At 53.8% G+C, this 57,671-nt stretch carries 49 protein-coding genes and 3 tRNA genes (2 of these 52 running past the window's edge); 29 read left to right on the top strand and 23 right to left on the bottom strand.

Annotated elements, in window-relative coordinates; genetic code table 11:
• From ACDI13_RS10340 to ACDI13_RS10325, 4 genes are all read right to left on the bottom strand, one after another.
• Window positions 1–743, bottom strand: partial view of a branched-chain amino acid ABC transporter permease gene (locus ACDI13_RS10340; protein ID WP_372372435.1) — the 5' portion only. Its footprint begins 151 nt before the window's first position; 743 of the gene's 894 nt are visible here — the first part of the coding sequence; the start codon lies at window positions 741–743; the stop codon falls past the left edge of the window.
• A 31-nt stretch (window positions 744–774) separates the two neighbouring features.
• Window positions 775–1,932, bottom strand: coding sequence for an ABC transporter substrate-binding protein (locus ACDI13_RS10335; protein ID WP_316990554.1), 1,158 nt, complete (start codon window positions 1,930–1,932; stop codon window positions 775–777).
• A gap of 329 nt (window positions 1,933–2,261) precedes the next feature.
• Window positions 2,262–3,344: a TRAP transporter substrate-binding protein DctP gene (locus tag ACDI13_RS10330; RefSeq protein WP_316990555.1), complete on the bottom strand. Its 1,083-nt coding sequence runs from the start codon at window positions 3,342–3,344 to the stop codon at window positions 2,262–2,264.
• Window positions 3,345–3,418: 74 nt separating this feature from the next.
• The gene (locus tag ACDI13_RS10325) at window positions 3,419–4,258 is read right to left on the bottom strand and encodes a class II aldolase/adducin family protein (RefSeq protein WP_042485022.1); all 840 of its coding nucleotides are present in this window, start codon (window positions 4,256–4,258) and stop codon (window positions 3,419–3,421) included.
• A 169-nt stretch (window positions 4,259–4,427) separates the two neighbouring features.
• Between ACDI13_RS10325 and ACDI13_RS10320 the strand changes: the two genes are divergently transcribed.
• The 7 genes from ACDI13_RS10320 (at window position 4,428) to ACDI13_RS10290 (ending at window position 12,338) form a co-directional block, all read left to right on the top strand.
• Entirely contained in the window at window positions 4,428–5,333 is a 906-nt protein-coding gene (locus ACDI13_RS10320) for a LysR substrate-binding domain-containing protein (protein WP_316990556.1), read from the top strand.
• Window positions 5,334–5,452: 119 nt separating this feature from the next.
• Complete coding sequence (gene ilvC, locus ACDI13_RS10315) at window positions 5,453–6,469, top strand: ketol-acid reductoisomerase (protein WP_316990557.1); 1,017 nt, start codon at window positions 5,453–5,455, stop codon at window positions 6,467–6,469.
• A 34-nt stretch (window positions 6,470–6,503) separates the two neighbouring features.
• On the top strand, window positions 6,504–8,009 hold the full coding sequence (locus ACDI13_RS10310) for a Rieske 2Fe-2S domain-containing protein (RefSeq protein ID WP_316990558.1): 1,506 nt from the start codon (window positions 6,504–6,506) through the stop codon (window positions 8,007–8,009).
• Window positions 8,010–8,060: 51 nt separating this feature from the next.
• A complete protein-coding gene (locus ACDI13_RS10305; protein WP_316990559.1) occupies window positions 8,061–9,071 on the top strand; it encodes a PDR/VanB family oxidoreductase in 1,011 nt (336 codons plus the stop codon).
• Window positions 9,072–9,239: 168 nt separating this feature from the next.
• Window positions 9,240–9,833 (top strand): TRAP transporter small permease subunit, encoded by a 594-nt coding sequence (locus tag ACDI13_RS10300; protein ID WP_316990560.1) that lies wholly within the window; start codon window positions 9,240–9,242, stop codon window positions 9,831–9,833.
• Window positions 9,830–11,593, top strand: a complete 1,764-nt coding sequence (locus ACDI13_RS10295; protein ID WP_316990561.1) for a TRAP transporter large permease subunit — start codon at window positions 9,830–9,832, stop codon at window positions 11,591–11,593. Before ACDI13_RS10300 ends, ACDI13_RS10295 begins: the two co-directional genes overlap by 4 nt.
• 70 nt (window positions 11,594–11,663) lie before the next feature.
• Window positions 11,664–12,338, top strand: coding sequence for a GntR family transcriptional regulator (locus tag ACDI13_RS10290; protein WP_316990562.1), 675 nt, complete (start codon window positions 11,664–11,666; stop codon window positions 12,336–12,338).
• A 122-nt stretch (window positions 12,339–12,460) separates the two neighbouring features.
• Here ACDI13_RS10290 and ACDI13_RS10285 read toward each other — a convergent pair whose 3' ends face one another.
• From ACDI13_RS10285 to dnaA, 4 genes are all read right to left on the bottom strand, one after another.
• Entirely contained in the window at window positions 12,461–13,162 is a 702-nt protein-coding gene (locus ACDI13_RS10285) for a pseudouridine synthase (protein WP_316990563.1), read from the bottom strand.
• Between the two features lie 447 nt (window positions 13,163–13,609).
• Entirely contained in the window at window positions 13,610–16,063 is a 2,454-nt protein-coding gene (gyrB, locus tag ACDI13_RS10280; protein ID WP_316990564.1) for a DNA topoisomerase (ATP-hydrolyzing) subunit B, read from the bottom strand.
• A 76-nt stretch (window positions 16,064–16,139) separates the two neighbouring features.
• Window positions 16,140–17,249: a DNA polymerase III subunit beta gene (dnaN, locus tag ACDI13_RS10275; RefSeq protein ID WP_316990565.1), complete on the bottom strand. Its 1,110-nt coding sequence runs from the start codon at window positions 17,247–17,249 to the stop codon at window positions 16,140–16,142.
• A 2-nt stretch (window positions 17,250–17,251) separates the two neighbouring features.
• Complete coding sequence (gene dnaA / locus ACDI13_RS10270) at window positions 17,252–18,649, bottom strand: chromosomal replication initiator protein DnaA (protein WP_316990566.1); 1,398 nt, start codon at window positions 18,647–18,649, stop codon at window positions 17,252–17,254.
• Between the two features lie 224 nt (window positions 18,650–18,873).
• Here dnaA and rpmH point away from each other — a divergent pair, with 224 nt between their 5' ends.
• From rpmH to ACDI13_RS10240, 6 genes are all read left to right on the top strand, one after another.
• Window positions 18,874–19,008, top strand: a complete 135-nt coding sequence (gene rpmH / locus ACDI13_RS10265; protein ID WP_003800771.1) for a 50S ribosomal protein L34 — start codon at window positions 18,874–18,876, stop codon at window positions 19,006–19,008.
• 69 nt (window positions 19,009–19,077) lie between these two features.
• On the top strand, window positions 19,078–19,443 hold the full coding sequence (locus ACDI13_RS10260) for a ribonuclease P protein component (protein ID WP_372372429.1): 366 nt from the start codon (window positions 19,078–19,080) through the stop codon (window positions 19,441–19,443).
• Window positions 19,440–19,682 (top strand): membrane protein insertion efficiency factor YidD, encoded by a 243-nt coding sequence (yidD, locus tag ACDI13_RS10255; RefSeq protein WP_316990567.1) that lies wholly within the window; start codon window positions 19,440–19,442, stop codon window positions 19,680–19,682. Before ACDI13_RS10260 ends, yidD begins: the two co-directional genes overlap by 4 nt.
• A gap of 108 nt (window positions 19,683–19,790) precedes the next feature.
• Complete coding sequence (gene yidC / locus ACDI13_RS10250; RefSeq protein ID WP_316990568.1) at window positions 19,791–21,458, top strand: membrane protein insertase YidC; 1,668 nt, start codon at window positions 19,791–19,793, stop codon at window positions 21,456–21,458.
• Between the two features lie 333 nt (window positions 21,459–21,791).
• Window positions 21,792–23,234, top strand: a complete 1,443-nt coding sequence (locus ACDI13_RS10245) for a catalase (protein WP_316990569.1) — start codon at window positions 21,792–21,794, stop codon at window positions 23,232–23,234.
• A gap of 104 nt (window positions 23,235–23,338) precedes the next feature.
• Entirely contained in the window at window positions 23,339–23,734 is a 396-nt protein-coding gene (locus ACDI13_RS10240) for a VOC family protein (RefSeq protein ID WP_316990570.1), read from the top strand.
• 10 nt (window positions 23,735–23,744) lie between these two features.
• On the opposite strand, the gene ACDI13_RS10235 is transcribed toward ACDI13_RS10240, so the two are convergent.
• A complete protein-coding gene (locus ACDI13_RS10235) occupies window positions 23,745–24,257 on the bottom strand; it encodes an HPP family protein (protein ID WP_316990571.1) in 513 nt (170 codons plus the stop codon).
• Between the two features lie 104 nt (window positions 24,258–24,361).
• Between ACDI13_RS10235 and ACDI13_RS10230 the strand changes: the two genes are divergently transcribed.
• Window positions 24,362–24,916: a TetR/AcrR family transcriptional regulator gene (locus ACDI13_RS10230; RefSeq protein ID WP_316990572.1), complete on the top strand. Its 555-nt coding sequence runs from the start codon at window positions 24,362–24,364 to the stop codon at window positions 24,914–24,916.
• Window positions 24,917–25,071: 155 nt separating this feature from the next.
• Here ACDI13_RS10230 and ACDI13_RS10225 read toward each other — a convergent pair whose 3' ends face one another.
• Genes ACDI13_RS10225 through argE form a run of 4 tightly spaced genes read right to left on the bottom strand, consistent with a single transcriptional unit; the run spans window position 25,072 to window position 29,274 of the window.
• Window positions 25,072–26,043, bottom strand: coding sequence for a Bug family tripartite tricarboxylate transporter substrate binding protein (locus ACDI13_RS10225; protein WP_316990573.1), 972 nt, complete (start codon window positions 26,041–26,043; stop codon window positions 25,072–25,074).
• Between the two features lie 30 nt (window positions 26,044–26,073).
• Complete coding sequence (locus tag ACDI13_RS10220; protein ID WP_316990574.1) at window positions 26,074–27,078, bottom strand: ornithine cyclodeaminase family protein; 1,005 nt, start codon at window positions 27,076–27,078, stop codon at window positions 26,074–26,076.
• Window positions 27,069–28,055, bottom strand: a complete 987-nt coding sequence (locus tag ACDI13_RS10215) for a threonine/serine dehydratase (protein WP_316990575.1) — start codon at window positions 28,053–28,055, stop codon at window positions 27,069–27,071. The genes ACDI13_RS10220 and ACDI13_RS10215 overlap by 10 nt, the downstream gene beginning before the upstream one ends.
• Window positions 28,056–28,077: 22 nt before the next feature.
• The gene (gene argE / locus ACDI13_RS10210; protein ID WP_316990576.1) at window positions 28,078–29,274 is read right to left on the bottom strand and encodes an acetylornithine deacetylase; all 1,197 of its coding nucleotides are present in this window, start codon (window positions 29,272–29,274) and stop codon (window positions 28,078–28,080) included.
• A gap of 109 nt (window positions 29,275–29,383) precedes the next feature.
• Between argE and ACDI13_RS10205 the strand changes: the two genes are divergently transcribed.
• From ACDI13_RS10205 to ACDI13_RS10190, 4 genes are all read left to right on the top strand, one after another.
• A complete protein-coding gene (locus ACDI13_RS10205; RefSeq protein ID WP_372372428.1) occupies window positions 29,384–29,986 on the top strand; it encodes a helix-turn-helix domain-containing protein in 603 nt (200 codons plus the stop codon).
• 255 nt (window positions 29,987–30,241) lie between these two features.
• Window positions 30,242–31,615, top strand: coding sequence for a tRNA uridine-5-carboxymethylaminomethyl(34) synthesis GTPase MnmE (gene mnmE / locus ACDI13_RS10200; protein WP_316990578.1), 1,374 nt, complete (start codon window positions 30,242–30,244; stop codon window positions 31,613–31,615).
• Between the two features lie 101 nt (window positions 31,616–31,716).
• Window positions 31,717–32,580: a DNA damage-inducible protein D gene (dinD, locus tag ACDI13_RS10195; protein WP_316990579.1), complete on the top strand. Its 864-nt coding sequence runs from the start codon at window positions 31,717–31,719 to the stop codon at window positions 32,578–32,580.
• Window positions 32,581–32,782: 202 nt separating this feature from the next.
• On the top strand, window positions 32,783–33,172 hold the full coding sequence (locus ACDI13_RS10190) for a DUF6180 family protein (RefSeq protein WP_316990580.1): 390 nt from the start codon (window positions 32,783–32,785) through the stop codon (window positions 33,170–33,172).
• 118 nt (window positions 33,173–33,290) lie between these two features.
• Here ACDI13_RS10190 and ACDI13_RS10185 read toward each other — a convergent pair whose 3' ends face one another.
• Window positions 33,291–33,713, bottom strand: coding sequence for a hypothetical protein (locus ACDI13_RS10185; RefSeq protein ID WP_316990581.1), 423 nt, complete (start codon window positions 33,711–33,713; stop codon window positions 33,291–33,293).
• 186 nt (window positions 33,714–33,899) lie between these two features.
• Between ACDI13_RS10185 and ACDI13_RS10180 the strand changes: the two genes are divergently transcribed.
• Window positions 33,900–37,202 carry an autotransporter domain-containing protein gene (locus ACDI13_RS10180; protein WP_316990582.1) on the top strand — a complete coding sequence of 1,101 codons (3,303 nt, stop codon included), beginning with the start codon at window positions 33,900–33,902 and terminating at the stop codon, window positions 37,200–37,202.
• Between the two features lie 27 nt (window positions 37,203–37,229).
• Here the strand turns inward: ACDI13_RS10180 and ACDI13_RS10175 are convergent, their stop codons facing one another.
• From ACDI13_RS10175 to ACDI13_RS10160, 4 genes are all read right to left on the bottom strand, one after another.
• A complete protein-coding gene (locus tag ACDI13_RS10175; protein ID WP_316990583.1) occupies window positions 37,230–37,982 on the bottom strand; it encodes a DUF4880 domain-containing protein in 753 nt (250 codons plus the stop codon).
• A 289-nt stretch (window positions 37,983–38,271) separates the two neighbouring features.
• The gene (locus tag ACDI13_RS10170; RefSeq protein ID WP_316990584.1) at window positions 38,272–39,297 is read right to left on the bottom strand and encodes a hypothetical protein; all 1,026 of its coding nucleotides are present in this window, start codon (window positions 39,295–39,297) and stop codon (window positions 38,272–38,274) included.
• Window positions 39,298–39,350: 53 nt separating this feature from the next.
• A complete protein-coding gene (locus ACDI13_RS10165) occupies window positions 39,351–40,139 on the bottom strand; it encodes a PhzF family phenazine biosynthesis protein (RefSeq protein WP_316990585.1) in 789 nt (262 codons plus the stop codon).
• Between the two features lie 225 nt (window positions 40,140–40,364).
• Window positions 40,365–40,718, bottom strand: coding sequence for a MarR family transcriptional regulator (locus ACDI13_RS10160; protein ID WP_021447165.1), 354 nt, complete (start codon window positions 40,716–40,718; stop codon window positions 40,365–40,367).
• A 562-nt stretch (window positions 40,719–41,280) separates the two neighbouring features.
• On the opposite strand from ACDI13_RS10160, the gene ACDI13_RS10155 reads away from it, so the two are divergent.
• Window positions 41,281–42,198, top strand: a complete 918-nt coding sequence (locus ACDI13_RS10155; protein ID WP_316990586.1) for a pyridoxal-phosphate dependent enzyme — start codon at window positions 41,281–41,283, stop codon at window positions 42,196–42,198.
• A gap of 215 nt (window positions 42,199–42,413) precedes the next feature.
• Here the strand turns inward: ACDI13_RS10155 and ACDI13_RS10150 are convergent, their stop codons facing one another.
• From ACDI13_RS10150 to ACDI13_RS10140, 3 genes are all read right to left on the bottom strand, one after another.
• Complete coding sequence (locus tag ACDI13_RS10150) at window positions 42,414–43,415, bottom strand: DUF4105 domain-containing protein (protein ID WP_316990587.1); 1,002 nt, start codon at window positions 43,413–43,415, stop codon at window positions 42,414–42,416.
• A gap of 197 nt (window positions 43,416–43,612) precedes the next feature.
• Window positions 43,613–44,461: an archaetidylserine decarboxylase gene (gene asd, locus ACDI13_RS10145; protein ID WP_316990588.1), complete on the bottom strand. Its 849-nt coding sequence runs from the start codon at window positions 44,459–44,461 to the stop codon at window positions 43,613–43,615.
• A gap of 220 nt (window positions 44,462–44,681) precedes the next feature.
• A complete protein-coding gene (locus ACDI13_RS10140) occupies window positions 44,682–46,049 on the bottom strand; it encodes a diguanylate cyclase (RefSeq protein ID WP_316990589.1) in 1,368 nt (455 codons plus the stop codon).
• A 1,468-nt stretch (window positions 46,050–47,517) separates the two neighbouring features.
• Here ACDI13_RS10140 and ACDI13_RS10135 point away from each other — a divergent pair.
• A complete protein-coding gene (locus ACDI13_RS10135) occupies window positions 47,518–48,576 on the top strand; it encodes a metallophosphoesterase (RefSeq protein WP_316990590.1) in 1,059 nt (352 codons plus the stop codon).
• 724 nt (window positions 48,577–49,300) lie between these two features.
• Here the strand turns inward: ACDI13_RS10135 and ACDI13_RS10130 are convergent.
• Complete coding sequence (locus ACDI13_RS10130) at window positions 49,301–49,621, bottom strand: hypothetical protein (RefSeq protein ID WP_372372427.1); 321 nt, start codon at window positions 49,619–49,621, stop codon at window positions 49,301–49,303.
• Between the two features lie 200 nt (window positions 49,622–49,821).
• Complete coding sequence (locus ACDI13_RS10125) at window positions 49,822–50,994, bottom strand: methionine aminotransferase (protein ID WP_316990592.1); 1,173 nt, start codon at window positions 50,992–50,994, stop codon at window positions 49,822–49,824.
• Window positions 50,995–51,870: 876 nt separating this feature from the next.
• Between ACDI13_RS10125 and mnmG the strand changes: the two genes are divergently transcribed.
• The 8 genes from mnmG to tuf all read left to right on the top strand — a co-directional run.
• On the top strand, window positions 51,871–53,787 hold the full coding sequence (gene mnmG, locus ACDI13_RS10120; protein WP_316990593.1) for a tRNA uridine-5-carboxymethylaminomethyl(34) synthesis enzyme MnmG: 1,917 nt from the start codon (window positions 51,871–51,873) through the stop codon (window positions 53,785–53,787).
• Window positions 53,784–54,455, top strand: coding sequence for a 16S rRNA (guanine(527)-N(7))-methyltransferase RsmG (gene rsmG / locus ACDI13_RS10115; protein ID WP_316990594.1), 672 nt, complete (start codon window positions 53,784–53,786; stop codon window positions 54,453–54,455). Before mnmG ends, rsmG begins: the two co-directional genes overlap by 4 nt.
• Before the next feature lie 2 nt (window positions 54,456–54,457).
• Window positions 54,458–55,273, top strand: a complete 816-nt coding sequence (locus ACDI13_RS10110; RefSeq protein ID WP_316990595.1) for a ParA family protein — start codon at window positions 54,458–54,460, stop codon at window positions 55,271–55,273.
• Between the two features lie 29 nt (window positions 55,274–55,302).
• Window positions 55,303–56,241 carry a ParB/RepB/Spo0J family partition protein gene (locus tag ACDI13_RS10105; protein WP_316990596.1) on the top strand — a complete coding sequence of 313 codons (939 nt, stop codon included), beginning with the start codon at window positions 55,303–55,305 and terminating at the stop codon, window positions 56,239–56,241.
• Window positions 56,242–56,633: 392 nt separating this feature from the next.
• Window positions 56,634–56,720 (top strand) — tRNA-Tyr (locus tag ACDI13_RS10100).
• 56 nt (window positions 56,721–56,776) lie between these two features.
• Window positions 56,777–56,850 (top strand) — tRNA-Gly (locus tag ACDI13_RS10095).
• 38 nt (window positions 56,851–56,888) lie between these two features.
• Window positions 56,889–56,963: transfer RNA gene (locus tag ACDI13_RS10090), tRNA-Thr, on the top strand.
• Between the two features lie 43 nt (window positions 56,964–57,006).
• Window positions 57,007–57,671, top strand: partial view of an elongation factor Tu gene (gene tuf / locus ACDI13_RS10085; RefSeq protein WP_316989522.1) — the 5' portion only. The gene runs 526 nt beyond the window's last position; 665 of the gene's 1,191 nt are visible here — the first part of the coding sequence; its start codon is at window positions 57,007–57,009; its stop codon lies off the right edge, out of view.

Below are 57,671 nucleotides of genomic sequence, written 5' to 3'. Positions count from 1 at the left end.
GGCAAGCTGCCCAAGCCTCCCAGAACCACAATAATGAAAGCCTTCACCACCACGGCTTCACCCATATACGGATGCACGGTATAGACCGGCGCCATCAGGGCACCCGACAAACCGGCCAGGCCGCAGCTCAAGGCAAAGGTGAAGGCCATGATCTTCCAGGAGCTGACGCCTTGCAGACGTGCCACTTCCCGGTCCTGCGCCACTGCCCGTATTGTCATGCCGATACGGGTGCGCTCGATCAGAAAATAGAAGGCAGCCAGCGCCAGCACACTCATGCCTACGATCAGCAATTGATCCTTGGCGAAAAAGGCTTGGCCAATTTGCCAGGCACCTTCCACCGGACGGCGTACCGATTGTTCGTCCACCGAGAACAACAGCGAGATCCCGGCCTGCAAGGTAATCGCCAAAGCCAGGGACATGATCATGCCGCCCATCTCGTCGCCCACAAAGCGACGGAACAGGCCGCGTTCAGCCAGTAAACCCAGGAATCCCACCAACACAGCAGCGGCCGCGATAGAGGGCAAGTAGGGCCAGCCAAACTGACCATAAAACACATACATGGCGTAAGCGCCCAGCATGTAGAACTCGCCGTGAGCGAAGTTCACCACCCGCAAGATGCCAAACACCAGCGTGAAACCCAGGGCTACCAGGGCGTACACGAACGTGGACATCAGGGCGATGATGGCGATTTGCATTGCGATCTGCATAATGGCTAACCGTATCAAGGTGCACTCCACCGTCATGGCGGAATGCGTACTGAAACAAAACCGGTAATCAGCGGGCGTCGAACTTGTTGATGACCTTGGCCTTGCCGCCCTCGATCACCCCCAGGTAGGCCGGGGTGGCGATCTGGTGGTTCACGCCATAGACATCCTTGCCACCCCACACAATCGCGCCTTGAATACCATCAAAGCTGCTATTGGCTTCAATGCGGGCACGCACGGCATCGGTATCGTCCACGGTGCCAGCTTCGTTAATGGCCTTGAACAGCAAGCGGGTGGCATCGTAGAAGTAGAAAACGAAGTCATCCATGCTGTTGCTGTGGACTTTGGCGTAAGCCTGGCTCAACTTCTGATAGGGCTCGCTGGACGGGTCGGCCGACAAATACACCAAAGTTCCTTCCGCATTGTCCGCGCCGGCAGACTTCACGGTTTCAGCCACGTTATTGCCGCCAAACTTGGTGAACTGGCCTTTGAAGCCCATTTCGCGTGCCTGACGGATCACAATACCGGCCGGGCCGGGTGGCACGGTATCCAGTTCGATGAAGTCCACGTTCTTGGCCAGAATGCTGGTCAGCAAAGTGCGGAAGTCGTTTTGCGAACGCTCGAAGAACTTGGTTTCAGCCACGTCGTAACCGGCGTCCTTATAGGCAGCGGTCTGAATCTTTTGCGTGCTCCAGCCGGTTGCATCGTTAGGCGACAGGATCGCCAAACGTTTCAGTTCCGGGCGCTCCTGCTTTAACCAACCGATCAACTGGCGGTTGTATTCATATTGCGTAGGCAGCACACGGAACATGTACTGCGTGTTCGCATCCAGCACTTCAGTCGAGTAGCTGTTGGACAGCATGATGACCTTGTTGCGCTCGGTAATGGGCTTCATGGCCATGACCGAAGCCGAGCCAATCGGCCCGATGATGTACTTCACGTCATCCTGATCGATCAGACGGTTGGTGGCAGTAACCGCATCGGCTGCCTTGTAGTGATCGTCGTAGGTCAGCACTTCGACCTGGTACTTCTTGTCGCCCACGGCCAATCCACCGGCCTGATTGATTTCATCCACGGCGATTTTCACGCCACCATCAATAGCCAGACCCCAGGGCGCACCTGGCCCTGTCATGCCGCCCACCACACCCAGCTTGAGCGTTTGAGCTTGCACGCCCAACGCGGCCATCATCCCTGCTGCTGCCAGTACACCCCGTATCCCGTTTTTCATGGACTTGCTCCTATTAATTGACCGGACATATTTATTATTTAATTCGAACAATATAATAAGGCAGCCATCCTTGTCTACGTAAATATGCTTAGACAATGACCTTAAAACTAGAATCAATGAGAGCTTCAGCCTAAATACTAGGGAAAACACCGACAAGGTTTATATTTTTATTTGTACGGACTTTATAGTATTAATTGATATAAAAAAGTTATAACCGACCTAAGCTTCACATGCTCTTCCAAATCGCCCCCATCCTCCCACGACCAAAAAAAGGCCGCTTTCCATCACAGAAAGCGGCCAGCAGCAGACCAGATTTTTTCGCAAATCATCTACAAATTCACAGACTGCATGTACTGGTCAAAGCGAGCTTCCGCAAAGCGAAACCACAGCAGCTCGTCCTTTTGGAATGCCCGATAATCCGCATAAATCGTCCGCCATTGCGGATTGCTTGCATTCAGTTCGGCATACAGTTCCTCACTCGCCTTGAATGAGGCATCGAGCACTTCCTTGGAGAAAGGCAGGACCTTGGCTCCCTGACCGACCAGTTCTTTCAAGGCACCGGGGTTGCGGGCATCGTATTTGGCCTGCATATCCAGATGCGCGTACGTGCTGGCTGCCGAGACAATATCTTTGTAGTGCTGCGACAAACCGTCATACGCTTTCTTGTTAACCAACAGATCCAGCCCGACTGACCCTTCCCACCAGCCGGGGTAGTAGTAATAGGGCGCCACTTTGTGAAAGCCCAAACGCTGATCGTCATACGGCCCAACCCACTCCGCCGCATCAATGACGCCTTTTTCCAGCGCCTGATAGACCTCGCCACCGGCGATATTCTGGGGAATGCCTCCCAGCTTCTCAATCACCTTGCCAGGTAAGCCGCCAATACGAATTTTCAGGCCCCGTATATCTTCAGGCGAGTTGATCTGTTTGCGAAACCAGCCCCCCATCTGCACGCCGCTATTACCACAGGGAAAGTTGACGATGTTGTAATTGGCGTAAAAATCACGCGTCAGCTTCAAGCCATTGCCGTGGTACATCCAGGCCGTTAACTGTCGAGAGTTCATGCCAAACGGAATGGCACAGCTCAAGGCAAACGCTTCATTCTTGCCAAAGAAATAGTAGGGCGCCGTGTGAGCCGCTTCTACCGAGTTCTGTTCCAACGCATCGACTACACCCATGGCTGGCATCAATTCCCCGCCCGCATGCACGGAGATATTGAACTTGCCATCGCTAAGCTCACGCACTTTCTGCGCAAAGACTTCCCCTCCGCCATAAATCGTATCCAGATGCTTGGGAAAACTGGATGCCAGTCGCCAGCGCAAATTCTCTTGCGCCTTGACGACCGCAGGGGCCATGCCACTGGCCACAATGCCGGCCAGGCCGGTCAGTTTCAGCATTGCTCGTCGTTCCACGCTTGTGTCTCCTCGTTTTATTTATGCAAAGTCAGCAGCTTGCCCCCAACGGATCAAGCTGCCTGCGGGACGAATCAATCAAACATATCGGGCTGGGTGCGCAACAGGTTTTCCCAAATCGGCTGAAAGTGCAGCCAGCCAATGTATTCGCTCCCTACGTGCTCACGGCTGTAACGGGCGCGCTCGGGGGTCACCAATGTGGGCGTCATGCCGGTTGCAGCAATCATCAATTGCTGCTGGCAGCAGCGTTCCAGCGCAATGAACCAGAAAGCGGCGGCTTCAATGCTGTGGCGGCTGGCCGTCAGCAAGCCATGGTTCTGGTGGATGGCCGCCTTGACGCCAGCAAAGGCATTAGCCACTTTGTGACCAGCCTTGGTTTCCACCGCCACCTGACCGGCTTCTTCGCGAATGACGACATGGTCTTCAAAAAAGGCGGCAGCATCCTGCGTAATGGGCAGTATTTCCTGACCCAGCGAGGCAAAGGCAGTGCCATAGACGGTATGCGCATGACACATCGCCACAATGTCAGGATGAGCCTCATGCACGGCGGCATGCAGCACGAAACCAGCGCGGTTCAGGGCGTAATCCCCTTCCACCACCTTGCCTTCATGGTCAGCCAGGATCAGGTTCGAGACCTTCACGTCAGCAAAGTGCACAGCCATGGGATTGGTCCAGTACAAGCTGGGATGCTCGGGATCACGGATGGTCAGGTGACCAGCAAAGCCATAATCCAGACCGTGCAGTGCAAAGGCGCGGCAAGCGGCCACCAGGCGCTGCTTCAAATGCGTGCGCGCTTCTTCAAAAGAATCAAACTGGGGTTCTTCCGGGTAGATCAGGCCCTGCTGCTCGGGCTGATAAATCGACTTTCGGCCTGTCATGGCCAAAATTTCATTGATATCGGGTTTAGCGTTCATGGGAAGGTCTCCTTCAGGTTCGGCAAGGTGGTGCGTCGCCCGTACGCCAGCCCATCGAGCGCAGCGTACGGGTGCAACGTAAAACCATGGTAGAGGTCGAAAACCATGAATGACAAACGAAGCTTTTTCAGCTATTGATTAAAAATATTCACCTTTTTAAGGCACCCTCATGCGAGCCATCCCCAATTTCGCCTGGCTACGAGCCTTTGAATCGGCCGCCCGGCTGGAGAGTTTCAGCCTGGCAGCCGATGAGCTGCACCTGACTCCTTCCGCGATCAGCCATCAGGTCAAAAGTCTGGAAACACATCTGAGACGCAGCCTGTTCGTACGGCACAATCGGCGTGTCAGCCTGAACAGCCAGGGCCAGGAGTTCTATCGGGAACTGACGCCCTTGCTGGACAAACTGGCCCGGCTTTGCGAGGACACGCAGGGCGAGAACGAAAGGACACACGCCTTGACCGTGCATTGCGCACCCAGCTTGGCGGTGAAATGGCTAGGGCCACGTCTGCATGCTTTCATGCGGGAGCATCCTGGTTTGGCCATCCATCTGCGCACGGACGCCACACCGCCCGATCTGCACCAGTCCACCGACATTGACTGCGTGATCAGCTACGGACACGCCCCCAGCCACGACCCCAGGCTGGTGGTGGAGTCGCTGCATCCTGAACCCCTGTTGCCTTTATGCTCGCCCAAACTCTATGCCAGCCTGGCTCTGCACCAGCCCTGGTACCTGCATTTGCCCTTGATCGATTCCACCATCAGCCCGGTCAACTGGGCCGACTGGTTTGGCAGCAATGGTATGGCCGCCGCCCCTGGCCCGCGCCTGTCCTTTGACCGTGGTGCCATGGCCGTTGCCGCAGCGGTGGACCAGTTGGGTGTTTGCCTGGAAACACCGCGTTTTGCCGAACGCGAACTGGATAGTCGGGAGCTGATCGTCTTGCCCGCCCCCAATGGTCGCAGCCTGCAACGCGAGATGCATTTTCTCTACTACCGCAATCACCGCGACACACTCAAACGCGTGGAACACCTGCGTGAATGGCTGCTGCGCGAGGCCAGCCTGACCCCGATGCGCTAAGCAGAATTTCTGTCCTAGGGATTTCCCCCGACCTGCCAATTTTTCCTTGACACCTCGAATATCGCCCCACAATACTGAACTCTGTATACAGAACACAGAACTCATCAAAAGGAGGCAGTATGAAGGTGTTTTATGACAAGGACGGTGATCTGGCCCTGGTGCAGCAACGCCGGGTTGCCATCATCGGCTACGGCTCTCAAGGCCATGCACACGCATTGAATCTGCGTGATTCTGGCGTGGAAGTGGTCGTGGGTTTGCGCCCCAACAGTGCCTCGCGTCAAAAGGCCGCCACTGCCCGTCTGGCTGTGACCGACATCGCGTCTGCCGTTCAACAAGCCGACATCGTGATGATGCTGCTGCCTGACGAGGACATTGCCCGCGTCTACGAGCAGGACGTCGCCCCCCATATCCGCCCCGGCGCCACACTGGGCTTTGCCCACGGTTTCAACATCCATTACGGTCAGATCCAGCCCCGCGACGATCTGGACATCATCATGGTCGCCCCCAAGGCACCCGGCCACACGGTGCGCTCCACCTATGTGGAAGGCGGCGGGGTTCCCCACCTGATCGCCATTCATGCCGACCGTTCCGGTCAGGCTCGTGACTTGGCCTTGTCCTACGCCATCGCCAATGGCGGCGGACGCTCCGGCGTCATCGAAACCGATTTTCGTGAAGAAACCGAAACGGATTTGTTTGGCGAGCAGGCCGTGCTCTGTGGCGGCATGGTGGATCTGGTCAAGTGTGGCTTCGAAACCTTGGTCGAGGCGGGCTATGCCGAAGAAATGGCCTATTTCGAATGCCTGCATGAACTCAAGCTGATCGTGGACCTGTTGTACGAGGGCGGCATCGCCAACCTGAACTACAGCATCTCCAACAATGCCGAGTTTGGCGAATACCAGGCCGGTCCACGCATCGTGACCGAAGACACACGCCAGGCCATGAAAGCCTTGCTGCGCGACATCCAGGACGGCACCTATGCCAAGAATTTCATCCTGGAAAGCCGGGCTGGCCAACCTTCTTTGAATGCCCATCGACGTCTGAACCAGCGCCACCGCCTTGAAATCGTCGGCGAGCAGTTGCGCGCCATGATGCCCTGGATCAGCGCCCAGGCGTTGGTCGACCGAAAAGTAGCCTGACCCTTTCCACCATTGATCTGTACACGAGGACGACATGACCGAAAAGAAACTGATTCCCTACGGCGGCTATTACACCAACCGCATTCCTGATCACGACCCTGAGCTGACCGAAGTCGGCCCTGGCACGCCCATGGGCGAGTACATGCGCCGCTTCTGGCATCCCGTCTGCATGGCAGCGGAACTGACCGATACCCCGCGTTTTCTGAAAATCATGGGTGAAGAGCTGGTCGCCTTCCGCGACAAAAGCGGCCAGATCGGCCTGCTGCACGCCCATTGCGCCCACCGTGGCGCCTCCCTGGAATACGGTGCCATCCAGGAAAAGGGCATCATGTGCTGCTATCACGGCATGGTGTTCGACGTAGATGGAACCTGTCTGCATGTCCCTTATCCCAAAGGCGAAGAGGCCGAGGGTGAGAAATACGCCTGCTCCATCCGCCAGGGTGCGTACAAAGCCTTCGAGCGCCATGGCCTGATCTTTGCCTATATGGGCCCGCCCGATGCCGAACCTCCTTTCCCCGAATGGGAGGAAAACTTCACCGTCCTGCCCGGCGATGAACTGGTAGCGTTCAGCAACTTTCAGCATTGCAACTGGCTACAAGTGCAAGACAATGCCGCTGACAACTTCCACCCTACCGCCTTGCATGCCGCCAAGAACGTAGTTGGTGGCAACTACCAGGGCACCACCTTTGACGAAGTGGGTGCAGCCTCCATGGAAGTGGCCCCCGACATGCAGTTCATCCCTGTACACAATGGCCGCAGCCTGGCCTGCGCGGGTGCCCGCCGTGCCAGCAAGGACAATCTGTTTATCCGTGTTCAGCATCAGGTCCTGCCCAATCTGAGCCTGCATGCTTACACTTCTGAGGACGGTGCCCAGCAAAAGTTATTCAGCCGCTTTCACATCGTGCGCTGGACCGTTCCCGTGGACGACCAGAACAGCAAGATGATTGGCTGGCGCGTCATGGGCCCTGGCATTGATACACGCGCAGTGGGTAACAAGGAGATGGTGGGCTACGAGACCATCGACTTTCTGGAAGGGCAGGTGGCCATGCGCCGTCCAGAACGCTTTGGACAATACAAGCTGGACGATCTGCCACCCATCCCGTCCGACCACCGTGCCCGTCACAACTACAAGGAATGCCAGCAGGCACCGGGCGATTACGAGGCCATCATCAGCCAACGCCCAATTGCCGTCCATGCTCTGGAGAACCCGACCAAATTCGACGCCGGGCTGTACATGTTCCGCAAGATGTTGCGCGATGCCTTGCGTGGCTCCAACCCTGCAGCGACCCCTGAAGGCTTTGCCCAGTGGCTGAAAGATTGTGGTGGCGCCCCCAACAGTTATTGCTCGGGCAATGTTCTGGCCATCCCCGAGTCCGACGATCTCGCCCAGGAAGTCGCACGCCGTCGTCATGCCACCCGCGAAATCGTGCGCATCCTGACCTCGGCCGACAATCTGAAAGGCGCGGAACGCGAGGCTTTCGTCAAACACAGCATGCAGGAACTCCAACAATCGCTCAGCACGGTCGCTGCTGAGTCCTGATCGTCTGTCGCACCCGCTCCAAAGGGGTGGGTGCCCCATATGGAGAGCGCCATGAACGCCATTGCAGAACCCGCCACTCCCGTCCAGGCGGCTACCAATCCGGACGGGCTGCTGTCGCTGCGGATCCGGCAAATCCGCTACGAAGCGCAAGGCATCAATTCCTATGAGCTCAGTTGTCCTCAGGGGGGCGAATTGCCCGCCTTCGAGGCCGGTGCCCATATAGACGTCCATATCCAACCCGGCCTGATCCGCCAATACTCGCTGTGCAATCCGCCTCATGAGCGTCACCGCTACGTCATTGCTGTCCTGCGCGATGCCAATGGACGAGGTGGCTCACGCAGCTTGCACGACACCCTGCAGGTCCAGCAGCAGGTGTCTGTCAGCATGCCCCGCAATCATTTTCGACTGGCCCCGAACGCACGCCGTTCCATTCTGTTGGCCGGGGGGATAGGTATCACTCCCATCAAGGCGATGGCCCACTTTCTGGAGTCACAGGGCCAGCCTTTTGAACTGCACTACTGCACTCGCAGCCACGACACGGCCGCCTTTGGCTCCGAACTGCGCAGTTGGCAAGAGCAGGGCCACCTGCATCTACATCTGGACAATGGCAATCCTGAACAAGGCCTCAACCTGCAAGACCTGCTGGCCAACGCAGTTGAAGGCACCCACGTGTATTACTGTGGTCCAGCCGGCTTCATGCAAGCCTGTGCTCAGGCCAGCTCGCACTGGCCTGCCGATTCTGTGCATTGCGAACACTTCAAGGCGCCTGAACCTGTCCCCAGTGCCAATACCCTGCCTCCTGGTGCCTTCATGGCACAAATTGCCAGTACCGGCCAGTGCATTGAGGTTGCACCCGATCAGTCCCTGAGCGATGCCTTGACGCAAGCCGGTGTGCCTATTGCCACCTCCTGCGTATCGGGCCTGTGCGGCACCTGCCGCGTCAACTACCTGCAAGGGGAGGTCGATCATCAGGACTATATTCTGAGTCCCGACGAGCAAAGCCATTGCCTGACCGCCTGCGTTTCACGCGCACGCTCAGGCGTACTGGTTCTGGACCTGTAAAACCATCTTCTGGTCCTGGCTCCCGCCAGGGCACACCCATTTACTTCGGGCCCGTTCATGGCCCAAGGAGCCACCACCGCACCTGCTACACAGCGGCTTGCGCATGGCCGCCATCCAACACTCCCCGGCAGCACAACGACGAACACAACAATATTCGCGGAGACAACAATGACTGCATTGAAAACCATGGTGGGGGGAATAGACCACCTGAACCGCTGTATCGGATTCATCATCAAATGGCTATTGCTGGCCACCACCATTCTGAGCGCCAGCAACGCCATCACTCGCAAGGCCTTTGACCTGAGCTCCAACGGTATGTTGGAAGCGCAGTGGTACCTGTATGCGGCTGTCTTCCTCTTGGGAGGAGGGTACGCATTTTTGCACAACAGCCATGTCCGTATCGATTTCATTTCCACCCGTCTGGGGGCGCGGGGACGCAACCTGATCGATATCGCCGGGATTGTTGTCGTTCTGATCCCGTTCTGTCTGTTTGTCATCACGCTGAGCTGGGGATTTTTCACCGCCGCCTGGCACTCAGGAGAAATGTCTGGCAATGCCGGAGGACTGGTGCGCTGGCCCGCCTATCTATTGATTCCCGCCGGCTTTAGCCTGCTGTTGCTTCAAGGCCTGGCCGAACTGGTCAAACGTATCCTGTTTCTGGTCGGCAAAGGCACCGACAGCATTGCCGAAGAGGGCTCCCAGGACACGCCCATCCATGTGCCCACCCAATCGCTATCAAGCGCACAGGAGGGCGCACGATGATCGCCTCCTTTATCACAGACTACTTCGTCCCCATCATGTTCCTGAGCCTGATTGCGCTCTTGCTGACCGGCTTTCCCGTCGCCTTCGGCCTGGCCGCAACGGGTTTGGTCTTCGGTGTCTTAGGTATCGCCCTGGAACTGTTCCCCACTAATCTATTTCAGGTCTTGCCTTTGCGTATCTTTGGAATCATGCAAAACGAGACCATGCTGGCGATTCCTTTTTTCACCTTGATGGGCATCATTCTGGAACGTTCGGGCATGGCTGAAGACCTGCTCGAGACCATGGGTCAGCTCTTCGGGGCGGTGCGCGGTGGCCTGGCCGTCTCGGTTGTCCTGGTCGGTGCCTTGCTGGCTGCCTCCACCGGTGTCACATCGGCTGTCGTGATCTCCATGGGCCTGATCTCCCTGCCAGTCATGCTGCGCTATGGCTACAAACCGGAAACGGCCACGGGTATCATCACCGCGTCAGGCGCACTGGTACAGATACTGCCACCTTCCCTGGTCTTGATTGTGATGGCCGATCAATTGGGTCGGTCAGTCGGGGACATGTACGCAGCCGCACTCGGACCTGGCCTCCTGCTTTTAGTGATCTATATTACTTTCCTCATCGTCCTGGCCTTGATCCGTCCTTCCTGGATGCCAGCCTTGCCAGAACAGGCCAGAAGTCAGGTCACAGCCACTGGCGCCAGCGGACGGCGGTCGCTGGGCATGCTGGTCCTGCTTTGTGCCTTCATCGGCTTTACCTGGGCAGGCCTGCACAACGAAGTCATGGCACAGGTCTTTTCCCAACCTACTCAGGCCCCCACTGATCAAGTGGCCATCACCGCTCTGCTTGTCGCCTCCATGAGTGCGCTGCTCTTTGCAACGGTAAATCGGGTTACCGGCTGGGGGCTGCTCTCGCAACTGGCCGAACGCTTTGTATTCGCCCTGATTCCCCCCGTCATCCTGATCTTTCTGGTGCTGGGCACTATCTTCCTGGGAGTTGCCACCCCCACAGAGGGCGGGGCCATGGGTGCAATTGGCGCGCTGATACTGGCCTTGATACGCAAACGCCTGAACTGGTCCTTGCTTAATCAGGCCCTGGAAAACACCGCCAAGCTGGCTATTTTCGTAATGTTCATCCTGATCGGCTCGACCGTCTTTAGCTTCACGTTCAGCGCCGCAGACGGCCACGTGTGGGTAGAGCATTTATTTGATGCCATTCCCGGTGGCGAACTGGGCTTTGTCATTGCCGTCAGCGCCATCATCTTTGTGCTGGGCATGTTTCTGGACTTCTTCGAGATTGCCTTTATTGTGGTTCCGCTATTGGCACCCGTTGCCAACAGTCTGGGCATTGATCTGATCTGGTTCGGGATTGTCATCGCCCTGGTCTTGCAAACCTCCTTTCTGACACCCCCGTTCGGCTTTGCCCTGTTGTATTTGCGCAGCGTGGCACCTCGATCCGACTATGTTGACTCCGTTAGCCAGCAAACTATTCCAAGGGTTCGTACCCAGCAAATCTGGAAGGGCTCAGCCTACTTCGTCGTACTACAATTGCTGGTGGTAGGCATCGTCATCGCCTATCCACAACTGGTAACGGGAGGCTTGCACAAGACAGTCAGCCTGAGCGAAGACGAAATCCTGCTCCAGCTGAATCGTCCCGCCCCCATGCTCAGCCCAGGTGAGGCAGACGATCCGCTAAGCAACCCGTTCGAGGTGCAAGCGACATCAGACCAGGCCCCCATGGCGGCGCTTTTACAATCCATGCGGACCACACCCTGATGTCAACCCAGGGCCGCAGTCAGGCTGCGGCCTTAACTTGTTTTTTGTTTGTAGCGGAGTTCCAGACCTCATGCATGCCAAGCTTTCCGGTAAGTTGCAGGCCCGTCCACACTATGTTGACGAGGTCTATCGCATCCTGCTCGATGCCATCAGCGACGGCTCCCTGGCCCCCGGCTCACGCATTACTCAGGAAGACATTGCCGAGCAGCTCAACGTGTCCCGCTCGCCCGTATTGCAAGCTATTCAGTTGCTGAAAAAAGATGGACTACTACAAGACGCTGAAGGGCGGGGCGTTATGGTGGCTCCGCTCAGTCTGGAACATATCGGGCACCTGTATCAAGTGCGTGGCGCACTGGAGGCGTTGGCTACCAAGCTGGCGGCACGCCAGAGCGCCGTGCTGGATCCAGACCTGATCCGTCGTGGCCGCAAAGTGGCTCGCAGCCACGACGTACGCGCCATGATCGACGCCGACGAGGCTTTTCACAAGGCAATTTACGAAGCATCGGGCAACCCCATGATCGCCGAGAGCGCACAGGTTCATTGGGTACACCTACGACGTGTCATGGGTGCTGTACTGCAATCGGCAGAACAACGCCTGTCCATCTGGGACGAGCATGAAGAACTGGCTGTGGCCATTGCATCGGGCGACGAAACCAACGCACTGGCCATCTGTGAGCGACATATGCATAACGCCAGTGAAAAATTGCTAAGCCGCTTGCAGGAAATACTGGAGCAGCCCGCCTAAGTGCGGGCAGAGCCATCCAAGTGGGTAAATGGCTCAGGCATGGGCGCTGTATGACCCGTTGGGCAATGAACACAACACCCGCATCCCTTGGCACAGCAAGCACCCAAGACCAGGCAAACGATTTAGCCCCCGGCTACAAACTGCTGCACCTCGGCCGGGGTTAAGTAGCGTGACTCTCCTGGCTCCAGACTGGCATCCAAAGAAAGACAGCCAAGGCGCTCACGATGCAAGGTCTGCACCAGGCTCCCCACGCAAGCAAACATACGTTTCACCTGATGGTATTTCCCTTCCTGAATCGTCAGCCGTACGGTGTGTTCGTCGATGCGTTCCAACACCGCTGGCAGCGTTGGCTTATCTTCGCCATCCAACAAAATACCGGCCTGAAACAGGGCTTCTGCATTATCGGGCAAAGGCTCTGCCAAGGTTGCCACATAAGCCTGATCGCACTGATGGCGAGGCGAGATAATGCGATGCGTCCACTGGCCGTCATCCGTAATCAAAATCAAACCCGTGGTATCCACATCTAACCGACCGACGGTATGCAAACGCTCGCGCTTGTCGACATCGATCAGCATCATCACGGACGGATAGGCGCTATTTTTAAGGCTGCACTCGTAACCAGCGGGCTTATTGAGCATGATGTAGCGCAGGCCAATCAGGGCAAGCGGCTCGTCTTCCCAACAGACAAGATCGCCCTCTTGTATAACGTGGGTACCCTTGGTCACCACCTCGCCGTTGACGGTGATTTCCCCGCTTTTCAGCACCTTACGCGCGTCTGAGCGACTCAGATCCGTACTCTCACCAAGAAACTTGTCCAGTCGCATTCCATTTCCACACAAAGAGTTATTGAATAATTTACAGCGTCATCATGATCGATCAAGGGGCCTTGCACGGTCGATGCCTGGTTTCACCATCAAAGATTCCCACAACCCTTCTTTTCGTTCGTTCTAAAGCAGGGTGAATCACTGCAAGTCGACCACATCAGCTTGATTGCGCGCCTTTCCATTTCTGGAGTACGGGACTCCCAAGCGGCTAACTGACCCAGCCATTGATCAGCCGATATTTGCCGTAACAGATTCATTGAACCAGCCCAAAGACGCATAATACCTAAGACTCAGGACTGATCAATCATCACCAAAAAAATGAGCCCCAGCAGAAACGCCGGGGCCCATTTTGTTTATCCGCATCACGCAGGATTTTTTCACGCATTCCTGAAATCGGTTGTCATTAAACCGAGCAACTTTCAAAAATGGCAAGAACCGACACAGCCATCAAATATCCAGGTTCCCTGCCTGCAAGGCATGGGACTCGATAAAGGCACGACGTGGCTCAACGTGATCACCCATCAGCGTGGTGAAAATTTGATCCGCGTCGATAGCATCAGCAATCTGAACGCGCAGCAGGCGACGCACGGTGGGGTCCATGGTGGTTTCCCACAGTTGGCCAGGGTTCATCTCACCCAGACCTTTATAGCGTTGCTTGCTCAGGCCACGCTCAGCTTCGGCCAACAGCCATTGCATGACTTCACGGAAATCATCCACTTGGGTTTCACGACGCTTATCGCCTTCACCACGAGCCACCATGGCGCCCTTACCGATCAAACCGGCAAAGGTCTCGCCAGCGCGGGCCAGCGTTTGATGATCGCCACCACGCATGAAGTTGCGGTCGAACACGGTTACGCGGATATTGCCGTGATGCAGACGTTGCACCACCACACGCCAGGATTCGCTGGCTTCGTCATAAGCCGCAAAGGCTTTGACAACATGGGGAGCAGCCTCGTCGAAGAGGGCTTTTTCCAGATCCTGGGCACTTTGTTCGGCGGCTTCCTGCGTATCCAGGTTCAGCTTCACGCCTTCGGCCAGAGCCGACAGGGCATCGCCGTCCATATGACGCGACAGACGCTCGATCACAGCCTTGGCCTTCACGTAGCGATGGGCGTAATCGGACAGGGCATCGCCAGTGATAGGCGCACCGCCTTCGGAAGGGGTCAGCACCGCATCGCGCAGAGCCAGCTTCAGCATGAATTCGGCTTCCTCGGCATCGTCCTTCAAGTAAAGCTCTTCACGGCCCACCTTGACCTTGTACAGCGGCGGCTGAGCAATGTAGACATAGCCGCGCTCGATCAGCTCAGGCATCTGACGGTACAACAGTGTCAGCAGCAGGGTACGAATGTGAGCACCATCCACGTCCGCGTCAGTCATGATGATGATGCGGTGGTAGCGCAGTTTGTCGATATCAAAATCCGGGCCGATGCTGGTGCCCAGGGCGGTGATCAGGGTAGTGATCTGCTCACTGGAAATCAGACGGTCGAAACGGGCTTTCTCTACGTTCAGCACCTTGCCACGCAAAGGCAAAATGGCCTGGAACTTACGGTCTCGACCTTGCTTGGCCGAGCCGCCTGCGGAGTCACCCTCCACAATGTACAGTTCGCACAGGGCCGGGTCTTTTTCCTGACAATCAGCCAGCTTGCCCGGCAAGCCAGCGCCTTCCAACACGCTTTTGCGGCGTGTCATTTCACGGGCTTTACGAGCCGCTTCACGAGCACGGGCTGCTTCTACAATCTTGCCGCACAAGGCCTTGGCGTCGATCGGGTTCTCCAGCAACCAGGTTTCCAGGGTACGACCCACGGCTTCTTCAACCGCTGGGCGCACTTCGCTGGACACCAGCTTGTCTTTGGTCTGGCTGCTGAATTTGGGCTCGGGCACCTTCACCGACAACACGCAAACCAGGCCTTCGCGCATATCGTCACCCGAGGTGTCGACCTTGGCTTTCTTGGCCAGTTCGTTATCGGCGATGTACTTGTTCAGCACACGGGTCATGGCCGCACGCAGACCAGTCAGGTGGGAACCACCGTCGCGCTGGGGAATATTGTTGGTGAAACACAGCACGGTTTCAGCGTAGCTGTCGTTCCACTGCATGGCCACTTCAACCGATACCGGGGTACCACCGGCGTTGGACTCGGTTGCCACGCTGAACACATTAGGGTGCAACGGGGTCTTGTTACGGTTGATGAAGTCCACAAAGCCTTTGACGCCGCCCAGGAAGGCAAAGTCTTCTTCTTTGCCCTGGATCTCGTCAACCAGGCGGATCTTCACACCATTGTTCAGGAAGGACAGCTCGCGCAGGCGCTTGGCCAGGATTTCGTGGTGGTATTCGATATTGCTGAAAATTTCCACGTCAGCCAAGTAGCGCACGCAAGTACCCGTGCGGCCTTCGGCCAGACCCGTCACGGCCAGGGGCGCAGTGCGCTCGCCACGGCGGAACTCGACCTGGTGTTCGTTGCCATTGCGCCAGATGGTCAGCAACAGCCATTCGGACAGGGCGTTCACACAAGACACACCCACACCGTGCAAACCGCCAGACACCTTGTAGGAGTTCTGGTCGAATTTACCGCCGGCGTGCAGTTCGGTCATGACGATTTCAGCGGCACTGCGCTGGTGCTCGTCGTCCTTGTGGATATCGGTTGGAATACCGCGGCCGTTATCACACACCGAAATGCTGTTATCGGAGTGGATGGTGACGACGATATCGTCGCAATGACCGGCCAAGGCCTCATCAATCGCGTTATCCACCACCTCGAACACCATATGGTGCAGGCCGGTGCCATCGGACGTGTCCCCGATGTACATGCCAGGACGCTTGCGCACAGCCTCCAGGCCTTTGAGCATTTTGATGGAATCAGCGCCGTAATCGGCTGGCTGGGCGGTCGTGGTTTGATCGGTCATAGCATAAAACCTTGTAATAGCCTGTCTGCTTCAAGCGGGTATGGCCCGGCGGGCCATACCTGTCGAACATGCCGCATTAAATGCGCATCGGCATGACCACGTACTTGAAGTCTTCTTGCTCGGGCAGCGTCATCAACACAGACGCGTTGGCATCGGGCTGCACAGACCAGCGGACCGTTTCGTCCTTGATGCTGGCCAACACATCGAGCAGGTAGCTGACGTTAAAACCAACGTCCAGACTTTCGTGTTCATAATCAATATCCAGCTCTTCAACCGCTTCCTCCTGCTCGGCATTGGAGGCGGAAATTTTGAGCTGATTTTGCGACAGTTGCAGTCGCACACCACGCAGTTTGTCGGTGGTCAGAATGGCAGCACGTTGCAGGCTGCCTTGCAGCACTTCGCGGCTGACATCAAAGTGGCGGGTGTAGTTGGAAGGAATCACACGCGCAAAGTCGGGGAACTTGCCTTCAACCAGTTTGGAGACCAGCTCCACATCGCCAAAACGGAAACGGATCTGGCGGCTGGACACGTCAATATTGACCAGATCGTCGGTATCACCCAGCAAACGCTGCATTTCCAGCACTGTCTTGCGCGGCACGATGATGTCGTGGCGTTCCTGCACACCCTCAATCGCGGTGGCATTATGAGCCAGACGGTGGCCGTCCGTCGTAACCGTACGTACCAGGCCGGGCTCGAACACCAGCAACATGCCGTTCAGGTAGTAGCGAATGTCTTGCTGCGCCATGGCAAAGTGCACCGTATTGAACAGGTGCTTCAAAGTGCGCTGGGGCATGCTCAAGGACACGTCCCATTGCTCGGGCAGGCTCAGCACTGGAAAATCAGCGGCTTCCAGAGTTTGCAACTGAAAGCGGCTCTTGCCGGACTGGATGGTCAGCTTGCCGCTGTCCAGACCCAGACGCACCTCGCCAAAGTCGGGCAGGGCTTTCAGAATGTCCAGCAGCTTGCGGGCCGCCACCGTGGTGGCCGCATTGTCCTCACCCACACCAAAGTCGGCATTGGTAGTGATCTGCACTTCCAGGTCGGTTGCCAGGAAAGAGACATCAGAGCCGTTTTTACGCAGCAGGATGTTGGCCAGAATCGGCAAAGTATGGCGGCGCTCCACAATGCCAACTACTGTGGATAAGGGCTTTAGCAATGCGTCGCGGGTAGCTTGAACGAGTTGCATGGTCATCCTTTGAGAGTTTGTTCCAGTACGTGTAATGCGTGATTCAATTCGGCTTGCTTGGTGCGTGCATCCGAGATTTTACGCACCGCGTGCAGCACCGTAGTGTGGTCCCTGCCACCGAAAAGATCGCCAATTTCCGGCAAACTCTTTTGGGTCAGTTCCTTGGCCAGATACATGGCCACCTGGCGCGGCATGGCAATATTGGCGGGGCGGCGCTTGGAGTACATATCCGCGACCTTGATTTTATAAAAATCGGCCACGGTTTTCTGAATATTTTCCACGGTGATCTGCCCATTGGAGACCGACAGCAAATCCTTCAGTGCGTCCTTGCACACTTCCACCGTCAAGACGTCGCGGCCATGGAAACGCGCGTAGGCCGAAACCTTGCGCAGCGCCCCTTCCAGCTCGCGCACATTGCTGCGCAAATGCTTGGCAATAAAGAAAGCCACTTCTTCGGGCATGGCAATGCCTTCAGCCTGGGCTTTGCGCAGCAAGATCGCCACGCGCATTTCCAGCTCGGGTGGCTCAATCGCCACGGTCAGGCCGGAGTCAAAGCGCGAGATCAGGCGGCTATCAATATTGGCCAGCTCTTTAGGATACGTGTCCGAGGTGATGATGATTTGCTTGCGCTGGGCCACCATCGCTTCAAAGGCGTAGAAAAACTCTTCTTGCGTACGATTCTTGCCGGCGAAAAACTGAATATCGTCAATCAGCAGCAAGTCCAGCGAATGGTAGTAACGCTTGAACTCGTCAAACGCCTTGCGCTGGTATGCCTTGACTACATCCGACACGTACTGGTCGGCGTGAACGTAACGGACGCGCACACCATTGCCATTGGCGACCAGCGCATTGCCGATCGCATGAATCAGGTGAGTCTTGCCCAAACCCACACCGCCATACAGAAAGAGTGGGTTATAGGAGACACCGGGATTCTCGGCCACCTGCAAGGCCGCTGCGCGTGCCAACTGGTTGGCTTTACCCGTCACGAAGTTATCGAACGTCAGCTCGGCGTTCAGTCGCGAACGATCCTGTACCGCATCCACCACCGCAGTCGTGGCCGGGTTGACGGCAGGCGGGGCCAGGTTATCACCGGCCGGACTGCCTGCAGGCGCAGGAGCGGCACGATCGGCCAGGGCGCGACGCGGCGCCGCGCTGGCCGAAGGCAGCTCGAACTGAACCGTCACAGGACATTCGTAGAAATCCGAAGCCAGTTCCTCGATACGGGTGGCGAAATTCTTGCGAACCCAATCCAGTTTGAAACGATTGGGCGCAGTAACGCGCAACACCCCGGCTTCGCTGTCGAAGTCCAGGGGAACCAGTGGACGGATCCACGCACTTATTTGTTGTGGGGGAAGCTCCTGCTCCAATTTCTGAACGCAGGACTGCCAGAATTCATTCATCGGTCATCACTTCTGTAAACCTCGATTCTACCCTGAGCTGTGCCAAGTTATCCACAGGCTAACAAATTTAGTTGCGTAATATCGGGCTAAATAATTGACACAACAGAAAGAATTTGCTGAAATGACGGGCTTAACACGATTTTCTGTTGCCAGATCCCTAGCCTTTGCGCTGTCGGGGTGGAGATTTTCTGCGATTTCTGGCGGCTCATTTTTTTGGATACACCATGAAACGCACCTACCAACCCTCTGTTACCCGTCGCAAGCGTACCCACGGTTTTCGCGTTCGCATGAAAACTCGCGGTGGCCGCGCTGTTTTGAACGCACGTCGCGCCAAAGGTCGCAAACGTCTGGCTGTATAAGCCATGTCGGGATGCGGGGCCCAGGGTGATGGATCTCTTATCTAAAGCCCGACTCCCACGATACGCATCATGCGTGCCTCCTTTCCAGCTACGGCTCGCTTACATAGCCCCACCGAATACGCACAGTCATTAAAAGGACAACGCGTAGGTCGCGGGGCTTTGTTCGTGGTCACTCGCTCTCGTGGCGAGGATCCACACCAGACCGAAGGCGCCCGTTTGGGACTGATCGTCCCCAAGCGTTTTGCCAACCGCGCCGTCACCCGCAACACCATCAAACGCATCTTGCGCGAGACCTTCCGCCACAAACGCGCAGGCTTGCCCAATGCCGCCTATGTTTTTAGGCTGCACAGCAAGGTGCCTTTGGTGTCGCTGACCGCCTTAAAGCAACTGGTTCGCAACGAAGCCAACACCTTGTTCTCCAAGGTACGGCCATGATGCGCAAACTGGCTTCGGCGCCGATCCGCTTTTACCAGTTTTTTCTGAGTCCCTGGATCGGTAGAAACTGCCGCTTTACCCCCAGCTGCTCCAACTATGCCTTGCAGGCCATTGAGATTCATGGCCCGCTAAAAGGCTTATGGCTTGGTGGTAAACGCATCTGCCGCTGCAACCCCTGGTGCAAAGGAGGGCACGATCCTGTGCCCGCTCGCCCGCCCGAAGACCGCAACACTTTCTAAAACCGTCCTGGTCTGCGCTTTGTTTTTCAAGGCAATCCCCCTGTTTGCTGACCAGCTACGTTAAACTGCTAAGCTTTTGCTCAGCTTTATAAATGTGATACAGGCGCTATGGATATCCGACGCACCATCCTATGGATGATCTTCTCCTTTGCACTGCTGCTGCTGTGGAATAACTGGCAGGAATACAACGGCAAGCCATCGCTGTTCGCTTCCACTCCAGCCACCACACAAGCGCCAGCAGCCTCCGACGAACCTGCTGCAAATGGTAGCGTTCCCGCTGCTCAAGAGCCGACTGCGTCTGCTGCCTTGCCTTCGAGCAACAGCGCGGTGTCCGCCACAGCACAAACCATTGACATCACAACAGACGTCTACAAGCTGGGCTTTAGCACCGAAGGTGCCCAACTGATCAAGGCCGAGCTGTTGAAGTACGGTTCGCCCGAGAACCCCGAGCAGCCGATGGTGCTGCTGGATAACTCGCCTGCCTCCACCTACCTGGCCCAGTCCGGTATTGTGGGTGCCGCCGGCCAGAACCTGCCCAACCACCTGACCCCGTTCACCCTGGTCTCGAGCCAGCACAACATGACGGGCGATACCTTGGATGTGGTGTTTGAGGCCACTTCGGACGACGTCAAAGTCACCAAGACCTACACGCTGCATAAAGGCCGCTATGACATCCAGGTTCGTCACGATATCCAGAACAATACCGGCTCGGCCATTGACCCACGCCTGTACCTGCAACTGACTCGCGACGGCAACAACCCACCCGATTCGTCCCGCCTGTACAGCACCTTTACCGGTCCTGTGGTCTATTCCAGTGGCGAAAAATTCCAGAAAATCACTTTCTCGGATATCGACAAGAACAAGGCCACCTACGCTCGCAGCGTGGACAACGGCTGGATCGGCATGGTGCAGCACTACTTTGCAACCGCCTGGGTTCCTGCCCAGGACCTGCAACGCACCAACGAAATCCTGAAGCTGGGCAACAATCTGTACGCCGTACGCACGCTGGAATCGGTCGGTTCTATCGCCGCTGGCCAAAGCAAGGCAGTGGACGCTGCCCTGTGGGTAGGCCCACAAGACCAGAAAGCCATGTCGCAACTGGCTACCGGTCTGGATCTGGTGGTGGACTACGGCTGGCTGACCATCATCTCCAAGCCTTTGTTCAAGCTGCTGACCTGGCTGCATTCCTTGCTGGGTAACTGGGGTTGGGCCATCGTGGCGCTGACCGTGCTGATCAAGCTGGTGTTCTTCCCGCTGTCGGCCGCCAGCTACCGCTCCATGGCCAAGATGAAGCAGTTTGCGCCACGCATGCAAGCCCTGCGCGAGAAGTTCGGTGACGACAAGGCCAAGCTGAACGCCGCCATGATGGAGATGTACCGCACCGAGAAGATCAACCCGCTGGGTGGCTGTTTGCCCATGCTGGTCCAGATCCCTGTGTTCATTGCGCTGTACTGGGTGCTGCTGGGCAGCGTCGAGATGCGTGGTGCGCCCTGGATTCTGTGGATTCACGACCTGGCCGCACGCGACCCATGGATGATTCTGCCTGCCATCATGATGGGTACCATGTTCCTGCAGATCAAGCTGAACCCCACACCGCCTGATCCAATGCAAGCCAAAGTCATGATGCTGATGCCTCTGGTCTTTGGTGGCATGATGTTCTTCTTCCCCGCCGGTCTGGTTCTGTACTGGTGCGTGAACAACATTCTGTCCATTGCACAGCAACGCTACATCATGGTGCAGATCGAAAAGAACAGCGCGAAAGCAGCCAACAGCTAATTCGCTCCAAAACAAAAACCCCGCTACATTTTCTAGCGGGGTTTTTTTATGCCTGCTGCCAAGTAACACGCACCCCAACGCTGATTCCATACAGCTTCTGTTCTGGCCTGATAGCATTGGCCCGATCTGCTGCCATATCCTGTCGCACAAGTTTCATGCGTCAGTCCTGTGCTTACCGCTATGATCAAGATGCAAACCCCGGTCAATAGCAAAAAACTATTCATTCACTAAAATCATTTGATTTAACTATTAACACGAAGGCACGTAGACTGATCCTAACTTCTTAAAACGACCCGCCCCCTCGGTTCGGGTCAGCTTCAACGGAGAATCACAATGAGCAACAAAACCCTGACGACCGCCGCTGGCCGCCCTGTTGAGGAAAACCAGAACTCCATGACGGCAGGCCCTCGCGGTCCCGTCCTGATGCAGGATTATTGGCTGCTGGAGAAGCTGGCTCACTTTGACCGTGAACGCATCCCCGAGCGCGTCGTACACGCCAAAGGATCGGGCGCGTTCGGTACGTTTACCGTCACGCACGATATCAGTCAGTACAGCATGGCCAAGGTCTTCAAGCCTGGCAGCCAGACCCCCGTTTTCTTACGTTTTTCCACCGTAGCAGGTGAAGCAGGAGCCGCCGATGCAGAACGCGACGTTCGAGGATTTGCCATCAAGTTCTATACCGAAGACGGAAACTGGGACCTCGTGGGCAATAACACTCCTGTCTTCTTTATACGGGATCCACTGAAGTTCCCCGACTTCATCCACACCCAGAAACGCGACCCGCGCAGCCACCTGCGCAATATGAGTGCCGCCTGGGATTTCTGGTCCTTGTCGCCCGAGTCCTTGCACCAGGTCACCATCTTGATGAGCGACCGCGGCTTGCCCTGTAACCTTCGTCAGCAGCATGGTTTCGGTTCGCACACTTACAGCCTGATCAACGACAAGGGCGAACGCCACTGGGTGAAGTTCCACTTCAAATCCCAACAGGGCATTGCCAACTACACCAACGAAGAAGCCACCAAGGTCGTGGGCCAGGACCGCGAAAGCTCGCAGCGCGATCTGTACGAGAACATTGAAAAGGGCAACTTTCCACGTTGGGCGCTGCGCATTCAGATCATGACCGAAGAGCAGGCACGCAACTACCACATCAACCCTTTTGACGTGACCAAGGTTTGGCCACATGGCGACTTCCCGCTGATCGATGTGGGCATGCTGGAACTGAACGAGAACCCCACCAACTACTTTGCCCAAGTGGAGCAAGCGGCCTTTACGCCTGCCAACCTGGTGCCCGGTATTGGTCACTCGCCCGACCGCATGCTGCAAGGCCGTATCTTTTCCTACGGAGATACCCAACGCTACCGTCTGGGCGTGAACCACGGCCTGCTGCCGGTGAACGCACCACGTTGCCCATTCCACAGCTACCACCGCGATGGCGCCATGCGTACGGGCGACAATAACGGCGGCACGATCAACTACGAGCCCAACAGCCAGGGGCAATGGCAACAGGCTCCCCGCAGCGAACCGCCTCTGGCGCTGGACGGCCAGCCGGCAGATCACTGGGATCACCGTGTAGACGATGACTACTACTCACAGCCCGGCAATCTGTTCCGCCTGTTCAACGATGAGGAAAAGCAGCGTCTGTTCAGCAATATTGCCGACGCCATGGCCGGTGTTCCCAAGGAAATCATCGAGCGTCAGTTGGGCCACTTCACCAAGGCGGACCCTGCCTACGGTGCAGGTGTCAAAGCAGAACTGACGAAACGCGGTCAGCTTTAAACCCTGATCGGGCTGTTTAAGCCATCAAAGAATCGGCTCCCCATCTACAATTGGGGAGCCGATTTTTTTTGCACTGGCCCTGCGTTTTCCTATCGAGCCTTACTATGCAATTTGGCTACACGATCATCTACGTCCCCGATGTCAGCCAGGCACTGGATTACTTCAACCGTGCATTTGGTTTGCCTACCAAAATGCTGCATGAAACCGGGCTGTACGGGGAGCTGGAAACCGGCCAAACCACCTTGGCCTTTGCGGGCGAGATGCTGGCGTACATGAATTACCCTAAGGGTCATCTGTCACCGCACGCCTCGGACGTGCCATTGGGTATCGAAATTGCCCTGGTCTGCGACGACGTGCCTGCCGCTCATGCCAAGGCACTGGCGGAAGGGGGCACAGAACTGGCACCGCCGCAGGACAAGCCATGGGGACAGGTGGTGTCTTATGTGCAGACGCCAGAGCGCATTGTGGTGGAGTTGTGTACGCCGATTAAGCCGGCATGAGACAAGCCGATCAATACCAATACTTGGGCCAGGCTTTCTCGTGCCCCACGTTGTTGATCACCACAGCGATCACCACCAGCACGATAGAGCCCAGCAAAGAGGGCACAAGCAAGTAAGACCACGAGGCCTCACCGGCCAGCAAGATCACCAATGGATCAGCACCAGCCGGGGCATGCAAGGTACGGCTGACATGCATCAAGGCAATGGCCAAGCCCACCGCCAAGCCCATTTCGACAGGACCGGCACCGACATACTTGGCAATCACCACGCCAACCAGACTGGCAATGAAATGCCCGCCAATCACGCTGCGCGGCTGTGCCAGGGGCGAATCCGGAGCAGCAAACAGCAAAGCGCAGGTGGCCCCAAAAGGCGCCATCATCAAAGGCAAGCCAAACTGCTGCGTTAAATAGGCAATCACCATAATGCCTATGGTTCCCCCCAGGAAACTGAGCAAAACCTGCTTACTTTGCGGCCGAGGCGGCAAAACACCGCCCCCTTGAATTCGAGAAAAGAGAAAGCGCATCCAAAGCTCCAAAAAATAGACCGATCGGTCTATCTACCGGCGTGTACAATAATCATTCTGCTGGAGGCTGTCAAACTTTCCCAGGCTACCTTCTGGAGTCACCGATGACGAAAAACACCAAGCGCGATACGATTTTGGAAACGGCCCTGCGCCTTTTCAGCCAGTACGGCTACGGCAATGTCGGGATTGAACGCATCATTTCCGAATCCGATGTGGCCCGCATGACGGTCTACAAGCAATTTGGCACCAAAGATGGCTTGATCAAAGAAACGTTGGAGTTGCGGCACCGCCATTTCATGGAAGCCTTGCTGCAGTATCTGGAGCCTCATGACAACTATCAGGACAAAATTCGGGCGCTGTTCGAGTGGCATCAGAGCTGGTTTCAGTCACCGGATTTTCATGGCTGCATGTTCATCAAGGTATCGGAAGAGTTCGGTGCCTTGAACCCGCAAGCTTGCACGATCGCACAAGAACACAAACTGGCCATCTTGGCCTTGCTAGAAGCAATCTTGCAGGAGCCTTTCGGCGCCAAGGCCCAGCAGCACGCTATGCTGGTTTTCATTTGTCTGGAAGGCCTGATCGTCCATGCCAATATGTTCCCCGGCAAAGATCTGACTCAAGACATCTACCAGGCTTTACAGCCTTTACTGGCACCCTAAGTAGGCGCTCAAGCCATGCATTCGCTCTCGCTACAGCGGTAGCGCCATGGACATAGGCAACGTACCGTCGCCATCACGAAAAACACCCCAAAGCCTGAACAAAAAGCCAAGCCTTGGGGTGTACTGACGACATATTTTTTTAGCAGCTTTATGTCTTACTGCTGCAAATACCCCGACTCTTTGATAATGGGGCCCCAGGTATCCAGATCCGCCTGAACCGTACGGGCCAATTCCTGTGCGTCACCCGATTCGGGTCGAAAGCCAATCGGCACAATCGCGCTTTCAATGCGTGGCAGCTTGGCCACTTCATTGAAGGCATCCTGGAACTGTTTGACCATCTCCGGCTCCATGCCCAACGGTGCAAAAATTCCCATCCAGCCCGACGCTTTCAGATCGCCATAACCCATTTCTGCAAAGGTAGGCACATCCTTCAGGATAGGCAGACGTTCCGCACCCGTAACTCCCAGAACGCGCACCGAGCCAGCAGCAACGTGTTCGGTAATCATGCCCACCGCATCCACACCGGCAGGGATATGGTCACCCAACAAGTCGTTGATCAGGGGGGCGCCCCCTTTGTACGGCACGGGGGACATCTGGATATCGTTCTTCTTGGCAATGCTGTAGCCCATGAACTGGGGGGCACTACCAGGAGCGGGAATACCATAATGTCCGTACTTCTCCGGTTCTTTACGCACCAGTTCTACGTATTCCTGCAAGGTATTGGCAGGCGTGGTTTTACCAACCACAAAGATATGCTCGAACTTGGCGATCACCGCCACCGGCGCAAAATCCTTCATGGGGTCGTAGCTGACCGTTTTCACCGTCAGGGGCAGGGTGGTCATCATGTGATTATTGGCAACCAACAGCACCGAACCGTCCGTAGGCGAACGCAAAAAGCCTTGGGCAGCAACCTGCCCACCTGCGCCTGCACGGTTATCCACCACCACATTCACACCCAGCTTTTCACGCAATTGCTCGGCATACACCCGCGCGACGGCATCCGCTGTTCCTCCGGCCGGATAGCCCACGACCAAACGTATGGTGTCCGGCAATTTGCTGGCAACAGACATGCCTGTTGCCAAGGCCAACGCCGTTCCCAGCAAAACCTGCGCCCATTTCTTTGTCATGACTTGTCTCCCTTCCTTTTGATGACGCGACTAAAGTTCTACTACTCGTCCATTGCCTTGTGCGGCATGACGGCTTAACAGGGCGGCCGCCGTCAGTACATCCTCGAATGCCAGTCCCAAGGATTTAAAAATCGTGATTTCTTCACTGCTGATGCGGCCTGCGGCTTGCCCCTCCAGAACGGCTCCCAGCTCGTTCAGCTCGGTATCCGCTGACAAGTAACCCTGCTTGCACGCATTCAAGAACTCGCCCGACTCGTTACGAGTCGATTGCGCACGGTCCACAAACAAACGGCCTGCCGTCATGGTGGGGCCATCCAGTTCGCTGCTGGCAGGTGTGCTGGAACCCATGGCGGTGATGTGCGTGCCAGGGCGCAGCCATTCGCGCTGCAAAACAGGCGTGGCAGAGCTGGTGGCCGTCAGTACCATATCCGACTGGGACACAGCTTCCTGGGCCGAGACTCCGGCTATCAAGGGGCAATCCAGATACGCCTGGGCTTGTTCAATGAAATGCTGGGCCGACTGTGGGGAGCGGGTAATCACAAATACGTTGCTCAAGCGACGCACTTGCGCCACGGCACGCAACTGCCACAAGGCCTGATGTCCGCCGCCAAACAAGGTCAGCACGCTGGCATCCGGGCGCGCCAACATGTCGGTGGCCAGGCCACTGACCGCTGCAGTGCGCAAGGCCGTCACGCTGCTGGCATCCAGAATGGCACGAGTCTCGCCGGTCAAGCCGCTCATCAAGAGCACGCAGCCTTGATGGGGATCCTTACCCAGGCGCACATTGTCTGGAAACAGGGTGCCCATCTTGGCACCGTACAAAGGCTCGGGATAAATCTCGGGCATATCGATGCAGGCAGGCATCATGCCCAGAAAGCCGCTGGACAAATGGCTGCGCACAATCGTGCGCAAGGGCTGGTCAATACGCCCTTGCTGCATGGCGATAAAACCCTGGCGCATCAGATCAATCGCCGCCCCCATATCCAGCCCTTCATACACTTCCTGGGCTTTTGCTACATAAACGCTTAGCTGCATGATTCGCCTTGCGCCAGTGGCGTGGTGATATGGCGAATAAAGGTGTCGGTATCCGTGTTGGAGCCGCAAAACAGCACGCCCACTCGTTGACCGGCCAGATGTTTGCGCAAGGGGAACATCAAGGCGGCTGTCGCCACCGCGCAAGCCGGTTCAGTAGCCAGCTTGAATTCGTTGAACAGGAAGTGCATGCCAGCGCGGATCTGGTCGTCGTTAACGGTCACCAGAGTATCGATATTGTCCTGACACACGCGAAAGCTGAACTCGTCGGTATGCGGTGCCATCAGACTGTCTGCGATGGACTGCATGGCACCGATTTTTTGTGGCTCGCCAGCCTGGCGACTTAGCGCCATGACGTTCGCGCCTACGGGCTCGATGCCGTAGACCACGCAATCAGGCTGCCACAGCTTGACGGCTGCCGATACGCCAGCGGCCAAACCACCACCCCCAATCGGTATCAGCACTGCGTCCAGCTTGCCCGCCTGTTGCAACCACTCGTAGCCCAGCGTGGCAGTCCCCAGCACGGTGGGGTAGGTACTGAACGGATGAATGAAGGTTTTCTGTTCATCCTTTTCAATCTGGCGCACCAGCTCAAAAGCTTGTTCGCCGTTATCGGCAAAGACAATCTCGGCCCCGTATTCACGGCACAAGGCAACGCGAGCCGGGCTGGCCGTCTTGATCATGACGGTTTTGGCCTTCACACCCATTTGATGCGCAGCATAAGCCACCGCCACCGCGTGATTGCCCGCCGACACGCAGGTCACCCCTTGCTGGCGAGCCTCTTCGGACAAGCTCAGCAAATTGTTGAAAGCACCGCGTGCCTTGAAGGTGCCCGAGGCCTGCAAATGTTCAAACTTGAAATTGACGGCGCTATCCAGACGCCCGGTCTGGTAATCAAACACGGGCGTCTGGTGCACATAGGAACGCAGACGCTCATGCGCCTGCACCACATTTTCCTGGGTAACTTTTTCTGTTGTCATGGGTTTGCGTTGAAATCTGTTTTTAAGCGGCCACGGCCTGACTGCGGATCAAGGCGCGCAAGAACTGCTCGCATTGCTCAAGCTGGGCCAGTTCCACGTACTCATCCGGGCGATGGGCCTGCTCGATATTGCCGGGACCACAAATAATTGAAGGGATACCGGCTTGCTGGAACAAGCCGGCTTCGGTGCCATAGGCCACTTTGCGCACCGTGTCGTCCCGCGTCAGCTCGCGCACCAACTTGGTAATAGCTGCTTGCTCTTCAGGGTTCAGGCCAGGGGCGCTGGCCAGCTTTTCCAGCTCCACCGCAGCATCGGGATGCTCGCGGCGCATGGCGGGCAGGACCTTCATATCGATAAATTCGCGGATTTCTTGCAAGATCGGCTCGGGATCCACACCGGGCAGATTGCGGTATTCAAACTCGAATTCGCACAGATCAGGCACCGTATTCAAGGCGATGCCGCCCCGAATCATGCTGGTCTGCAAGGTGGTGAAGGGCACATCGAAATCGTGATCGTAAGGACCCATGCTCTTGTAGTCGTCGGCCAGATCACGGATGGCGGTAATGATGCGTGCCGCATGTTCAATCGCGTTCACACCCTTGGGGGTCAGCGAGGAATGAGCGGCATGACCATGTACGCGGCAGCGATAAGCGTTAATGCCTTTATGCGCCACGATGGTGCGCATGCTGGTGGGTTCACCCACCACGCAGCCTTCGGGTTTCACGCCACGACGAACCAGATCATCAATCATGACGGGCGCGCCGACACAACCGACTTCTTCGTCGTAGGAGTAAGCCAGGTGGATGGGTTTGGCCAGCTTGGTCGCCAACATTTCAGGAACCAATTGCAAGGTCACACCGACAAAGCCTTTCATGTCACAAGTGCCACGGCCATACAGGCGATCGTCACGGACCTGGGCCTTGAACGGGTCGCTGCTCCAGCTCTGACCATCGACGGGCACCACATCGGTATGGCCAGACAGAACAATGCCACCAGTCCGTGAGCCATCGGCTGCCGGAATCGTGGCGAACAGATTGGCCTTGCGGCCGCTGGCATCATGTGTCAGCACGGTTTGCAGACCTTGCTGCTGCAAATAGGCCTGTACGTCGTGAATCAGTTCCAGGTTCGATTCCCGGCTTGTCGTATCATAAGCAATCAGTTTTTTTACCCATTCCACCGAGGTAGAGGGATAAGCAGTAGGATCAAATAACGCAGTCATGCCTTCTTTCTCCCAACGTAAAGCGTGTAGTTCTATACAATAGGACAGAGTTTTCTTATAAGAAAATCAATAATATTTATAAGAATGTTGTTTATTACTTCTTTAGGTTATGACAAAAGACTTGGCTAACACCGCCCCCAATTTATTAAGCAAAACAGCCATGGGGGCGCGCATACGTGATGAACGCAAGCGTCAGGGCCTGACCCTGCTCATGTTGGCACGCTTATCCAATGTATCTTTGTCCACCCTGTCCAAGGCAGAACGCGGTCTGATTGGCTTGAGCTACGAGAAGTTCCTGGCCGTCAGCCGAGCCTTGAAAATGGATTTGTCCGACCTGTTCAAGACGCCCCGTGATCAGAACGAGTCCGGCATGGACATTCTGGTAGGACGGGCTTCTAGCACCGTGACCTACCATGCTCACCGCTATGAGTACGGTATGTTGGCCTCAGAATGGATCAACAAAAAAATGACGCCCATGCACGGGCGCGTGCTGGCCGGTCAACCGCGCGATGCCAGCGACTTCAGCCAGCACGAAGGCGAAGAGTTCATTTTTGTGATTGAAGGGCAGTTGACCATGCAGTTCCAGGACGGCCGCCGGCATGTACTGCAAGCGCGTGACAGCATCTACTTCAAAAGCAATCTGGGCCATCTTTATCTGTGCGAGCACGGAGAAAGCGTGGAGATTCTGGTGGTTTGTGTGAACCATCACTAATTGCAAGGGGCACAAACGGCTAGCTTCAACCGTTTTTATGAGGCTTCTGGTTTGTTGTTTACCTTGGCCCCTGCTCGACAGTTCAGACCTCTGTCTGATTGCCTGATTGCCTGATTGCCTGATTATCAAGATCCTAGGCTACAAGTACATAAATACAAGCGTTTCAGATACCAACAAGGCTTACCCCCCAAGCTCGAACCATCCACCTGCTCCATTACAATACGGCTCTGTTCCGCCTCTTTGATCGATCTGCCCATGTCCAGTTCTTCCCCTATTGTGGCTATTGCCACCGCCCCCGGCCGGGGTGGTATTGGTGTTATCCGTGTCTCCGGCAAGGAGCTTGATGCTCTGATCCAGACCCTGTTTGGCCGCACGCTGCAAGCACGCCATGCCCACTTTTTGCCCTTCAAGGATGCACAAGGCGAGGCAATCGACGAGGGCATTGCGCTGTTCTTTAAAGGCCCGCATTCCTATACCGGCGAAGACGTGCTGGAACTGCAAGGTCACGGCGGCCCGGCTGTTCTGCGCCGCCTGCTGGATCGCTGCCTGGAAGCAGGTAAAGATCAAGGCCTGCGCCTGGCCGAGCCGGGAGAGTTCACCCAGCGCGCCTTCCTGAATGACAGGCTGGACCTGGCCCAGGCCGAAGCCGTGGCAGACCTGATCGACGCCTCTTCAGAAGCCGCTGCCCGCAGTGCCGTGGCTTCCTTATCCGGCGTGTTTTCCAATAAGGTCAACGCCCTGGCCGACCGCATCATTCACCTGCGCATGCTGGTGGAAGCCACGTTGGATTTCCCCGAAGAAGAAATCGACTTCCTGGAAAAGTACCAGGCGGCAGCCACCCTGCAAGGCATACAGGACGAGCTGGAACGCATCTTGCAGCATTCGCGTCAGGGGGCGATTTTGCGCGAGGGCCTGCACGTTGTACTGGCAGGCCAGCCCAATGTGGGCAAATCCAGCCTGCTCAACGCACTGGCTGGTGAAGACGTGGCTATCGTGACCGACATCGCCGGCACCACCCGCGACCGCGTCATGCAGTTGATCCACATTGACGGTATCCCGCTACACATCGTGGATACCGCAGGTCTCCGTGACACCGAGGACACCGTAGAGCGCATCGGTATTGCCCGTACCTGGGACGAAATCGCCAAAGCCAACGTAATCGTGCACCTGCTCGATGCTCGCCACCCGCAAGACGAGCTGGACAGTGCCATTACCACTCGCCTGCCATCCCATGTACCCGTGCTGCGCGTCTATAACAAGATAGACTTGCTGACAGATGAACAACAGGCTGCCTTACCCGCACAAGAGAGTGGCGCCACCGTGCTGCCAATTTCCGCCCGTAAGGATATCGGTCTGGACAGCTTGCGCCGCACCTTGCTGGATATCGCCGGCTGGAACCCCGGCAGTGAATCCCCCTGGCTGGCACGAGAACGACACCTGCGGGCCCTGGAGCGCGCGGAGTACCACCTGGGCTTGGCCGCAGAACACGCCACGCACAGCGATCAGGTGCTGGATCTGTTTGCCGAAGAACTGCGCCTGGCACATCTGGATCTGTGTTCAATTACCGGCGAGTTCAGCAGCGATGATTTGCTGGGAGAGATTTTCTCCAGTTTTTGTATTGGGAAGTGATGCAGGCCTGAACGTCCTCGGTGTCTCATCGCACTGGCCCCAGAACCAGACAAGGCTTTTGGCGACGTGATGGCAAGTGTCATACAACCCGGAGACATCAAGTGGAATCTCAAGACATTAAGCAGCTAACAAATCAGTTCGACGGCTTGAGCCACACCATCCCAGAAGAGGGCGTGGAGTTCTGGTTCGCCCGCGACTTGATGGAACCCTTGGGCTATGTGCGCTGGGAGAACTTCAAGACAGCGATAGATAGGGCAGTAGAGTCTTGTAAAACAACGGGGTACGAAGAAGGAGACCATTTTCGTGGCGTCACGAAAATGGTCCAGATTGGCAGCGGTGCAGATCGTTCGATAGAAGACATCATGCTCACCCGCTATGCTTGCTACCTCATCGCCCAGAACGGCGACCCACGCAAGCCGGCCATTGCCTTTGCTCAAAGCTACTTCGCCATCCAGACCCGCAAGCAAGAGCTGATTGAAGACCGTATGCGTCTGCAGGCCAGGTTGGATGCCCGCGAACGCCTTCGCGAGTCCGAAAGGACGCTATCGCAAAACCTCTATGAACATGGGGTAGACGACAAAGGCTTTGGCCGCATCCGATCCAAAGGGGATGCGGCGCTATTTGGTGGGCACACCACCCAGATGATGAAAGACCGCTACGGTATTACTCAAACCCGCCCCTTGGCTGACTTTCTACCTACACTAACCATTGCCGCCAAGAACCTTGCCACGGAAATGACGAACCACAACGTCACGCAAGAGCAACTGCATGGTGAAACGTTGATCACCCATGAGCATGAGCAAAACAACCGCAGCGTGCGCGATATGCTGGGTCAGCGCGGTATCCGGCCTGAACAGCTCCCTGCCGAGGAAGATATTAAAAAACTGGAGCGTCGCGTCAAAACAGAAGAAAAGAAACTGCTGAAGCAAACTGGAAAGCTACCAGCCCCAAAGCAGAAGAACTAAGGCCCAGAGTCCTGGCTAAAAGAAAAAAGACGTAAAACAGACCGTGCACTGATGGCCGCATACTTACTCTATTCAGGCTGCTACCAGCAGGCCCCACCTCAGTAAAAACCCGATATTCGTTCCTGAATTAAGCACTATCAAAGCCTGCCCTGATCAATCGGGACTATGCTGAACGCTCCATTGTCTCCTGCGGGAGGGCATCATGCACACACTCAACAAGTGGGTTTTGATGGCAGCTTTGCTTCATGGCGCTTGGGCGGTACAGGCTCAGGAACTGATGCCGTTGGAGCTGGAGGCAGAACAGCGTTCCATCTCCCGTTTAAACGTGGCTCAGTGTCTGGATACAGTCAAACAGGCAGCCGCGGGGGAGGGCTACCACCAGCGTAATGATTCGGCAGCCAGCGATCAGTTAGGGGTTTATATTGGCGCGGCCCCCATGGGGGCGGGCTCGCTGGTAGTGTATTGCATTAATCTGAATCCCTCGACCGCCTATATCATTCGCACCAAGGCACAGGTCACCACCAATTTGATGTCTCCGCATCAGCTCAACGACAAAATTACACAAGCTTTGACGGTGGCAAACCAACCCTGAGCGTCAGCAAAAACAGCCCCTGGCTGCCCAAAAAAGGACGCAGTCCATATTCATACAGGCTTAGGTGGACATACCTATCTGCGCCCCCAAGGGCTCCCGAAGCCAGTCGAACGGCTTCTTACTTCATCAACAAATCTGCCACTTCCATACGGCTATCTCCATCCAGTTCAATGTCGTCCATGATCTTGTTCAACATGGCATGCGCACTGGACAGAGCACCGTTCAAGCTATTGAGCTCGCTTTGCACGCGCTCCAGCTCCTGTTTTTTTTCTGCTTCGCTGCTTTTGTGGCTGGCCTGGATACGCTGCAGCTCCATCAATTTCTGTTGAATCTGCTCTTTCAGATCACGGATACGTTTAAGTATGTCCTTGATGCCATCGGGCAAGGAACTGCTATCAATATCCTTATCGCGACCTTTTTTTGGAGCTTGCTGACTGGTCAGCGACAGCTCTTTTCCCAAGGAAGACAGGTTCACTTTGATACGCCCCGATGCGTCTATGGAATCCAGCTTGTCTTGTTCGGGCACTACTGAAGGTGTCATGGCCGTCGCATTCAACGGTTCGGCCACGGGCCTAGTTTGTCTCTGTATTAAACCCCGTCCACTGATCTCTATGGTCATACTTTCCTCTCTTGAACACTTTATCCCTTAGAAGTTACGGCTGAAACCCAATCGTTCTTTACCGTGATAAAAGTGCCCCCTAACCATTGCCTTCTTTCTCTGAATCCCATGGACTTCAAAATCAAAGCACTACTCGGCCACACCCTGGTGGCCTTGAGCTGGACCAGCAGCGCCCATGCTTACCAGACTGAATTCATTTTGAACCAACAGGGTCAACCGGCCTTTGAATTGCGGATCTATGGACCTGATGATGGGGGCTACGATACGTCGGATCAGTCCGATCCACGCGTTTCCCCCCAAGAAATTGACGAGAATGGGCGACTGAAAATTCGTGCCGCACTGGGGCGCTGGGCCGAAATCATTAAGTTGCCAGTGGGATACACACCGGCTGTCATCAACCTGGGCACTATGAATGAAAAGAACGCCAATGCTTATGGTGCTCGACTGACCAGCCCATCCCATCCCAATTTCACCTTGTCGGCCTTACAAGCACGCTTGCAGGGGATCTTCCAGGGCGATCCAAACAACCCCGATGCCGTTATCGGTGTCGGAAAACTGGATATGGACACGGTCCCAGCTACTCCCAGCCAACTGCCCTTGACCGGCAAAGTCGATTACAACGCGGTAATTTTTCATGAGCTAGCTCATGCCTTGGGCATCAGCAACACAGTCATGGACAACTTGCCTGCAGACAGTTTCGATCCACCCGACCCCTTCTTCCAGAATGACCTTAGCCCCTGGGCCTTGGGCTTGCGCGATGATCAGGGTCGAGCCCCCAGCCCTGGGCAGAAAATCCTGTGTTCCGTTTGCACCAACCCCTACGACCCTGACGCTTTTGACCTGCGCCAGGACAAGGGCTACTTCACTGGGGATCATGTACAGGCAGTCCTGAATGGCGCCATGCCGGGCATCCCGGTCAGCATCTTGAACGTCCACGACCAGCCGCAGTATGGCGTGGATCGCAACTATATGAGCCACACCGAGCTGCGCAACAGCTTGATGAGCCATCAGACCTATCGCAACTACGTGAATCTGATGGAAGCCGAAATTGCCGCCCTGCAGGATATTGGGCTGAGCATTGATCGCCGCAACTTCTTTGGCTATTCGGTCTATGGGGACGACGTCACCCTGAACAATACCAATGGCTACTTTGCGCGCAATGAAGACGGCACGACCTATCTGCCTGGTCAATACAACATGGCCACACAAGGCTTGGGCCTGCACATTTATGGCGAACGCAACCTCATTCGCCAGGCGGCGGATCTGCTGACAGCCGGGCCAGGGGGGGTAGGCGTACGTGTGGACGGTAGCGAAAACACGCTCATCATTCCCGAGTCGACGCGTATTCATGCCCACGGCTGGTATGGTCGTGGCCTGCAGTTCAGCTATGGCCGCCATCACAATATTGTCCAGCAAGGTGAAGTCCGGGCAGATGGTCAGGATGGCGTCGGAGCCTTGTTCGATTTCGGGCAGAACGCCATGGGTAGCAACGATGAGTATCACGGCTCCTGGATGCTCATGGCTAAAGGCCAGCTACGCACTGTACCGGAAATATTGCAAGGTGCCTTGATCAGTAATTACGATTTGTCCGGCACCTTGTCGGGTCAGAAGGCGGCCATCCATATCGCGGACAATGCCTGGGTACAGAACATCAATATTCTGCAGGGCGCACAAATCACAGGTGACATTACCTCGGATTACAACCGCCGCGACGCCGACCAGCAACTGCTGCTGACCCGTATCAGCTTTGGTCAAAAGGCCGATAAAAATGGTCGTGCTACCAATGCGGCTGACCCCGACTTCCAGATACGTTATGACGGCAATATCAAAGGCCAAAACAATCTGGCTGTCGTCATTGCCGGGGGCGCCACTTCCTTGAATGGCCAGCATGAGCTGTACGGCTTGCGCGTGGATCAGGGCGCGACCCTGTATGGCAATAGCGAATTCACCCTCAACCCTGAATACAACTTCACCAATAACGGCACACTCAGCCCCGGGAACTCCTACGGGCACATGACGATCAAGGGCAATTTTGTCCAAGGTGCCGCTGGCCGCATTCTGTTGGAGGCCTCGGCCACCCAGAATGATCATGTTGATGTGCAGGGCCTGGCTCAGCTCGATGGCGAGTTGACCGTGGATCTGCAGCCAGACTGGTATCAAAACGGCTGGACATTGAATCAGGACAAGGTGTTCACCGCCAGCCAGACACAAGGGCAGTTTGCTGCGCTCAATGCCACGCTGACATCCCCCACCCTGAATGTAGAAAGTACAGGCAATGGCTGGACTGTCAGCCGTAATCAGAATGCGTATGCCCAGTACGCAGCATCGCCCAATGCCGCCGCTGTTGGTACCAGCCTGGCACAGGCTTCCGCAGGTAATCAGTCCCTGGCGGCCGTGTATCAAGCCATGGACTTCTCGCGTGCAGATGGCAGCGATATTGGTCTGGCCCTGGATCAGCTAAGTGCTGGTTCCTACGCCGCCCAAACCGCCGCCGCCTTGCGCCGCGAACACCTGGTATCCGAACAACTGCGCCAAACCAACGGTATCAACAAGAGCGGCTGGCAAAGCTTCATCCAGACCTATGGCGGCCGCTACCACTGGCAACTGGGCGGCAATGATGTTGATCACCGCAGCGAAATCTATGGAGTGATGCTGGGGGTAGAACACCGCGCTGAAGGCAGTGACTGGAGCCTGGGCGTACACGGCAATGCCAACGAGCAACGCGTCAATGTAAATGCCCCCTTCCAGGCCAAGAGCAAGCTGACGGGCCTGGGCCTGGGTGTGCATGCCCGCTACCGTGGCTACAGCCAGGAAGGCTGGAACGGCCTGGCGCAAATGCGCGTAGGGATAGAGCAGGGCAAGATGAACCGTGACATCAGTTTTGCAGGCTATCAGGCGCGTCCTGCTTCGGATTGGACTGCTCATACCTTCTCGCTAGGGGTACAGACTGGCTACAACTGGGCACTGGGTGCAAACGGCAGCATCGGGCCGGTTCTGGCTCTGGATTACCTCCATTACCGTCGCCCAGGACTGGAAGAAAGTGGCGATGCCGCCAGCCGTCTGCGCCTGGACGCCAGCCGACAAAACGCCTTGCAGGCTTCCATCGGCCTGGCCCTGCGTCAGAACTGGGATTTAAGCCAGAATCGCCAACTGCAAACATCCTTCTCAGTGGCCTGGGAGCAGGCGTTGCTAAGCCGCAATCAAACCCAGGAAGCGGCTTTTGCCAGTGCCCAATCTGTAGGTTTTGAGGGGCGTTATGCACGAGTGGATCACCATGCCTTGTCGCTGGGAACCAGCATCAGCTTGCAGCAGTCCGAGCGACTGCGTTTAGGGTTGTCGGCCAATACCCGTTTATTGGGTGATAGTCGGGCCGATATAAACGGTAAATTGTTCTTGAACTGGATGTTCTAAACGCGCTGAAATGTAAGAGGCCGACTTTTAGTCGGCCTTATTGGGAGATATAGGAGCGGGTTGAACCCGTTTCATTCCAGACCATCGATCCACAAAAATATGCTGACCAGGAATCAGCACCCGGATTTGCCGACGCCACCATGTTCCACTGGAGACTTCGACCGAGCCGGTATCCACGGCAAACTTCATTTGATCGCTGTCCAGAAAGGCCGAAAACTGCCCCTTGTCGCTGCGTGCCTGCGCAAAACTGTTAAAGACCGTCACGCTCTTTTGTGTGGGATCAGCCAGCAGCAAAGTGACCTGACCGCGTAACAGTTGCAGATTCAGCCTGTCCTCGTACTCGCGGACTTCAAGAGCTGAATCAGGCCCCAGTCGCACGACAGTGCCATCCACAAACCGCTGCTCCAGCGTTTGTGTACCCGATACCAGATGCTCTTGTCGCAGTACCCGCTCCGGCCAAAAGAAAAACACCGTCAGCGCCAAGGTCACAACAAACAAGCCGGCCAGCAAACCACGGTGAGAAAGCTTGAGCGAGGCAGCCTTCTGTCCTGAACTCACCAATAAACGGCGGATTTCATGCTCAGGCGCATCCAGACTGGCGTCACAAAAATAGCAAATGTATCGATATGAACGTTCATTTTCAGGATTGTCACGACGCCAATCCTCAAATTCCCGTAATTCGGCAGCCGTCGCCTCGCCGGAGTTCAAGCGAGTGAACCAATAAGCAGCTTGTGCGTGAGCCTGCGTATGCTCCAGCAGCTCCCCTTGATATGTCGTCATAGCGGCATCTAACCTTGTTCAGTTACGCCAGCAATAGGGCGGTTTCAGGATGGCGGCACGTTCCTGCCGCTCGAGCCCCAAACCTCAGGAAAGGAAACCAGTAGCCACCAAATTTCTGGCTGTCTAACAGCCAACTTTTGAAAATGTTACGTTTTTATTTTATACAATCGCTTCAAATGCTTACATTAACTCAAATTGAGCCAACCAAAACAAATTCGCCTTATTTAATTACACTCACCACAAAAAAAATGCAGATTACAGGTAAAAAAAGCCAGCATTGCGCCGTTAACTACTGAAATTCGTCCAAAATCTGGCCATCGGGCAACGTATGGAACTGTTCTTTACGTTGAACCGAATCCTCACCAGAGTCCAATACCATTTTCAGTAAAAGAGGCCACTGAGGGTAAAAACGATAGTTAGGTGTAGACACACGAGTACCGGCCAGATAGGTAAACCCACCCAATTGAATTTTCTGAGCCAATCGCGCTTGAGAGAGATAGAGCAAGTCTTTATTTTTATCGACTGAGAAATAAGCATGCTCCAAAAGCAGGTTCCATGCCTGAATCTGTAAGCCTTCTTCCTCTACACGTACCATCCAACGGTCCTGATCCCGATCACCATTGGTGTACAAAGTTCCGTCGGGTCGGGACTGAACCAAGGTTCCAGCAGGCAAATCCAGCATGAGGTCCGGAGCAGAGCTCATATTGGAAGCCGCCGCATAGGGACTCCAGCCTGTAATCCGGTTCCCTTTGCTCAAAAAGCAGCTAACAAAGCGAAAGCCGGTCTCTACCGTAGAATCTTGTTCCATTTCAATTACTTGGCTGCCATCACACTGCCAACCCTCCAGCGTTGCATCACCGGCCAGATGCAGTTTCCAGCTAGAGTTTTGCAGATCGGGACGGGGGCGCTCGAAGGACAGTACTGGGGCATTGCCCACCATGACCGCCTCCGGAAAACGAGCCCAGGACACGCTGTCCGGGTCGCCCCATACACTCAACTCCAGCTCTGTTCCGGCTGGCATATCAATTCCAGCAAAACGACCAGGCTCTTTTAAAACATGCTGGCGACTAGCCAGCTCCTGTTCCTGACGTTTCTTGAACTGATAGACCTCCCACTGGAAAAAACTGTAGTAGAGCGCCAATACCAGCAAGGGAAGTAAAAGTAGTATTCGTGGCCAGGGGTTTTTCTTAAAGTTTGCCCGCCGCTGTGGCTGAACTAAAAGCAAAACCACCCAAACCAGCAAAAAAAACAATGCGAGCGGGCCAAGCGTAATGAGCAATAAAAGTATCGGCGAAAACGGCGCGACAGGAATCATAAGAGATCAAAAAGCATAAAAATCACCCTACAAAAAGCACGCCCCACGCCACCTTAACCAACCTGGATATGGCCTTCCATATACATGGCGGCTTGCCCCTTCAGAAACACGCGATCACCATCCAAGGTGCAATCCAGTACGCCCCCACGCTCGGAAGCCTGATAAGCCCGTAGATGATTTTTACCCAGAATAGGGGCCCAATAAGGCAACAAGGCACAGTGAGCCGACCCCGTCACAGGATCTTCTTCAATGCCGTGACCGGGCGCAAAAAAGCGACTGACAATATCAAACTGGCCCGAGCCCGCCGCGGTCACAATACATCCTTCGTAACCAATCGCCATCATAGCTGCCGTATCTATCTGCAGTTGTCGCACCTGTTCCTCGGTTTCCACTACAGCCAAATGGGTAAAGTCATTACGCCACAATTGCGTAATCTTGGTACCCAAAGTTTCTTCCAGCCTGGGATCGTCATCCACACGAGTAACCGGACGCGCCGGAAAATCCATGACATAGCCTGTCTCATCGCGACGCACCGTCAACGCACCACTCAGGGTATGGAACACCACTTGGCTATCTTGAGGACGTATGTATTGCAGCACGACCGCCGCACTGGCCAACGTAGCGTGACCACACAAGGGCACTTCTACCGTGGGGGTAAACCAGCGCAAGCCAAAATCCGGACCTTGTGGTACCAGAAAGGCCGTCTCAGCCAAATTGTTCTCGCCCGCAATCGACTGCATCAAAGCGTCGTCAGGGAACTCGGACAACAACACCACAGCGGCAGGGTTGCCTGCAAACAAGGTGTCAGTAAAGGCATCGACCTGATAGATGGGTAAGCGCATTCTGCCTCCAAACCTGGAAATTCAACATGAGTCTTGAGTATAGAAAATAGACTCTTTGCTGGCAGGCAAATCTTGGAACAAATGCCTGATTTTTAGCCTTTCTTTTTTGTGTCGGACATACGTACTTTTGGGATAAATGCGTCCAACTTATTTGCGTGATGCCAAAAGCTTACTGTCTGCAGATTCTGGAAGTACACACAATGCATCACTACACTATTTGTGCAATCAGACATTAGCCGCCTCTAAAAGACAGGCAGAAAGGCGGTCAAAATGCAGCAGGGCAGCCTGGCTCAGATCAACTTGTTTGCGGCGTGTGTCCTCCGTGTCACTGAGAACGATCCAGCCTTTCTCGCGCATGGACTTGAGCCGGGTATGTATGGTCGCTGGCGACCCCAGCCGCTCTACGGCCATGACATCGCGTACCGACAAACGCAGACAATCTTTTGACGCCTTGGCAACCAGCACCAAGATACGCTCTTCAAGAGGGTCCAGGCAAGGTAAGCAAGGCAAGGTATGCAGCGAATCGGCGAGCTGCAAAAAACGCATATATATATCAGCAGGTCTGGTAGCAGTTTTCATAACAAAATCTTTATTCCTTTAAGAGCCGCTACAACAGCGCCTTTTCTAGAAATAAGTTCTGGTTATTATTGTTTTTATTCCGATCAGGCAAAGCAAAAAACAACCCTGCTTTATGGCCGGAGTGATTGGAATGGTTTTTTGTGCTTATCATGCACTTAAAATTAAACGCTTAAGACCAAGCCTGAATCCTATACGCAAAAAGGTCTTGAGTCGGGCAATTTAACTGGGATTTTATCAGATAAGCCCTTAATTTAGCTTGAACACCAAGGCCCCGAAGAAGCGAAATTGTAAGAAGGTGCAGACAAACTTACAGATAGTAAGTCGCCTCACATTAAACGCTAATTATGAGGCTTGGTGCAAAGAGCGCAGACAGTTACAAAACCCAGGCCCTTTGCTATAAACATCCTTTCCACACCGTTTCCCCAAAGCTTGACCTGACCGTCACAAAACACAGCTCAAGATCTTCAGCCACACCTGTTTCAGATCGATAAAATGGGGTGAACAGGGCCTTGAGCACTTATCATGCCCTCGCAGATCACTATAAAATCTGGAACGATAAGAAATGATTCTTCACCTTGAGACACCACTTATTTATTCACATGCCTTGAGCGATCCACTCGGCAAACAAATCTGGTTAAAAATGGATGCATTACAACCTAGCGGATCATTCAAGATTCGCGGTATCGGGCACTTGTGCCAGCATCATGCTCAACAAAACAAGAAACGCTTCGTCATTTCCTCAGGTGGCAATGCAGGGATTGCCGTCGCTTACGCGGGGCGCCGGCTCACCACCCCAACCCTTGTTGTCGTCCCTGAAAGCACCAGCGAACACGCCAGGCGTTTGATTCAACGGGAAAAAGCCGAGCTGCACGTGGTGGGCAAGAATTGGCAGGAGGCCCATGAATATGCGTTGACCCTGGTGCAAGAAGATGATGCCCTGATTCACCCCTTTGACGACCCTTTGCTTTGGGAAGGCCATGCCAGCCTGATTACTGAAGTCGCTCAAATGGGCGTACAGCCCGATGCCGTCTTGCTGGCGGTAGGGGGAGGAGGCTTGCTAAGCGGCATAGCACAAGGTCTGCGAGAACAAGGTTGGGACAAGACCACCATTATTGCCGTCGAAACCGAAGGCACCGCCAGCTTGGGCGAGTCAGTACGACAACGCCAGCACATCACCCTCAGTCAGGTCAGTGGGGTCGCCACCTCGCTGGCAGCACCACGTGTTTGTGACCAGGCATATGCCATTAGCCAATCCCATCCCACTACTTGCGTTCAGGTCAGTGATGCCCAGGCCGTCAGCGCCTGTTTACGTTTCCTGACCGACCACCGCGTTCTAGTTGAACCCGCATGTGGCGCGGCTTTATCGACTTTGTACCTGGACCATGAAGCACTGGCTCCCTACAAAAACATTCTGGTTGTGGTGTGTGGTGGCAACACCATGACACTGGAGCAGTTAGTGCAATGGCGAGCGACGCCTTGAGCCTTTCTTGGCAAAACTTGAACATTTAACAAAATCGGACAGTTGCCATATCGCCGTTATTATTCCAGCCGCAAAAAATCACTAAAAAACCCCACAACATGATTTTCATATGCTGGGGTTTTCTTTATTTTTTTATTCCAAAAAAACAATCTAATTATTAGATCATAATCAGTAAAACATATGTTTCACGTGGAACAAAAACACCTAAAAAAGCCCTAAAAAGGCTTTACGAGAGGCAAATCCCGTCGAATCAAGGCTGAAAAATCTTGCCCGTCCTGCTGCGACACAGCCCTTGGATTGATATAGCCTAATTGCTTCAGTTCCTGGAAACTATGGTCTGGCGCCAAAGCATTCAAACCATACACATACTCGGCCAAATAGCCCGACGCCAGCACACGCCAGTCCCACGGCACGCCGTCCACAATTTTGGCGACCATGTCATAAACAATGGTCGTGCAGTTAGCCGTCAACGTGTTGTAAAAGCGGGGAGTGGTCTGTAACTGCTGACCTTGCTCCACATACGACAAAAACAGTGCCTGCATAGCCGGTTTGGATAACTCCACGCTGTACATATACACATCCTCACCACGCACATTGCTGCGAGTACGCACAATGTCCTGCTCGGTCGCCGCGATCAGACTCAGTTCAAAATCTTTAAAAAAACCGCCTATTGCAGAAAAGCCCTCATGCTTTTCCTTGCGGATTTCTACCGAGAACACCACATGGCGACCATCCTCAAAGCCAAAAGACACCAAGGTATGGGCAATAATCGGGCCCATCCAGTACGACAGGAACATGTCTACCGATTTGATCGTCTGCAAATCGTAGGCTTGCTGTATCCAGCTCTCATCAAAATCGGTTTCACTGCGCCAGTTAAAATCGCGCACATTATGCAGGGTCACAACAGAGCCATTTACCTCGCCGTAACTCATTCTGGCCACATCAGGCGCCCATTCCCGAGCATTGCTGGGCACAATGCTGCTCCACCACCCCACCAGAACTAGAAAACCCAAGATCTGAGGAACAAAGAGCCAATTCTTGCCCTTGCTCAAAGCGTACAAGCTCAATACAGCCACCGCTATCCAGCCGGCCATAGCCAACCAGCGTCCCAAGCCTGCCGACAACTGAAACTGCAATGCCAGCGTCCCCCAGGTCGCTATCACCAAGACCAATAACAGGACCAAAATCTTGATCACTATCGCCCCCCACCTTTTCATACTCACTCCACAAACATCTTGAATACAAGCAACTTTTAAGCGCCGAACAGTCCCAAAAATCCCCTACGCTACGCCTTCGGCTTACTGCCCCCCGAGGGAGAGTTTTTTCCCGGAAACGCCAAACCTTGGAACGGCCCGACGACAAAAAAAAACCTGTGTCCACTTGAACACAGGTTTTATTCATTGGAAAACAGGGTTTAGCCCTGATAACCCATCGCCTGGCCTTGGCGAATGACACCTTGAGGCTGCCAGCTAGGATCAAAACGGTATCCACTTTCTTTAGGGAACAGCATCACCACCGTGGAACCCAGCAAAAAACGGCCCATTTCCTGCCCCTTTTCCAAAGCAATATGCTGGCCATCGTAGTTCCACTCGTGGATATTGCCATCGCGCGAGGCATTCACCACACCATGCCAGACTGTAACCATACTGCCCACTACCGTCGCTCCCACCAGCACTAATACGAAAGGGCCTTGCTCAGAGTCAAAAAAGCAGACTACACGTTCGTTACGCGCAAACAGCCCGGGGACACCACGTGCTGTCGTAGGGTTGACCGAAAACAAATCGCCCGGCACATGAATCATGCGCTTAAGAACACCCGCGCAAGGCATGTGCACCCGGTGATAATCACTGGGACTCAAATACAGGGTTGCAAACACTCCATCCTGATAGCGGGCAGCTTCCTTAGCATCACCGCCCACCAACGCGGTGGTTGAATAGCTATGGCCTTTCGCCTGGAACACCTCGGCGCCTTGGATAGGACCCAGTTGGCTAATAGCACCATCGACCGGGCTGACCAGTGGCGTATCCGCAATAGGGCGGGCACCTGGGCGCAAGGCACGACCAAAGAACTCGTTAAAGGTGGCGTAGCTGGCTGGATCGGCGTTTTCCGCCTCGTTCATGTCGACCTGATAACGATCGATAAACCGCTTGATAAGCCAGGTCGTACGCCCGCCCATAGGCTTGGAAGCCAAGCCGCCTAGAAACTCGGTCAGTGCCTGTTTAGGGAGTAAATACTGGGGTAGAACAGCCAAACGGGGATGCATAAAATCAGCTCGCAAACAAATCCTGCTTCAGCCTGAGGCCAAAGCGTCTATGCCATTCAATATAATTGTGTTTATCGCACCACATCGGACCCGGAGCCCCTATTTCAAAGGCCACACATAGTCAGAAATCAGGCGGTAAACACTGGCAAGAACAAAACTATACGCACTTGTAGCACAGGTTGCCGCCATACGACATAAAAGGGTGGACAAGCGCGTTCTATCAGACGTACACGACCTGATCACGTCCTTCTTCTTTGGCTTGATACAAGGCGCGGTCAACGCGACGCAGCGTACGCTCGTAATCGGGGTGTCCATCGTACAAAGCCACACCAATACTGGCAGTGATACTCATAGTTTCCCCATCCACAACCCGGAAGGTTTCTGCATGGATGCGAAGACGTAAATTACGAGCAGCGCGCATCGCACCATCCGCATCCACGTCGACCAATACCAGAAGGAACTCCTCGCCCCCAAGACGGAACACATAGTCACCAGCACGAGCACTATTGCTAAGCAGCTCGGCAAACTGACGCAGAATACGATCACCCGCGTCATGCCCGTAAGTGTCATTGACGCGCTTGAAGAAATCGATATCCACGGCCAGCAGAGCAAAACGCGATCCCCGCTGCTGGGCATAACCCACTTCCCGGCTAAGAACGACCGGCAGGTACTTGCGGCTTAACAGGCGGGTCAACACGTCCCGACCAGACTCCAGCTCGTTTTGCTGCTCAAACAAGCGATCCAGGTGCAAACCAATCGCCCGGGTTCGATCACGCAGCTCGTGCAAGCGCGAAACCTGTCCTTTCACATCCCCTTGCTCGAATGCGGGCATCAGCTCGGTATCAATCAAGTTCATCAGGTCCAGGATCTCACGGCTCTCTACCGTACCCTGGAAGGCATGCGCGCCCTTATGCTTGAACCAGATACCGAAGTCCGAGTCCCCAATCCGCGGAGCAGGCGTCACACCATTGTTGACCGCCATCGCAAACATGAAGAGATTTTCCCAATCCAGCAGTGCGGCTCGCTGTCGGCCGCGCTCGGCCGCCACGTTCTGCACAATGGCAAACAAGCGGTAGGACTCTTCAGCCCGGGATTTACGCTCGCGCGAATTGGCGTAGGCATGGCTCATCAGCTCCATCGCCAAGTCAATAAAATTCTGAACATAGCGAAAGCATTCCCAAGCCTGCTCGGAACTAATAGTCGAGGATTCAAACAAAAAGCGGGCGTAACGCCCCTTGAGCAAGCGTGCACCGCGCAGCACCAGATGAACAGGCACTCCCACCCGAGCGTGAACCTCGCCAACCTGATTTTGCAGCTTGACCTGGTCTTGCATATCACTGTGCTCATCTACCGAAAATAGCTGAACCAACCAACTGCGCAAGGAACGATGCAAGCGTTTGTGTACCTGATCGTGCGATAGATACACCTGTGCAGCAGGGTGCTTGAGCATATGCGTATAAAAGTGGGTCGCAAGCTCGTCCTGGTTATCTTGGGTGATAGCCAACACATGAGCACGGACCGCCAGGGGCACTTTCTGGAGCAAGCCGTGCCAGTCCTGAGCGGCTTCTTCGATATTCGGTTGAGGCATGAAGTACGGAGTGAGTAGCGAGACGATGCTTAAGGATTAAACAGCCTTGGCGGCAATTGTTACATGAGGGGAGATTTCACGCTATTTCTTATAGCGATACCGGCCACAGGCTAGCAGGAGAATACCCTTGCTACTTCCACGGAAAAAACATATCCCTTAAAGATAAATGGGTGATTCCGCGAGCCCAAGCAGCAATTACGCTGTCCATATACTCAGACAAGCGCCTGATGGGCCTCACCTTGTCAGCAATTTGCGATTCAAACCCAAGGCTTTGTCGACCCAAACGCCCCGAAAGTTCCGCAATGAGCAGATTGTCCTGTCAACGTAGAGAGCTGACAAAACAAATCCCCCACTATCGTCAAAAAGTCACGTTTGGCATCCAGGCAAAAAACGGGGGATCAAGCATGCCCAGGCTAAAGAAGCTGAAGCAGGCCGAGACAGAAGCTGGGTTTATATCCAATACTGAGAGAATATCCAGATCTATATGCCCATAACTGGCCACAGCACGTCGGGTCGGGTCGGGTCGGGTCGGGTCGGGTCGGCAGATAGGTTCCATCGTTAAACCAGATCATTCAATGTTTATTGCTCTGCTCCAAGCCATTTTTTTATTAAAGAAGAGCAAACTTTATCTACAAAGACCAGAAAGGAATCAACTAATAATCAGAGAAAACAACTGGAGGATAGAGGAAAACAAATTCAAATTATTGATTGATTTTGGTTTTTTTAAGTGAAGTATTAAACAAAAACAAGCCTATCTATATCAAATAAAGAAAAACAACACAATCAAGTCAATAATCAAAAAAATAAATTAAATTTCCAGTTGTTATTTTCTGGAAATAAAATTAAAACTGAAATCAAAAACAAAACGGTAATATTGAATTACAAAAACAGGGTTTTGTTTAGAAAAAGAAAGCCAATAACAGTTGTGATGACCCGACTTATCCACAGGCTTGCATAACAAAGAAACCCACAATTTTATTAACAAAACAGATTAAACCAAAAATGGAAATATGGAACTTGGGGGAAATAATCGGTTAATAAAAAAGTGAATAATTTGTGGATATTATAAAGGCTTAGTTCGCACTCCAACATGGCGTTGGTGCAAACACCGATACCAGCTCATCTAGACGCTTTAGGCGGGCGAGATCCGACCAGAAAATCGGTCAGGGACTGGGCAAAAAAGCTATATTTAAGGCAGCTACTGGCTCTGGCCCCCTGTGGATAAGCTCCAAGAAGGCCTGTTGTGGACGTGCTGTGGATGAAAGGGGGATAAGTTGCCTGTCATTCCAGATCTCAAATTTTGTCCAGTTTCGGTCCACCGACTCCATCGGGGTGGTACACAGGCTGGAATAGTCCATAAGATGCTGAAATTAAATGTGAATTTCAATCTATGCTACTTATCCACAGACACCCATTATCCATTACCAGTTATATATATAGTTATTGTTAAATAAAGATCTCTTCACCCATGCCCAACTTTCTTGTACAGCCTTTACCTGCTGGTTCTTTAGACATCATCGGTGATGTACATGGAGAGCTTCAGGCCTTGCAACAACTGATCCAAAATTTGGGTTACCAGGAAGATGGCTCTCATCCGGAGCAACGCAGCCTGATATTCGTGGGAGATTATTGTGATCGTGGTCCCAATAGCCCTGCTGTAATTGAGTACCTTAAGTCCTTGATAAATAATAATAAAGCAAAAGGAATATTAGGTAATCATGAAATTAATCTACTGATAGACGATGCAAAAGATGGATCAGGATGGTATTTTGATCAGCGATATCAGTCAGATTTAAAGAATTACTCGCCATTTAAGCGTGCAAAACCTCAAAATAGAGACAAAATCCGAAATTTTTTAAGATCACTACCCATTGCATTGGAAAGAAGTGACCTCAGAATTGTGCATGCCGCCTGGAATAATCCAGCTATTAATGCAATTAGATCAGTTAAAAGCGAAGATTTTCTTGATTTTTTCTTTGAATGCGAGAACAAAGCGGATATATATGCAGAAAAAAGAGGAATTCTGAATAAATATCTGACTGCAAAACAAGAATGGAAAGAAAAAATTGAAGATCCAAAGGCCATAATGCCTTTATTGCAGGCCTACATTGACTACGATTTAGTCAAAAATGACTTCAACCCCATCCGTTTGCTGACTTCTGGAACCGAAGGACCTGCGGATCGCCCTTTTTTTGCTGGCAATCGTTGGCGTTTTTCCGACAGAACTCCTTGGTGGAACAGTTACCAGGATGACATTCCGGTTATTTTCGGCCACTACTGGCGTCAGCTTTTCCCTCAACCAACAGCGAAAATTTCTAAATACTCTTTATTATTCAAGGATATAGACCCATTTTCCTGGCATGGAGCAAAGAAAAACACGTTTTGCGTGGACTTTTCTGTTGGAGCTCGTTGGCGCGATCGCCATAAAGACCAGGCGCCGCAAGACTCGGCTTTTCACCTGGCGGCTTTGCGTTGGCCAGAGAAAATCATCATGACGGACACTGGTTTTACGCAGCCAACCCGCTAAATTCATTTTTCCTCCCACTGTTACAATTTTCTTTTCTGTGGATAAGCTCTAGGAAGGGCATTGTGAACAGGGTGTGGATACCTAAGGCATAAGTAGGTACTTCTTTGGGGAGTCTAAAAGTTGTACCTAAACCATCCACCGGTAAGCGTTAGATCTATCCCCGGAAAAAAAACTGCTAAGCTCTTGTTTTTTCATTGCTAAAGACACTTGTTCGACTTATCAACAGGCTTCCATCCAATAATTCTAATAAAAGATTTAAGTGTTTGTTATATAAGATAAGTTCAACTCCCTGCAGACTAGGCCCTTGCCCTTTGCAAGCCAAAAGTTCTCGACTAAGATTCAGTCCATGTACAAAAATCACGATCTCGCTCAAGGCTGGCTTATGCGACTTTTGCATATAGAAATCTAAGCCGCAACGACTGAAAATTTGTTTTCAGAGCCGTTCAAGTTCGACTTTGCTGTCACGCCTCTGAGTTCTCTTCCAACATGAGAAAAGCTCAAGTAAAGGCGTTGATTAGCAAGAGAGAGGAGTTCTACCTGAAAAACGTGGTTGACCAAGAATTTGCGATGGCTTCAGGGATTGCTGAGCCTAAAACTTGTACTAGGTCAATCTTGTTTGAATTTTTGACTTATCCACATTTTGTGGGTAAAGCGTGTGTTTGTGCTCGCACGGGGCTTGTTTAGCCTGAAGTAGTTGAGTGAACTGTGTATTTTCACAGCTTAGCTATGTTTCAAGAACGTGTAATGTTGAAATAAGTCCTTGTTTTATATCTATATTTTTTGTTGTTTTAATTTTTAGGCTATTTTTTTTGCTGCTTGTCGGTACTGAAACAAAGAAGCGGTAAAGCTGACAGGTTTTTGCTTTTATCAAAGGAAAAGAAGCAATAACTGGGCAAAAAATCAGGTTTACCCCCAAAGTTATCAACAGGACAGTGTTGGGGCGACGGATTGCCTGTTTCACGCTTGGCGTCTTGCGAACTACAAGATGCGGGTTTTGTAGCTTGCGACAGGTGTTTTGTGGTTCGGATGATGCTTGCTGTCTCACCTGGCTGCTGTAGGGCGTTTGTAGCAGATATAGGCAAGATTGCGACGACTGTACTTGTCCACAAAAATCAGGGTACCAAAAGGCGCCTCCTTGCTACGCCTTCGGTTTGCTGTCCCAGAGGGGAAACTTTTTTCTTGGGGCGATCCGGCGGCAAAAAAAACCGCCTGACGGCGGTTTGATGAAGGCGGGGAGAAGGGCCTTTAGACCTTTATCAGGCGTTCAATAGCCTGGTCCAAGGTGCTGAGCTGCTTGGCAAAGCAAAAACGCAGCAAACGATGGTTAGCCTGCTCAGAATTGGGATTCAGGTAGAAGGCTGACACGGGGATCGCGCCTACGCCATAGTTCTGGTTCAAATGCTTGGCAAAATCCAGCTCGGACAGTTCTGAAATGTGTTCATAGCTGGCTAGCAAGAAGAAAGTCCCTTCACAGGGCATAGGAGTAAAACGGGTGTTCTGCAGACCATGGTGCAAATGATCGCGTTTTTCCTGGTAGAAAGCGGGCAGACTCTCCCAGGTGGCTGGATCCTGCATATAGGTGGCTAAACCGGCCTGTAAGGGGCTAGGAACGGTAAAGACAGTGTATTGGTGGACCTTGCGAATTTCCATGCTGAGACTGGCAGAAGCACAACAGTAGCCTACTTTCCAACCTGTGGCGTGGAAGGTTTTGCCAAAGGAAGAAACGATGACTGCTCGTTCTGCCAGGAGAGGACGGGTAGCAAGGCTTAGATGCTCTTTCTGATCGAAGGTCAGGTGTTCATAGACCTCGTCGGACAAGATGATCAAAGAAGGATGCTTTTCAACAATCTGCTCCAACGCGTCCAGATCCTGAGGTTGCAAGATGGTGCAGGTTGGGTTGTGTGGGAAATTGATTACCAGCATACGGGTCTTGCTGGTTATGGCTTGCTCCACACGGTCCCAGTCGACGCGATAGTAGGGTACAGCCTCGCTAGGCGCTGTCATGGGGACAGCAACAGGGGTACCGCCGGCCAGCTCGATGGCGGGGATATACAGGTCGTAGCAGGGCTCGATCACGATGACTTCATCGCCTGTGTGCACAAAGGCCTGGAAACTGGCCATTAAAGCCTCAGTAGCGCCACTGGTGACGGTGATTTCCGTATCCACGTTGTAAAGGCGGCCATACCGAGCCTGCGCCTTGCTGGCAATAGCGGCTCGCAGGGCAGGGTAGCCCGCCATGGCAGGATACTGGTTGATGCCATCCAGCATGGCTTGGTGCACAGCCTCAATCAGGGCTGGATCCGGATTGAAGTCTGGAAAGCCCTGGCCCAGGTTAATGGCCTTATGTTCCAGAGCCAGCTGGCTCATGGTGGTAAAGATGGTGGTGCCCACAGAAGGGAGCTTGGATGTGATCTGCATGGGTCTACTGATATGAATAATAAAAATGCACCCGCGCTTCAGGTTTGAGTAAAAAGTTGGGTGGCGAAGTATCGGACAAATTCTTGTCGAAAATACCATAGATTCTGCGCGTATCTGTTGATCGTGGAACCGATCACTCAGGACAGTTTCTTGTATTGATATAGCTGTTGCCTATATGGGTGTCGGGTCCCGTTTTTTCTTGCTGCTTGTTCTTCTTCTAATTGCTCCATCACGGGTATTCGTTGTGATTGAAGGAATTTTTATGACAAACCTATGTCTTAAGCATAGCCTTCAATAGGGTGGCACATTTTCAAACGGATCAGGATAGAGGCAATCTATGCTTGCCTGTTGCAGACAGCCTAAACTTATCTGAGTGAGCTCTTTTTTTGTTCTTAGGACTTTTTAGGACTAGAGCTAACGTAGTCAGGTCGGGATATCGAGGCGCTCTCTTGTATTCGGAGCGGCGAAATCTCCTTTGCCACTAGATTGGATACTGGTATTCCTGCTTCTCAAGCAGCGTTTCTTTTTTGCTCTGTTATCCACAATTTGGCTCCCTGCCCATGTCGATTTTATCCACCCAAGGTAGAGCACCCGCTTAGATACCCATTTTTAGGGGATTTAGGAGCAATACGCGCGCCTTTTATGGCTTCGCTCCCTAGCGTATCATGGGCAAGAAAAATCTTCGCAGCCGTTGCCTGGACCTTGGAAAGTTGTCTAGAGATAAAGAACGGCCTCTTTCTCCACAAAGTTATCCACAGTGGTTTTTACGCAAAAAACTGTGTTCCACGTGGAACAGATATTGGTTCCATGTGTTTCACGTGGAACATACACCGCTGGTAATCGTATAATTGATTTTTACTTTTTAGCTGTTCTGACATGATTTATCCCGAAGAGTTTGACGTTATTGTCATAGGCGGCGGACATGCTGGTACCGAAGCGGCTTTAGCGGCAGCTCGAACCGGCGTGTCTACCTTATTACTAACCCATAATATGGATACCTTGGGGCAGATGTCCTGCAACCCTTCTATTGGGGGGATTGGCAAGGGGCATTTGGTCAAGGAAGTGGATGCGCTGGGCGGGGCAATGGCTTTGGCTACCGATTACGCTGGTATTCAATTCCGAACCCTGAATAGCTCCAAAGGGCCAGCCGTGCGCGCCACTCGAGCTCAGGCTGACCGTTCCTTGTACCGCAAGGCAATTCGCGAGGTTTTGCAGAACCAGCCCAACTTGATGGTGTTCCAGCAATCAGTTGAAGACTTGATTGTGGAAGGTGATCAGGTGGTGGGTGCTGTCACCAAGATTGGCTTGAAGTTCAAGGCCAAATCCGTGGTCCTGACAGCGGGTACCTTTTTGAATGGACTGGTTCATGTAGGCCTGAATAATTACTCAGCAGGCCGGGCAGGGGATCCTCCATCTATCAGCCTGGCGCATCGCTTGCAAGAACTGCAGTTGCCACAAGGGCGATTGAAGACAGGGACTCCTCCACGTATTGATGCCAACACCATCGATTTTTCCCGCTTGGAAGTCCAGCCTGGCGATAGTGATCCGATTCCGGTGTTTTCCTATATGGGCGATGTTTCCATGCATCCCCAACAGATGCCGTGCTGGATTACGCATACTAACGAGCGTACCCACGATATTATTCGTTCGGGTCTGGATCGCTCGCCCATGTATAGCGATCAGGGCACCATTGAGGGGATTGGCCCGCGTTACTGCCCCTCTATCGAAGACAAGATTCATCGCTTTGCGGACAAAAGCAGTCATCAAGTGTTTTTGGAGCCAGAAGGCTTGAGCACGACCGAGATCTACCCAAACGGTGTCTCGACCAGCTTGCCTTTCGATATTCAACTGGCTATGGTGCGCAGCCTGCCAGGTTTGGAAAATGCTCGCATCATGCGTCCCGGTTACGCGATTGAGTACGATTATTTTGATCCTCGGTCCTTATACCCTACCTTGGAAACCAAACAGATTCGTGGCTTGTTCTTTGCCGGCCAGATCAACGGCACGACGGGGTATGAAGAGGCAGCCGCTCAAGGTTTGTTGGCCGGGGTGAACGCCGCCCGTTTGGCGCAAGAGAAAGAGCAGTGGTATCCACGCCGTAACGAGGCTTACCTGGGTGTGCTGGTAGACGATTTGATTACCCGTGGGGTGACCGAGCCTTACCGCATGTTTACCTCTCGCGCCGAATACCGTTTGAGCCTGCGGGAAGATAATGCAGACCAGCGACTGACTGAAATAGGTCGTGAACTGGGCTTGGTGGACGATGCCCGTTGGGATCATTTCAATCGCAAGCGTGATGCTGTTGCACGTGAAATTGAACGCTTAAAGGCTACCTGGGTGAATCCTCGCAGCTTACCTGCTGAACAGGCTCACGAACTGTTAGGTAAAAATATCGAACGGGAGTATTCCTTCTTCGATTTGCTTAAACGTCCTGAAGTGGACTATGCAAAGTTGATGGCCGTGTTGAATGATCAAGGCATGCCAGTGGCAGGTCCAGGTCTGGATGATCCTGTGCATGTTGAGCAGGTGGAAATCCAAGTGAAATATGCTGGCTATGTGGCACGCCAGCAAGACGAGGTTACTCGTCAAGCAGCTCTGGAAGAGCAGGCCATTCCAGAGGATCTGGATTACGACGACATCAAAGGATTGTCGATTGAAGTGCGTCAACGTTTGAAGGCTGCTAAGCCTTTGACCATTGGGCAGGCCGGACGTGTTCAGGGTGTAACACCTGCGGCAGTTTCTTTATTGTTGGTACACCTGAAGCGCAAGCAAAAAAACAAACAAACGGCATGAGCGATATTTTTTCAGAACGGCTGAATCAGGCCTTACAGGATTTAGGCTTGGATCAAGATCCCGCCTTGGTGCGTAAGCTACTGAATTATATTAAGCAGTTGCAGCGGTGGAACCGTACTTACAACCTGACTGCCTTGCGTGACCCAGATCAAATGCTGGTGCAGCATATTTTTGATAGCCTGTCGATTGTTCGCCCGTTCCAGAGTTATCTGGCCAGCTGCAATCAATCGACTCAAGAGGCTGTTCGGATTGTTGATGTAGGGTCAGGGGCTGGTTTGCCGGGTGTTGTTTTGGCAGCATCGTGTTCCACGTGGAACATTACTTGCATTGATGCGGTTGAGAAAAAAATGGCATTTGTTCGTCAAATGGTTGGGGTTTTGGCCTTGCCCAATTTGTCGGCCATGCATGTACGTGTGGAGCAGCAGGAGCCCATGCAGGCAGATATTGTGGTCTCCCGAGCTTTTTCTTCGCTGCTTGATTTCGTGAATTTGGCAGGCAGGCATGTTCGCCCAGGTGGGCGCATTGCAGCTATGAAGGGTAAAGAACCTGATTTAGAAATAGCCGCATTGCAATCGGAAAGTAACTGGCAGGTCGAACGAATAGAATCATTAACCGTACCGGAGCTAGAGGCACAGCGTTGTCTAGTGTGGTTGGTGCAGCAAGGATAATCATGAGTAAAAACGACGAAAAATCTCCCCGTGCCTATGTGTTTTGTATCGCAAACCAAAAGGGCGGGGTGGGCAAGACAACCACTGCAATCAATTTGGCAGCTGCACTTGCGTTGCTGAAGAAAAAAGTTTTGTTGATTGACCTGGATCCCCAGGGTAATGCCACTATGGGTAGTGGTATTGATAAGAACAGTCTGTCTGGTAATTTGTATCAAGTGCTCATTGGCGATGAAGGTATTGCTAGTGTAAAGATACATTCAGAAACAGGTGGTTACGATGTCCTGCCTTCCAACCGGGAGCTGTCGGGCGCAGAAATCGACCTGATCCAGATGCAAGAGCGCGAGCAACAACTGAAACAAGCTCTGGCACAGGTACTGGACGATTACGATTTTGTGCTGATCGACTGTCCACCTACTTTGTCGTTGTTAACGCTCAATGGCCTGGCCAGCGCACACGGGGTCATCATCCCCATGCAGTGCGAATATTTTGCTCTGGAAGGACTGTCAGATCTGGTCAATACGGTTAAGCGGGTCTATCGCAATATCAACCCGGATTTGCAGTTGATTGGCTTGCTGCGAGTGATGTTTGATGGCCGCGTAACTTTGCAGCAGCAAGTCTCCAATCAGATCGAGACACACTTTGGCGATAAGGTGTTCAAGACGGTGGTACCACGTAATGTGCGTTTGGCTGAGGCGCCAAGTCACGGTATGCCCGGTATTGTCTACGATAAGAACTCCCGGGGTGCCAAGGCCTATTTGGACTTTGGTAAAGAGTTGATCAAGCGTTTGAAGAAAGACTCCCGCAGCGATAAGGCGTAAGGCACACAAGAATCAATAGGAATGTAAGCATGGCTACACGAAAACCAAAAGGTCTAGGTCGAGGCTTGGATGCCTTGCTCGGCGCAGACACAGGCGCTATCGCAACTATAGGGAAAAAGGGCGAAGCGGCGGTGAGCGATGGTCCGCCTTCCAATCTGCCCGTTAAGCTGCTGAAGGCAGGGGTGTATCAGCCGCGTACTCGAATGGACGAGGGAGCCTTGAATGAGCTGGCCGAATCCATTCGCACCCAGGGTGTGATGCAGCCTATTTTGGTGCGTCCTTTGTCGGGTAAGGATAAGGGCAAATACGAAATTATCGCCGGTGAACGCCGTTTCCGCGCGTCGCAAATTGCTGGGCTGGAAGAAGTCCCAGTCCTGGTGCGCGAAGTGGGGGATGAAAACGCCGCCATCATGGCCCTGATTGAGAACATTCAGCGTGAAGATCTGAATCCGCTGGAAGAGGCACAAGGCGTGAAACGTCTGTTGGACGAGTTTGGTTTGACCCACGAGCAGGCTGCCCAGGCGATTGGTCGTTCGCGCTCGACCACCAGTAACCTGCTGCGCTTGATCAACCTGGCAGAGCCAGTACAGATCATGTTGTTGGCGGGAGATATCGATATGGGGCACGCTCGCGCCTTGCTGGCCATGGATGCCGCGCGCCAGATCATGCTGGCCAACGAGGTGATTGCCCGCCGTCTGTCGGTGCGTGAAACCGAAAAACTGGTTGCCCGAGCCCTGCACGAGGATGACGAGCCCGCTAGCAAACAGGCTCAAAGCAAAGCCAGTCGCAGTGGCGATGTGCAGCGTTTTGAAAAAGTGCTGTCTGATCACCTGGGAACTAAAGTGACCTTGAAGGTTGGTGCCAAGGATAAAGGCCAACTACAGATTGCTTTTCATGGTTGGGAACACCTGAATACCTTGCTGGAAAAGCAGGGCTTGTCGTCCTTGCTGGAGCAAACGGACGATTAAGCTAAGTTCGTGCCACACGAAAGACGATGCGACTGCTGTAGAAAAGCCGGCCCCAGGTCGGCTTTTTCTTTGCGATGGCTCGCGTTTTGCTGCTGGGGGCCATCTTTCTGCAAGTCGAACTAAAATCGGAAAATATAGTTTCGTTTCTTTTGTTTACAATCATAGATGCTGAAAACAGAGAAAAATCTATGTGTTTACCCGTATCTGTCCCTGTTTTTTCAGCTTTTAAAGTACTCAAATACGGTGCTTATAGCCTTAGGAAACAGTGAAGAAACCAGTAAGAAAAGCGTTCAAAATCAGGTTTTTCTAAAAAATTCATCGAATTATTCAGTTTTCTTCCTAAAAGGCTTGACGACTTCCCAAAATATGTCCATAATTCGATTTTCGCTTCGGGTGGGATGTCCGAGTGGTTAAAGGAGGCAGACTGTAAATCTGTTGGCCCTGCGCCTACGTTGGTTCGAATCCAACTCCCACCACCAGCACTTTTCTAAAGTCAGCCAGCAAGGCGGCTTTAGGAGAGGGTGAAGAAAAGTCTGCGGGTGTAGCTCAATGGTAGAGCAGAAGCCTTCCAAGCTTAAGACGAGGGTTCGATCCCCTTCACCCGCTCCAGGTTTAAAATCTTTGGCCATTCTGGGCTGAAGTTGAATGCCCATGTGGCTCAGTGGTAGAGCACTCCCTTGGTAAGGGAGAGGTCACGCGTTCGATCCGCGTCATGGGCACCACATCTCTCTTCTCTCTATCGTTCTATCCCTTCAGGAGTCTGCCATGGCTAAAGGCAAGTTTGAACGGACTAAACCGCACGTCAACGTCGGTACTATCGGTCACGTTGACCACGGTAAAACCACTCTGACCGCTGCAATCTGCACGGTTCTGTCCAAGGCATTTGGCGGCGAAGCACGCGATTACTCGCAGATTGACAACGCCCCTGAAGAAAAAGCACGTGGTATCACCATCAGCACCTCGCACGTTGAGTACGAGACGCCTAACCGTCACTACGCACACGTTGACTGCCCCGGCCACGCTGACTACGTCAAGAACATGATTACGGGTGCTGCCCAGATGGACGGCGCTATTTTGGTTTGCTCGGCCGCTGATGGCCCAATGCCCCAGACTCGCGAGCACATTTTGCTGAGCCGTCAGGTTGGCGTTCCTTACATCATCGTGTTCCTGAACAAGGCCGACATGGTCGATGACGAAGAGCTGATCGAACTGGTTGAAATGGAAGTTCGTGAGCTGTTGTCCAAGTACGACTTCCCCGGCGACGACACCCCGATCATCAAGGGTTCGGCCAAACTGGCTCTGGAAGGCGACGAAGGCCCCCTGGGCAGCCAAGCTGTTCTGGCTCTGGCCGAGGCGCTGGACAACTACATTCCTACGCCTGAGCGTGCCGTTGACGGTACCTTCTTGATGCCTGTTGAAGACGTGTTCTC

Origin of the sequence: Alcaligenes faecalis (assembly GCF_041521385.1) — a bacterium.
In the GTDB taxonomy this organism is placed as follows: Bacteria; Pseudomonadota; Gammaproteobacteria; order Burkholderiales; family Burkholderiaceae_B; genus Alcaligenes; species Alcaligenes faecalis_E.
The sequence above is the reverse complement of the archived record's forward strand: the minus strand, read 5'-3'. Positions and strand labels throughout refer to the sequence as shown.

What these genes read in the sequence shown, in the direction of transcription:
- ACDI13_RS10335 (WP_316990554.1), bottom strand. Translation starts at nt 1,932, where the DNA reads ATGAAAAACGGGATACGGGGTGTACTGGCAGCAGCAGGGATGATGGCC.
- ACDI13_RS10325 (WP_042485022.1), bottom strand. Translation starts at nt 4,258, where the DNA reads ATGAACGCTAAACCCGATATCAATGAAATTTTGGCCATGACAGGCCGA.
- ACDI13_RS10320 (WP_316990556.1), top strand. Translation starts at nt 4,428, where the DNA reads ATGCGAGCCATCCCCAATTTCGCCTGGCTACGAGCCTTTGAATCGGCC.
- ilvC (WP_316990557.1), top strand. Translation starts at nt 5,453, where the DNA reads ATGAAGGTGTTTTATGACAAGGACGGTGATCTGGCCCTGGTGCAGCAA.
- ACDI13_RS10310 (WP_316990558.1), top strand. Translation starts at nt 6,504, where the DNA reads ATGACCGAAAAGAAACTGATTCCCTACGGCGGCTATTACACCAACCGC.
- ACDI13_RS10305 (WP_316990559.1), top strand. Translation starts at nt 8,061, where the DNA reads ATGAACGCCATTGCAGAACCCGCCACTCCCGTCCAGGCGGCTACCAAT.
- ACDI13_RS10300 (WP_316990560.1), top strand. Translation starts at nt 9,240, where the DNA reads ATGACTGCATTGAAAACCATGGTGGGGGGAATAGACCACCTGAACCGC.
- ACDI13_RS10295 (WP_316990561.1), top strand. Translation starts at nt 9,830, where the DNA reads ATGATCGCCTCCTTTATCACAGACTACTTCGTCCCCATCATGTTCCTG.
- ACDI13_RS10290 (WP_316990562.1), top strand. Translation starts at nt 11,664, where the DNA reads ATGCATGCCAAGCTTTCCGGTAAGTTGCAGGCCCGTCCACACTATGTT.
- ACDI13_RS10285 (WP_316990563.1), bottom strand. Translation starts at nt 13,162, where the DNA reads ATGCGACTGGACAAGTTTCTTGGTGAGAGTACGGATCTGAGTCGCTCA.
- gyrB (WP_316990564.1), bottom strand. Translation starts at nt 16,063, where the DNA reads ATGACCGATCAAACCACGACCGCCCAGCCAGCCGATTACGGCGCTGAT.
- dnaN (WP_316990565.1), bottom strand. Translation starts at nt 17,249, where the DNA reads ATGCAACTCGTTCAAGCTACCCGCGACGCATTGCTAAAGCCCTTATCC.
- dnaA (WP_316990566.1), bottom strand. Translation starts at nt 18,649, where the DNA reads ATGAATGAATTCTGGCAGTCCTGCGTTCAGAAATTGGAGCAGGAGCTT.
- rpmH (WP_003800771.1), top strand. Translation starts at nt 18,874, where the DNA reads ATGAAACGCACCTACCAACCCTCTGTTACCCGTCGCAAGCGTACCCAC.
- ACDI13_RS10260 (WP_372372429.1), top strand. Translation starts at nt 19,078, where the DNA reads ATGCGTGCCTCCTTTCCAGCTACGGCTCGCTTACATAGCCCCACCGAA.
- yidD (WP_316990567.1), top strand. Translation starts at nt 19,440, where the DNA reads ATGATGCGCAAACTGGCTTCGGCGCCGATCCGCTTTTACCAGTTTTTT.
- yidC (WP_316990568.1), top strand. Translation starts at nt 19,791, where the DNA reads ATGGATATCCGACGCACCATCCTATGGATGATCTTCTCCTTTGCACTG.
- ACDI13_RS10245 (WP_316990569.1), top strand. Translation starts at nt 21,792, where the DNA reads ATGAGCAACAAAACCCTGACGACCGCCGCTGGCCGCCCTGTTGAGGAA.
- ACDI13_RS10240 (WP_316990570.1), top strand. Translation starts at nt 23,339, where the DNA reads ATGCAATTTGGCTACACGATCATCTACGTCCCCGATGTCAGCCAGGCA.
- ACDI13_RS10235 (WP_316990571.1), bottom strand. Translation starts at nt 24,257, where the DNA reads ATGCGCTTTCTCTTTTCTCGAATTCAAGGGGGCGGTGTTTTGCCGCCT.
- ACDI13_RS10230 (WP_316990572.1), top strand. Translation starts at nt 24,362, where the DNA reads ATGACGAAAAACACCAAGCGCGATACGATTTTGGAAACGGCCCTGCGC.
- ACDI13_RS10225 (WP_316990573.1), bottom strand. Translation starts at nt 26,043, where the DNA reads ATGACAAAGAAATGGGCGCAGGTTTTGCTGGGAACGGCGTTGGCCTTG.
- ACDI13_RS10220 (WP_316990574.1), bottom strand. Translation starts at nt 27,078, where the DNA reads ATGCAGCTAAGCGTTTATGTAGCAAAAGCCCAGGAAGTGTATGAAGGG.
- ACDI13_RS10215 (WP_316990575.1), bottom strand. Translation starts at nt 28,055, where the DNA reads ATGACAACAGAAAAAGTTACCCAGGAAAATGTGGTGCAGGCGCATGAG.
- argE (WP_316990576.1), bottom strand. Translation starts at nt 29,274, where the DNA reads ATGACTGCGTTATTTGATCCTACTGCTTATCCCTCTACCTCGGTGGAA.
- ACDI13_RS10205 (WP_372372428.1), top strand. Translation starts at nt 29,384, where the DNA reads ATGACAAAAGACTTGGCTAACACCGCCCCCAATTTATTAAGCAAAACA.
- mnmE (WP_316990578.1), top strand. Translation starts at nt 30,242, where the DNA reads ATGTCCAGTTCTTCCCCTATTGTGGCTATTGCCACCGCCCCCGGCCGG.
- ACDI13_RS10190 (WP_316990580.1), top strand. Translation starts at nt 32,783, where the DNA reads ATGCACACACTCAACAAGTGGGTTTTGATGGCAGCTTTGCTTCATGGC.
- ACDI13_RS10185 (WP_316990581.1), bottom strand. Translation starts at nt 33,713, where the DNA reads ATGACACCTTCAGTAGTGCCCGAACAAGACAAGCTGGATTCCATAGAC.
- ACDI13_RS10180 (WP_316990582.1), top strand. Translation starts at nt 33,900, where the DNA reads ATGGACTTCAAAATCAAAGCACTACTCGGCCACACCCTGGTGGCCTTG.
- ACDI13_RS10175 (WP_316990583.1), bottom strand. Translation starts at nt 37,982, where the DNA reads ATGACGACATATCAAGGGGAGCTGCTGGAGCATACGCAGGCTCACGCA.
- ACDI13_RS10170 (WP_316990584.1), bottom strand. Translation starts at nt 39,297, where the DNA reads ATGATTCCTGTCGCGCCGTTTTCGCCGATACTTTTATTGCTCATTACG.
- ACDI13_RS10165 (WP_316990585.1), bottom strand. Translation starts at nt 40,139, where the DNA reads ATGCGCTTACCCATCTATCAGGTCGATGCCTTTACTGACACCTTGTTT.
- ACDI13_RS10160 (WP_021447165.1), bottom strand. Translation starts at nt 40,718, where the DNA reads ATGAAAACTGCTACCAGACCTGCTGATATATATATGCGTTTTTTGCAG.
- ACDI13_RS10155 (WP_316990586.1), top strand. Translation starts at nt 41,281, where the DNA reads ATGATTCTTCACCTTGAGACACCACTTATTTATTCACATGCCTTGAGC.
- ACDI13_RS10150 (WP_316990587.1), bottom strand. Translation starts at nt 43,415, where the DNA reads ATGAAAAGGTGGGGGGCGATAGTGATCAAGATTTTGGTCCTGTTATTG.
- asd (WP_316990588.1), bottom strand. Translation starts at nt 44,461, where the DNA reads ATGCATCCCCGTTTGGCTGTTCTACCCCAGTATTTACTCCCTAAACAG.
- ACDI13_RS10140 (WP_316990589.1), bottom strand. Translation starts at nt 46,049, where the DNA reads ATGCCTCAACCGAATATCGAAGAAGCCGCTCAGGACTGGCACGGCTTG.
- ACDI13_RS10135 (WP_316990590.1), top strand. Translation starts at nt 47,518, where the DNA reads ATGCCCAACTTTCTTGTACAGCCTTTACCTGCTGGTTCTTTAGACATC.
- ACDI13_RS10125 (WP_316990592.1), bottom strand. Translation starts at nt 50,994, where the DNA reads ATGCAGATCACATCCAAGCTCCCTTCTGTGGGCACCACCATCTTTACC.
- mnmG (WP_316990593.1), top strand. Translation starts at nt 51,871, where the DNA reads ATGATTTATCCCGAAGAGTTTGACGTTATTGTCATAGGCGGCGGACAT.
- rsmG (WP_316990594.1), top strand. Translation starts at nt 53,784, where the DNA reads ATGAGCGATATTTTTTCAGAACGGCTGAATCAGGCCTTACAGGATTTA.
- ACDI13_RS10110 (WP_316990595.1), top strand. Translation starts at nt 54,458, where the DNA reads ATGAGTAAAAACGACGAAAAATCTCCCCGTGCCTATGTGTTTTGTATC.
- ACDI13_RS10105 (WP_316990596.1), top strand. Translation starts at nt 55,303, where the DNA reads ATGGCTACACGAAAACCAAAAGGTCTAGGTCGAGGCTTGGATGCCTTG.